General features: G+C 69.1%; 53 protein-coding genes and 4 tRNA genes (1 of these 57 running past the window's edge). 17 read left to right on the top strand and 40 right to left on the bottom strand.

Going from position 1 to position 56,910, the window contains the following annotated elements; translation table 11 throughout:
* The 15 genes from rplC to ACFRKB_RS07645 form a co-directional block, all read right to left on the bottom strand.
* Positions 1-398, bottom strand: the 5' portion of a protein-coding gene (gene rplC, locus ACFRKB_RS07715; protein WP_030351433.1) for a 50S ribosomal protein L3. Its footprint begins 247 nt before the window's first position; the window shows 398 of its 645 coding nt (coding positions 1-398); its start codon is at positions 396-398; its stop codon lies off the left edge, out of view.
* A 14-nt stretch (positions 399-412) separates the two neighbouring features.
* Positions 413-721, bottom strand: a complete 309-nt coding sequence (gene rpsJ / locus ACFRKB_RS07710) for a 30S ribosomal protein S10 (RefSeq protein ID WP_003948644.1) — start codon at positions 719-721, stop codon at positions 413-415.
* A gap of 589 nt (positions 722-1,310) precedes the next feature.
* Positions 1,311-2,504: an elongation factor Tu gene (gene tuf, locus ACFRKB_RS07705; RefSeq protein ID WP_030351429.1), complete on the bottom strand. Its 1,194-nt coding sequence runs from the start codon at positions 2,502-2,504 to the stop codon at positions 1,311-1,313.
* A gap of 160 nt (positions 2,505-2,664) precedes the next feature.
* The gene (gene fusA / locus ACFRKB_RS07700; protein WP_365972386.1) at positions 2,665-4,791 is read right to left on the bottom strand and encodes an elongation factor G; all 2,127 of its coding nucleotides are present in this window, start codon (positions 4,789-4,791) and stop codon (positions 2,665-2,667) included.
* A 38-nt stretch (positions 4,792-4,829) separates the two neighbouring features.
* Positions 4,830-5,300 carry a 30S ribosomal protein S7 gene (rpsG, locus tag ACFRKB_RS07695; protein WP_030351427.1) on the bottom strand — a complete coding sequence of 157 codons (471 nt, stop codon included), beginning with the start codon at positions 5,298-5,300 and terminating at the stop codon, positions 4,830-4,832.
* Positions 5,301-5,302: 2 nt separating this feature from the next.
* Positions 5,303-5,674, bottom strand: coding sequence for a 30S ribosomal protein S12 (gene rpsL / locus ACFRKB_RS07690; RefSeq protein WP_003948652.1), 372 nt, complete (start codon positions 5,672-5,674; stop codon positions 5,303-5,305).
* A gap of 422 nt (positions 5,675-6,096) precedes the next feature.
* Positions 6,097-10,011, bottom strand: a complete 3,915-nt coding sequence (locus ACFRKB_RS07685) for a DNA-directed RNA polymerase subunit beta' (protein WP_249948339.1) — start codon at positions 10,009-10,011, stop codon at positions 6,097-6,099.
* 125 nt (positions 10,012-10,136) lie between these two features.
* A complete protein-coding gene (rpoB, locus tag ACFRKB_RS07680) occupies positions 10,137-13,619 on the bottom strand; it encodes a DNA-directed RNA polymerase subunit beta (RefSeq protein WP_383104160.1) in 3,483 nt (1,160 codons plus the stop codon).
* Positions 13,620-14,208: 589 nt separating this feature from the next.
* Entirely contained in the window at positions 14,209-14,592 is a 384-nt protein-coding gene (rplL, locus tag ACFRKB_RS07675) for a 50S ribosomal protein L7/L12 (protein ID WP_351396537.1), read from the bottom strand.
* 84 nt (positions 14,593-14,676) lie between these two features.
* A complete protein-coding gene (gene rplJ, locus ACFRKB_RS07670) occupies positions 14,677-15,237 on the bottom strand; it encodes a 50S ribosomal protein L10 (protein WP_030351421.1) in 561 nt (186 codons plus the stop codon).
* Between the two features lie 364 nt (positions 15,238-15,601).
* Entirely contained in the window at positions 15,602-16,324 is a 723-nt protein-coding gene (rplA, locus tag ACFRKB_RS07665; protein WP_365972388.1) for a 50S ribosomal protein L1, read from the bottom strand.
* Positions 16,325-16,405: 81 nt separating this feature from the next.
* Complete coding sequence (rplK, locus tag ACFRKB_RS07660) at positions 16,406-16,840, bottom strand: 50S ribosomal protein L11 (RefSeq protein ID WP_030351419.1); 435 nt, start codon at positions 16,838-16,840, stop codon at positions 16,406-16,408.
* Positions 16,841-17,030: 190 nt separating this feature from the next.
* Positions 17,031-17,897 (bottom strand): transcription termination/antitermination protein NusG, encoded by an 867-nt coding sequence (gene nusG / locus ACFRKB_RS07655; RefSeq protein WP_383104158.1) that lies wholly within the window; start codon positions 17,895-17,897, stop codon positions 17,031-17,033.
* Between the two features lie 71 nt (positions 17,898-17,968).
* Positions 17,969-18,253: a preprotein translocase subunit SecE gene (gene secE / locus ACFRKB_RS07650; RefSeq protein WP_030351417.1), complete on the bottom strand. Its 285-nt coding sequence runs from the start codon at positions 18,251-18,253 to the stop codon at positions 17,969-17,971.
* 108 nt (positions 18,254-18,361) lie between these two features.
* Positions 18,362-18,434, bottom strand: a tRNA-Trp gene (locus ACFRKB_RS07645).
* Between the two features lie 227 nt (positions 18,435-18,661).
* Here ACFRKB_RS07645 and ACFRKB_RS07640 point away from each other — a divergent pair.
* On the top strand, positions 18,662-19,888 hold the full coding sequence (locus ACFRKB_RS07640) for a pyridoxal phosphate-dependent aminotransferase (protein ID WP_383104156.1): 1,227 nt from the start codon (positions 18,662-18,664) through the stop codon (positions 19,886-19,888).
* Positions 19,889-19,984: 96 nt separating this feature from the next.
* On the top strand, positions 19,985-21,031 hold the full coding sequence (locus ACFRKB_RS07635) for an adenosine deaminase (protein WP_383104155.1): 1,047 nt from the start codon (positions 19,985-19,987) through the stop codon (positions 21,029-21,031).
* A 78-nt stretch (positions 21,032-21,109) separates the two neighbouring features.
* Here the strand turns inward: ACFRKB_RS07635 and ACFRKB_RS07630 are convergent, their stop codons facing one another.
* From ACFRKB_RS07630 to ACFRKB_RS07595, 8 genes are all read right to left on the bottom strand, one after another.
* A complete protein-coding gene (locus ACFRKB_RS07630; RefSeq protein WP_383104154.1) occupies positions 21,110-22,165 on the bottom strand; it encodes a UDP-N-acetylmuramate dehydrogenase in 1,056 nt (351 codons plus the stop codon).
* A 62-nt stretch (positions 22,166-22,227) separates the two neighbouring features.
* Positions 22,228-23,661, bottom strand: coding sequence for an MFS transporter (locus ACFRKB_RS07625; RefSeq protein WP_383104152.1), 1,434 nt, complete (start codon positions 23,659-23,661; stop codon positions 22,228-22,230).
* Between the two features lie 90 nt (positions 23,662-23,751).
* Positions 23,752-24,303: a TetR/AcrR family transcriptional regulator gene (locus ACFRKB_RS07620; RefSeq protein WP_383104150.1), complete on the bottom strand. Its 552-nt coding sequence runs from the start codon at positions 24,301-24,303 to the stop codon at positions 23,752-23,754.
* A gap of 94 nt (positions 24,304-24,397) precedes the next feature.
* On the bottom strand, positions 24,398-24,826 hold the full coding sequence (locus ACFRKB_RS07615) for a MaoC family dehydratase (RefSeq protein WP_383104149.1): 429 nt from the start codon (positions 24,824-24,826) through the stop codon (positions 24,398-24,400).
* Positions 24,827-24,831: 5 nt separating this feature from the next.
* Entirely contained in the window at positions 24,832-25,284 is a 453-nt protein-coding gene (locus ACFRKB_RS07610; RefSeq protein ID WP_030351410.1) for a MaoC family dehydratase N-terminal domain-containing protein, read from the bottom strand.
* Between the two features lie 108 nt (positions 25,285-25,392).
* Positions 25,393-25,557, bottom strand: coding sequence for a 50S ribosomal protein L33 (gene rpmG, locus ACFRKB_RS07605; RefSeq protein ID WP_003956487.1), 165 nt, complete (start codon positions 25,555-25,557; stop codon positions 25,393-25,395).
* A 92-nt stretch (positions 25,558-25,649) separates the two neighbouring features.
* Positions 25,650-25,722 (bottom strand) — tRNA-Met (locus tag ACFRKB_RS07600).
* Between the two features lie 47 nt (positions 25,723-25,769).
* Positions 25,770-25,842: transfer RNA gene (locus tag ACFRKB_RS07595), tRNA-Thr, on the bottom strand.
* 219 nt (positions 25,843-26,061) lie between these two features.
* Between ACFRKB_RS07595 and ACFRKB_RS07590 the strand changes: the two genes are divergently transcribed.
* From ACFRKB_RS07590 to ACFRKB_RS07580, 3 genes are read left to right on the top strand one after another with little or no spacing between them, the layout of a single operon-like run.
* On the top strand, positions 26,062-27,399 hold the full coding sequence (locus ACFRKB_RS07590) for an amidohydrolase family protein (RefSeq protein WP_383104148.1): 1,338 nt from the start codon (positions 26,062-26,064) through the stop codon (positions 27,397-27,399).
* Between the two features lie 50 nt (positions 27,400-27,449).
* The gene (locus ACFRKB_RS07585) at positions 27,450-28,109 is read left to right on the top strand and encodes an SDR family oxidoreductase (protein WP_383104146.1); all 660 of its coding nucleotides are present in this window, start codon (positions 27,450-27,452) and stop codon (positions 28,107-28,109) included.
* Positions 28,110-28,139: 30 nt separating this feature from the next.
* A complete protein-coding gene (locus ACFRKB_RS07580; protein ID WP_383104144.1) occupies positions 28,140-28,718 on the top strand; it encodes a GyrI-like domain-containing protein in 579 nt (192 codons plus the stop codon).
* Positions 28,719-28,822: 104 nt separating this feature from the next.
* On the opposite strand, the gene ACFRKB_RS07575 is transcribed toward ACFRKB_RS07580, so the two are convergent.
* Positions 28,823-28,904 (bottom strand) — tRNA-Tyr (locus tag ACFRKB_RS07575).
* 218 nt (positions 28,905-29,122) lie between these two features.
* Between ACFRKB_RS07575 and ACFRKB_RS07570 the strand changes: the two genes are divergently transcribed.
* From ACFRKB_RS07570 to ACFRKB_RS07560, 3 genes are all read left to right on the top strand, one after another.
* Complete coding sequence (locus ACFRKB_RS07570; protein WP_383104142.1) at positions 29,123-29,611, top strand: YajQ family cyclic di-GMP-binding protein; 489 nt, start codon at positions 29,123-29,125, stop codon at positions 29,609-29,611.
* A 195-nt stretch (positions 29,612-29,806) separates the two neighbouring features.
* A complete protein-coding gene (locus ACFRKB_RS07565; RefSeq protein WP_383104141.1) occupies positions 29,807-30,313 on the top strand; it encodes a methylated-DNA--[protein]-cysteine S-methyltransferase in 507 nt (168 codons plus the stop codon).
* Entirely contained in the window at positions 30,313-30,990 is a 678-nt protein-coding gene (locus ACFRKB_RS07560) for an alpha-ketoglutarate-dependent dioxygenase AlkB family protein (protein WP_383104140.1), read from the top strand. The genes ACFRKB_RS07565 and ACFRKB_RS07560 overlap by 1 nt, the downstream gene beginning before the upstream one ends.
* A gap of 102 nt (positions 30,991-31,092) precedes the next feature.
* Here the strand turns inward: ACFRKB_RS07560 and ACFRKB_RS07555 are convergent, their stop codons facing one another.
* The 12 genes from ACFRKB_RS07555 to ACFRKB_RS07500 form a co-directional block, all read right to left on the bottom strand.
* Positions 31,093-31,485 (bottom strand): YccF domain-containing protein, encoded by a 393-nt coding sequence (locus tag ACFRKB_RS07555; protein ID WP_365972403.1) that lies wholly within the window; start codon positions 31,483-31,485, stop codon positions 31,093-31,095.
* Complete coding sequence (htpX, locus tag ACFRKB_RS07550) at positions 31,482-32,345, bottom strand: zinc metalloprotease HtpX (protein WP_383104137.1); 864 nt, start codon at positions 32,343-32,345, stop codon at positions 31,482-31,484. The genes ACFRKB_RS07555 and htpX overlap by 4 nt, the downstream gene beginning before the upstream one ends.
* Before the next feature lie 212 nt (positions 32,346-32,557).
* Positions 32,558-34,126, bottom strand: coding sequence for an NADH-quinone oxidoreductase subunit N (locus tag ACFRKB_RS07545; RefSeq protein ID WP_383104136.1), 1,569 nt, complete (start codon positions 34,124-34,126; stop codon positions 32,558-32,560).
* Positions 34,123-35,769, bottom strand: a complete 1,647-nt coding sequence (locus ACFRKB_RS07540; RefSeq protein WP_383104135.1) for a complex I subunit 4 family protein — start codon at positions 35,767-35,769, stop codon at positions 34,123-34,125. The genes ACFRKB_RS07545 and ACFRKB_RS07540 overlap by 4 nt, the downstream gene beginning before the upstream one ends.
* 3 nt (positions 35,770-35,772) lie before the next feature.
* Positions 35,773-37,782 carry an NADH-quinone oxidoreductase subunit 5 family protein gene (locus ACFRKB_RS07535; protein ID WP_383104134.1) on the bottom strand — a complete coding sequence of 670 codons (2,010 nt, stop codon included), beginning with the start codon at positions 37,780-37,782 and terminating at the stop codon, positions 35,773-35,775.
* Positions 37,779-38,159: an NADH-quinone oxidoreductase subunit NuoK gene (gene nuoK / locus ACFRKB_RS07530; RefSeq protein WP_383104132.1), complete on the bottom strand. Its 381-nt coding sequence runs from the start codon at positions 38,157-38,159 to the stop codon at positions 37,779-37,781. The genes ACFRKB_RS07535 and nuoK overlap by 4 nt, the downstream gene beginning before the upstream one ends.
* The gene (locus ACFRKB_RS07525; protein WP_383104130.1) at positions 38,159-38,728 is read right to left on the bottom strand and encodes an NADH-quinone oxidoreductase subunit J family protein; all 570 of its coding nucleotides are present in this window, start codon (positions 38,726-38,728) and stop codon (positions 38,159-38,161) included. Before ACFRKB_RS07525 ends, nuoK begins: the two co-directional genes overlap by 1 nt.
* Positions 38,725-39,282, bottom strand: a complete 558-nt coding sequence (locus ACFRKB_RS07520) for a NuoI/complex I 23 kDa subunit family protein (protein ID WP_383104129.1) — start codon at positions 39,280-39,282, stop codon at positions 38,725-38,727. The genes ACFRKB_RS07525 and ACFRKB_RS07520 overlap by 4 nt, the downstream gene beginning before the upstream one ends.
* On the bottom strand, positions 39,282-40,250 hold the full coding sequence (locus tag ACFRKB_RS07515; RefSeq protein WP_383104127.1) for a complex I subunit 1/NuoH family protein: 969 nt from the start codon (positions 40,248-40,250) through the stop codon (positions 39,282-39,284). The genes ACFRKB_RS07520 and ACFRKB_RS07515 overlap by 1 nt, the downstream gene beginning before the upstream one ends.
* Complete coding sequence (locus ACFRKB_RS07510; protein WP_383104125.1) at positions 40,247-41,116, bottom strand: NADH-quinone oxidoreductase subunit C; 870 nt, start codon at positions 41,114-41,116, stop codon at positions 40,247-40,249. The genes ACFRKB_RS07515 and ACFRKB_RS07510 overlap by 4 nt, the downstream gene beginning before the upstream one ends.
* Positions 41,113-41,706: an NADH-quinone oxidoreductase subunit B gene (locus ACFRKB_RS07505; protein WP_383104123.1), complete on the bottom strand. Its 594-nt coding sequence runs from the start codon at positions 41,704-41,706 to the stop codon at positions 41,113-41,115. Before ACFRKB_RS07505 ends, ACFRKB_RS07510 begins: the two co-directional genes overlap by 4 nt.
* A complete protein-coding gene (locus tag ACFRKB_RS07500; RefSeq protein ID WP_383104121.1) occupies positions 41,697-42,089 on the bottom strand; it encodes an NADH-quinone oxidoreductase subunit A in 393 nt (130 codons plus the stop codon). Before ACFRKB_RS07500 ends, ACFRKB_RS07505 begins: the two co-directional genes overlap by 10 nt.
* A 191-nt stretch (positions 42,090-42,280) precedes the next feature.
* On the opposite strand from ACFRKB_RS07500, the gene ACFRKB_RS07495 reads away from it, so the two are divergent.
* The 5 genes from ACFRKB_RS07495 (at position 42,281) to ACFRKB_RS07475 (ending at position 49,190) form a co-directional block, all read left to right on the top strand.
* Positions 42,281-43,459, top strand: a complete 1,179-nt coding sequence (locus ACFRKB_RS07495; protein ID WP_383104120.1) for a sensor histidine kinase — start codon at positions 42,281-42,283, stop codon at positions 43,457-43,459.
* A gap of 245 nt (positions 43,460-43,704) precedes the next feature.
* The gene (locus ACFRKB_RS07490) at positions 43,705-45,018 is read left to right on the top strand and encodes a sensor histidine kinase (RefSeq protein WP_383104118.1); all 1,314 of its coding nucleotides are present in this window, start codon (positions 43,705-43,707) and stop codon (positions 45,016-45,018) included.
* Positions 45,019-45,234: 216 nt separating this feature from the next.
* Positions 45,235-45,894, top strand: coding sequence for a response regulator (locus ACFRKB_RS07485; RefSeq protein ID WP_383104490.1), 660 nt, complete (start codon positions 45,235-45,237; stop codon positions 45,892-45,894).
* 274 nt (positions 45,895-46,168) lie between these two features.
* The gene (locus tag ACFRKB_RS07480; RefSeq protein ID WP_383104117.1) at positions 46,169-48,139 is read left to right on the top strand and encodes a 2-oxoacid:acceptor oxidoreductase subunit alpha; all 1,971 of its coding nucleotides are present in this window, start codon (positions 46,169-46,171) and stop codon (positions 48,137-48,139) included.
* The gene (locus ACFRKB_RS07475) at positions 48,132-49,190 is read left to right on the top strand and encodes a 2-oxoacid:ferredoxin oxidoreductase subunit beta (RefSeq protein WP_365972416.1); all 1,059 of its coding nucleotides are present in this window, start codon (positions 48,132-48,134) and stop codon (positions 49,188-49,190) included. The genes ACFRKB_RS07480 and ACFRKB_RS07475 overlap by 8 nt, the downstream gene beginning before the upstream one ends.
* Positions 49,191-49,230: 40 nt before the next feature.
* On the opposite strand, the gene ACFRKB_RS07470 is transcribed toward ACFRKB_RS07475, so the two are convergent.
* The gene (locus ACFRKB_RS07470) at positions 49,231-49,665 is read right to left on the bottom strand and encodes a winged helix-turn-helix transcriptional regulator (protein WP_383104115.1); all 435 of its coding nucleotides are present in this window, start codon (positions 49,663-49,665) and stop codon (positions 49,231-49,233) included.
* Positions 49,666-49,772: 107 nt separating this feature from the next.
* On the opposite strand from ACFRKB_RS07470, the gene ACFRKB_RS07465 reads away from it, so the two are divergent.
* The 3 genes from ACFRKB_RS07465 (at position 49,773) to ACFRKB_RS07455 (ending at position 52,304) form a co-directional block, all read left to right on the top strand.
* The gene (locus ACFRKB_RS07465) at positions 49,773-50,633 is read left to right on the top strand and encodes an SDR family oxidoreductase (RefSeq protein WP_383104113.1); all 861 of its coding nucleotides are present in this window, start codon (positions 49,773-49,775) and stop codon (positions 50,631-50,633) included.
* Between the two features lie 198 nt (positions 50,634-50,831).
* Positions 50,832-51,782 carry an EamA family transporter RarD gene (gene rarD, locus ACFRKB_RS07460; protein WP_383104488.1) on the top strand — a complete coding sequence of 317 codons (951 nt, stop codon included), beginning with the start codon at positions 50,832-50,834 and terminating at the stop codon, positions 51,780-51,782.
* A 57-nt stretch (positions 51,783-51,839) separates the two neighbouring features.
* Positions 51,840-52,304 carry a VOC family protein gene (locus tag ACFRKB_RS07455; protein ID WP_383104111.1) on the top strand — a complete coding sequence of 155 codons (465 nt, stop codon included), beginning with the start codon at positions 51,840-51,842 and terminating at the stop codon, positions 52,302-52,304.
* A gap of 66 nt (positions 52,305-52,370) precedes the next feature.
* Here ACFRKB_RS07455 and ACFRKB_RS07450 read toward each other — a convergent pair whose 3' ends face one another.
* Complete coding sequence (locus tag ACFRKB_RS07450; RefSeq protein WP_383104110.1) at positions 52,371-53,099, bottom strand: SDR family oxidoreductase; 729 nt, start codon at positions 53,097-53,099, stop codon at positions 52,371-52,373.
* Between the two features lie 284 nt (positions 53,100-53,383).
* Here ACFRKB_RS07450 and ACFRKB_RS07445 point away from each other — a divergent pair, with 284 nt between their 5' ends.
* Positions 53,384-54,754, top strand: a complete 1,371-nt coding sequence (locus ACFRKB_RS07445; RefSeq protein WP_383104108.1) for a M28 family metallopeptidase — start codon at positions 53,384-53,386, stop codon at positions 54,752-54,754.
* Between the two features lie 124 nt (positions 54,755-54,878).
* Here the strand turns inward: ACFRKB_RS07445 and ACFRKB_RS07440 are convergent, their stop codons facing one another.
* On the bottom strand, positions 54,879-55,739 hold the full coding sequence (locus tag ACFRKB_RS07440) for an ABC transporter permease (protein WP_383104486.1): 861 nt from the start codon (positions 55,737-55,739) through the stop codon (positions 54,879-54,881).
* A gap of 97 nt (positions 55,740-55,836) precedes the next feature.
* Positions 55,837-56,784 (bottom strand): ABC transporter ATP-binding protein, encoded by a 948-nt coding sequence (locus ACFRKB_RS07435; protein ID WP_383104107.1) that lies wholly within the window; start codon positions 56,782-56,784, stop codon positions 55,837-55,839.
* Positions 56,785-56,910 lie beyond the last annotated feature (126 nt).

Below are 56,910 nucleotides of genomic sequence, written 5' to 3'. Positions count from 1 at the left end.
CCCTTGAAGTTGTGACGCTTCATGACACCGGCGAAGCCCTTGCCCTTGCTCTTGCCCGTGACGTCGACCTTGACGCCGGACTCGAACGTGGCGGCGGTGATCTCCTGGCCGAGCGTGTACTCGGCGGCGTCGGAGGTACGGAGCTCCACCAGGTGGCGGCGGGGGGTCACGTCGGCCTTGGCGAAGTGGCCCTTGAGGGGCTTGTTCACCTTGCGCGGGTCGATCTCGCCGAAGGCGATCTGGACCGACTCGTAGCCGTCGGAGTCATTCGTACGGACCTGGGTAACAACGCAGGGCCCGGCCTTGACGACGGTCACCGGGACGACACGGTTGTTCTCGTCCCAGACCTGGGTCATGCCGAGCTTCTCGCCCAGGACACCCTTGATCTGCTTTGCCATCTCTTCCGCGCCTCTCAGAGCTTGATCTCGATGTCAACGCCGGCCGGAAGGTCCAGGCGCATCAGCGAGTCAACGGTCTTGGGCGTCGGGTCGAGGATGTCGATCAGGCGCTTGTGCGTGCGCATCTCGAAGTGCTCGCGCGAGTCCTTGTACTTGTGCGGCGACTTGATGACGCAGTACACGTTCTTCTCAGTGGGCAGCGGCACCGGGCCCGCGACCGACGCACCAGTACGCGTCACCGTCTCGACGATCTTCTTCGCCGAGGAGTCGATGACCTCGTGGTCGTAGGCCTTGAGCCGGATGCGGATCTTCTGTCCCGCCATGGCTGCTTCGTAGTCCTGTCTCTCGTAACGCTCTGGAACCCGGTAGCTCCGCGCCCCGCTCCGACCCACGCGGTCGGGCGTGTCGCATCCTCGCCAATGAAAATCTCCCGAAGAAGTTTCCCTGCCAAGGGGTGCGGTCCTACGACCGCGAGCCGGGGCCGGGCCGCGATATCGCGATTAGCCACCGGGCGCCTGGCCGGAGCCCCGCTCACGCTTCCCGGAAGATTCCCGTACGTCCGCCCCAGCGCTGCCCGGAAGGGCAGTTGGGGCGACGAGTACTGTGGGACTCGCTTCCGGTCCTCCCGGCGGGAGGCGCGCAGCATCGGCACTCAACCGAGCAACCTGAACAGTGTGCCATAACGGCCTGGGCCATGGCCAATCGCGGCCGGAAAGCGTACCCCACACCCGTGCGGCTGAATCAACGACCAGCCCCACACTCGAAGAAGAACGGGCACCGAGAGCGATCCCGTACGCACGATGACGCCGAACGCGCCCTCACGAAAAGCACAAAGGCCCCGCCCACCGTTCGTGAGAACAATGGGCGGGGCCCTGTTGGATGCTCCGAGGAGCTACCAGGTCAGATCAGCGATTACTTGTTGATCTTGGTGACCTGGCCGGCGCCGACGGTCCGGCCACCCTCACGGATGGCGAACTTGAGGCCCTCCTCCATGGCGACGGGCTGGATCAGCTCGACCGTCATGACGGTGTTGTCGCCCGGCATGACCATCTCGGTGCCCTCGGGGAGGGTCACCACGCCGGTCACGTCCGTGGTACGGAAGTAGAACTGCGGGCGGTAGTTGTTGAAGAACGGGGTGTGACGGCCACCCTCGTCCTTCGACAGGATGTAGGCCTGGGCCTCGAAGCTGGTGTGCGGCGTGACCGAACCCGGCTTGATGATGACCTGGCCGCGCTCGACGTCCTCGCGCTTGATGCCACGGAGGAGCAGACCGACGTTCTCACCGGCCTGGCCCTCGTCGAGCAGCTTGCGGAACATCTCGATGCCGGTGACCGTGGTGGTGGTCTTCTCGGTCTTGATACCGACGATGTCGACGGTCTCGTTGACCTTGAGGACACCACGCTCGATACGACCGGTGACGACGGTGCCACGACCGGTGATCGTGAAGACGTCCTCGATCGGCATCAGGAACGGCTTGTCGACGTCGCGCTCGGGCTGCGGGATGGACTCGTCAACGGCCTTCATCAGGTCGAGAACGGTCTGGCCCCACTCGGCGTCGCCCTCAAGGGCCTTGAGCGCCGAGACCTTGACGACCGGCAGGTCGTCGCCCGGGAACTCGTACTCGGAGAGCAGCTCGCGGACCTCGAGCTCGACGAGCTCGAGGATCTCCTCGTCGTCCACCATGTCGGCCTTGTTCAGGGCGACGACGATGTACGGAACGCCGACCTGGCGGGCCAGGAGCACGTGCTCCTTGGTCTGCGGCATCGGGCCGTCGGTGGCGGCGACCACGAGGATGGCGCCGTCCATCTGCGCCGCACCCGTGATCATGTTCTTGATGTAGTCCGCGTGACCCGGGCAGTCGACGTGCGCGTAGTGACGCGACTCCGTCTGGTACTCGACGTGCGCGATGGAGATGGTGATACCGCGCTGGCGCTCCTCAGGAGCCTTGTCGATCTGGTCGAAGGCCGAGGCCTCGTTCAGGTCCGGGTACGCGTCATGCAGCACCTTGGTAATGGCGGCCGTGAGGGTCGTCTTACCGTGGTCGATGTGACCGATGGTGCCGATGTTGACGTGCGGCTTAGTCCGCTCGAACTTCGCCTTCGCCACTGGGGTCCTCCTGGAGTGGTTCTGTACGCCTTACTCATCGGCGCCAGGTGATCTTTGCTGGGATGCCGGCCCCCGGGGCGGCCCCGCCATGATCCGGTGGATCCGGCGGAACCGCCCCAGGACTTGCCGGTGACAAGCCTAAAGCGTGGACTCGGAAGAGTTACTCGCCCTTGGCCTTCGCGATGATCTCCTCGGCGACGTTCCGGGGAACCTCGGCGTAGGAGTCGAACTGCATCGAGTAGCTTGCGCGACCCGAGGTCTTGCTGCGGAGGTCTCCGACGTAGCCGAACATCTCCGACAGCGGCACCAGGCCCTTGACGACCTTGGCGTTGGCCCGGTCCTCCATGGCCTGGATCTGGCCACGCCGGGAGTTGATGTCACCGATGACATCGCCCATGTAGTCCTCGGGCGTGGTCACCTCGACGGACATCATCGGCTCAAGGAGCACCGGAGACGCCTTGCGGGCGGCTTCCTTGAACGCCTGCGAACCGGCGATCTTGAAGGCCAGCTCCGAGGAGTCGACCTCGTGGTAGCCACCGTCGAGCAGCGTGATCCGGACACCGGTCATCTCGTAACCGGCGAGGATGCCGAACTGCATGGCCTCCTGCGCGCCGGCGTCCACCGAAGGGATGTACTCCTTCGGGATACGGCCACCGGTGACCTTGTTCACGAACTCGTACGAGGCGTCGCCGCCCTCGATGGGCTCGATCATGATCTGCACCTTGGCGAACTGCCCGGTGCCACCGGTCTGCTTCTTGTGGGTGTAGTCCACGCGCTCGACGGTCTTGCGGATCGTCTCACGGTAGGCGACCTGCGGCTTGCCGACGTTCGCCTCGACGCGGAACTCGCGCCGCATGCGGTCGACCAGCACCTCGAGGTGAAGCTCGCCCATACCGCCGATGACGGTCTGGCCGGTCTCCTCGTTGGTGTGCACCTGGAAGGAGGGGTCCTCCTCCGCGAGACGCTGGATGGCGACACCCAGCTTCTCCTGGTCACCCTTGGACTTGGGCTCGATCGCGACCTCGATGACCGGCGCCGGGAAGTCCATGGACTCCAGGATCACCGGGTTCTTCTCGTCGCAGAGCGTCTCACCGGTGGTGGTCTGCTTCAGGCCCATGACGGCGACGATGTCACCGGCGCCCACCGACTCGATCTCCTCACGCTTGTTCGCGTGCATGCGGTAGATCTTGCCGATGCGCTCCTTGCGGCCCTTCACCGAGTTCAGCACCGCGGTGCCGGACTCCAGCTTGCCGGAGTACACACGGACGAAGGTGAGCTTGCCGAGGTGCGGGTCGCTCATGATCTTGAACGCCAGCGCGGACAGCGGCTCGTCGACGGAGGGCTTACGGACGACCTCCAGCTCCGGGTCCTTGACGTCGTGGCCCACGATGCCCTCGACGTCCAGGGGAGTCGGCAGGTAGCGGACAACCGCGTCGAGCAGGGGCTGAACGCCCTTGTTCTTGAACGCGGTACCGCAGAACACCGGGGTGACGGTGGTGCCGTCGGACTTGCCGGAGGCGATGGTGATACGGCGGATCGCCGCGTACAGCTGCTCCACGGTGGGCTCGGTGCCCTCCAGGTACAGCTCCATCAGCTCGTCGTCGTTCTCGGAGACGGTTTCGAGCAGCTTGCCGCGCCACTCCTCCGCCGCCTCGGTGTGCGTGGCCGGGATGTCGACGACGTCGTACATCTCGCCCTTGGCGGCCTCGGCGGACCAGACAAAGGCCTTCATCGTCACGAGGTCGACGACGCCCTTGAAGTCGGCCTCGGCACCGATCGGAAGCTGCATGACGATCGGAACCGCGCCGAGGCGGTCCGAGATCATGTCGACGCAGCGGTGGAACTCCGCGCCGGTCCGGTCGAGCTTGTTCACGAAGCAGATACGGGGCACGCCGTAACGGTCGGCCTGCCGCCATACCGTCTCGGACTGCGGCTCCACACCGGCGACACCGTCGAACACGGTGACGGCACCGTCGAGGACGCGGAGCGAACGCTCCACCTCGACCGTGAAGTCCACGTGACCCGGGGTGTCGATGATGTTGATGGTGTGGTCGACGTCGTCGAGCGGCCAGTGGCAGGTCGTCGCGGCGGACGTGATGGTGATGCCGCGCTCCTGCTCCTGCTCCATCCAGTCCATCGTGGCAGCGCCGTCGTGGACCTCACCGATCTTGTAGCTCACACCGGTGTAGAACAGGATGCGCTCGGTGGTCGTCGTCTTGCCCGCGTCGATGTGGGCCATGATCCCGATATTGCGGACCTTGGCCAGGTCAAGCGAAGTGGTGGCCATAAGGCTCAATCTTCTCTCGGTCTCGATGTGGGTAGCGACTACCAGCGGTAGTGCGCGAAGGCCTTGTTGGACTCGGCCATCTTGTGCGTGTCCTCACGCTTCTTGACCGAGGCGCCGAGACCGTTGGAGGCGTCGAGCAGCTCGTTCATGAGGCGTTCGGTCATGGTCTTCTCGCGACGGGCGCGGGAGTAACCCACGACCCAGCGCAGAGCGAGGGTGGCGGCGCGACCGGGCTTGACCTCGATCGGCACCTGGTAGGTGGCGCCACCGACACGGCGGGACTTGACCTCAAGCGTGGGCTTGACGTTCTCAAGCGCGCGCTTCAGCGTGATGACCGGGTCGTTGCCGGTCTTCTCGCGGAGGCCTTCCATGGCGCCGTACACAATCCGCTCGGCAGTGGAACGCTTGCCGTTGAGCAGAAGCTTGTTGATCAGCGACGTGACAAGAGGAGAACCGTAGACCGGGTCGATGATGACCGGGCGCTTCGGGGCGGGGCCCTTACGAGGCATTCTTACTTCTCCTTCTTGGCGCCGTAGCGGCTGCGGGCCTGCTTGCGGTTCTTGACGCCCTGGGTGTCAAGGGAGCCGCGGATGATCTTGTAGCGAACACCCGGCAGGTCCTTCACACGGCCACCACGCACGAGCACGATCGAGTGCTCCTGCAGGTTGTGTCCCTCACCCGGAATGTAGGCCGTGACCTCGATACCGGAGGTCAGACGCACACGCGCGACCTTCCGGAGGGCCGAGTTCGGCTTCTTCGGGGTGGTCGTGAAGACACGCGTGCAGACGCCGCGGCGCTGAGGGGATCCCTCAAGTGCGGGCGTCTTGTTCTTCTCGACCTTGTCCTGCCGGCCCTTCCGGACCAGCTGCTGGATCGTAGGCACTACTTCTCCGGTTTCTGTGTGCCGTCAGTGAAACTAACCTGGAACACCTCCGACCCACGCGGTCGGGTGTGTCGAATACTGCGTGGCCTCACCAAGGGCGAGGAGGGCGCAGATTACGGTGGCCGGTGCTCAAGCTCGCGTGCGGTTGAGGACACGCACAGGAGCCCAGGCACACCCCAGGCACAAGGTCTGAGCGTACCTACCTCATGGACTCCGGTCAAAACAAATGCCGGGCCCCCGACACGCCGGACATCCCGGACCCGCTCCCCACGGGCTCGGAGGGCCGGGAGAACGCTACTAGGGGCCCGGTCAGCCGCGGGAGGCGCCCAGGCCCGTCGGCCCCGGCCGAGCGCCTGAGAGACGCCGAAGGGCGCCCCACCCCGTACGCGACGGAGTGGGACGCCCTTCAGCAGACGTACGCCTTACTGGTTGTACGGACCGTAGTCGTAGTCCTCCAGCGGAACGGCCTGGCCGGAGCCCGTGCCGAACGGCGAGTAGTCGATGTCGTCGTAGCCGACGGCCGAGTACATCGCGGCCTTGGCCTCCTCGGTCGGCTCGACCCGGATGTTGCGGTAGCGGGACAGACCCGTACCGGCCGGGATGAGCTTACCGATGATGACGTTCTCCTTGAGGCCGATCAGGGAGTCCGACTTGGCGTTGATCGCCGCGTCGGTGAGGACCCTGGTCGTCTCCTGGAAGGACGCCGCCGACAGCCACGACTCGGTGGCCAGCGACGCCTTGGTGATACCCATCAGCTGCGGACGGCCGGAGGCCGGGTGGCCGCCTTCCGTGACCACACGACGGTTCTCGGTCTCGAACTTCGAGCGCTCCACCAGCTCGCCCGGCAGCAGCTCCGCGTCGCCGGACTCGATGATCGTCACGCGGCGCAGCATCTGCCGGATGATGATCTCGATGTGCTTGTCGTGGATCGACACACCCTGCGAGTTGTAGACCTTCTGGACCTCGCCGACCAGGTGGACCTGGACCGCGCGCTGACCGAGGATCCGCAGCACGTCGTGCGGGTTGGTGGCACCCACGGTGAGCTTCTGGCCCACCTCGACGTGGTCGCCCTCGCCCACGAGCAGACGGGCACGCTTCGAGATCGGGAACGGCGTCTCGTCGCTGCCGTCGTCCGGGGTGACGACGATCTTCTTGGTCTTCTCGGTCTCCTCGATACGGACGCGGCCGGCCGCCTCCGAGATCGGGGCGACACCCTTGGGCGTACGTGCTTCGAAGAGCTCGACGACTCGGGGCAGACCCTGGGTGATGTCGTCACCGGCCACACCACCGGTGTGGAAGGTACGCATCGTCAGCTGGGTACCGGGCTCACCGATGGACTGGGCGGCGATGATGCCGACCGCCTCACCGATGTCGACCAGCTTGCCGGTGGCCAGCGAGCGGCCGTAGCAGAAGGCACAGGTGCCGACCGCGGACTCGCAGGTCAGGACCGAGCGGGTCTTGACCTCCTCGACCCCGGCGGCCACGACGGCGTCGATCAGGACATCGCCCAGGTCGACATTTGCCGGCGCGATGACCTTGCCGTCGACGACGACGTCCTCGGCGAGCATCCGCGCGTACACGGACGTCTCGACGTCCTCCGCCTTGCGCAGCACACCGTCGGCGCCGCGCTCCGCGATCCGCAGCTTCAGACCGCGGTCGGTGCCGCAGTCCTCCTCGCGGATGATGACGTCCTGCGAGACGTCCACCAGACGACGGGTCAGGTAACCCGAGTCGGCGGTACGCAGGGCGGTGTCGGCCAGACCCTTACGGGCACCGTGCGTGGAGATGAAGTACTCCAGCACGGACAGACCCTCACGGAAGGACGCCTTGATGGGACGCGGGATCGTCTCGTTCTTGGCGTTGGACACCAGACCACGCATACCGGCGATCTGACGCATCTGCATCATGTTTCCGCGAGCACCCGAGTTGACCATCATGAAGATGGGGTTGGTCTTCGGGAAGTTCGCGTTCATCGCCTCGGCGACCTCGTTGGTCGCCTTGGTCCAGATCGCGATGAGCTCCTGCGTGCGCTCGTCCTTGGTGATCAGACCGCGCTCGTACTGCTTCTGGACCTTCTCGTCCTGCGCCTCGTAACCCTGGACGATCGCCTTCTTCGCCTCGGGCACGACGACATCGGAGATGGCGACGGTGACACCGGAACGGGTCGCCCAGAAGAAGCCGGCCGCCTTCAGGTTGTCGAGCGTCGCCGCCACGATGACCTTGGGGTAGCGCTCGGCGAGGTCGTTGACGATCTCGGAGAGCTGCTTCTTGCCCACCGAGTAGTCGACGAACGGGTAGTCCTCGGGCAGCAGCTCGTTGAAGAGCGCGCGGCCCAGGGTCGTACGCAGCCGGAACGGGTCCCCCTGCTGCCACGGCACCGCGGTGCCGTCCGTGTCGGCCTCCTCGGCGGCCGGCGGGGTCCAGCCGCGCGGCGGGATGGTGCCCACCGGGAAGCGGATGTCGACCTTCGCCTGGAGCGAGAGCTCCCGGTTGTCGAACGCCATGGTCGCCTCGGCGGTGGAGCCGAAGGACCGGCCCTCGCCGATGACCTTGCGCTCTTCCTCGTCCGTCGTGAGGAAGAACAGACCGAGCACCATGTCCTGGGTCGGCATGGTGACGGGACGGCCGTCGGCCGGCTTCAGGATGTTGTTCGAGGACAGCATCAGGATGCGGGCCTCGGCCTGCGCCTCCGCGGAGAGCGGCAGGTGAACGGCCATCTGGTCACCGTCGAAGTCCGCGTTGAACGCGGTGCAGACGAGCGGGTGGATCTGGATGGCCTTGCCCTCGACCAGCTGCGGCTCGAAGGCCTGGATGCCCAGACGGTGCAGGGTCGGCGCACGGTTCAGCAGCACCGGGTGCTCGGCGATGACCTCTTCGAGCACGTCGTACACGACCGTACGGCCGCGCTCGACCATGCGCTTCGCCGACTTGATGTTCTGCGCGTGGTTCAGATCCACCAGGCGCTTCATCACGAACGGCTTGAAGAGCTCCAGCGCCATGGCCTTCGGCAGACCGCACTGGTGCAGCTTGAGCTGCGGACCGACGACGATCACGGAACGGGCCGAGTAGTCGACTCGCTTGCCGAGCAGGTTCTGACGGAACCGGCCCTGCTTGCCCTTGAGCATGTCGCTCAGGGACTTCAGCGGACGGTTACCGGGACCGGTCACCGGACGGCCGCGGCGGCCGTTGTCGAACAGCGCGTCGACGGCCTCCTGCAGCATCCGCTTCTCGTTGTTCACGATGATCTCGGGGGCACCGAGGTCAAGGAGACGCTTGAGGCGGTTGTTGCGGTTGATCACACGGCGGTACAGGTCGTTCAGGTCGGAGGTCGCGAAGCGGCCACCGTCCAGCTGCACCATCGGACGCAGGTCCGGCGGGATGACCGGCACGCAGTCCAGCACCATGCCCTTGGGGCTGTTGCTGGTCTGCAGGAACGCGGAGACGACCTTGAGGCGCTTGAGCGCACGGGTCTTCTTCTGGCCCTTGCCGGTACGGATGATCTCGCGGAGGCGCTCGGCCTCCTCGTCCAGGTCGAAGGACTCCAGGCGCTTCTGCAGCGCCGCGGCACCCATCGAACCGTCGAAGTACGTGCCGAAGCGGTCACGCAGCTCGCGGTAGAGCAGCTCGTCGCCCTCCAGGTCCTGGACCTTGAGGTTCTTGAAGCGGTTCCACACCTCGTCGAGACGGTCGATCTCGCGCTGCGCGCGGTCACGCAGCTGCTTCATCTCACGCTCGGCGCCCTCGCGCACCTTGCGGCGCACATCGGCCTTGGCGCCCTCGGCCTCCAGCTCGGCCAGGTCGGTCTCGAGCTTCTTGGCGCGGGCTTCGAGGTCGGCGTCGCGGCGGTTCTCGACCTGCTGGCGCTCGACGGAGACATGCGCCTCCAGCGAGGGCAGGTCGCGCGTACGGCGCTCCTCGTCCACGAACGTGATCATGTACGCGGCGAAGTAGATGACCTTCTCCAGGTCCTTCGGCGCGAGGTCGAGCAGGTACCCGAGGCGAGACGGGACGCCCTTGAAGTACCAGATGTGGGTCACGGGCGCGGCCAGCTCAATGTGGCCCATCCGCTCACGGCGCACCTTGGCGCGCGTGACTTCCACGCCACAGCGCTCACAGATGATGCCCTTGAAGCGGACACGCTTGTACTTGCCGCAGTAGCACTCCCAGTCCCGGGTCGGACCGAAGATCTTCTCGCAGAAGAGTCCGTCCTTCTCGGGCTTGAGCGTGCGGTAGTTGATGGTCTCCGGCTTCTTCACTTCGCCGTGCGACCAGGTCCGGATGTCGTCCGCGGTGGCAAGGCCGATCCGCAGCTCGTCGAAGAAGTTGACGTCGAGCACTTGTCGTCAATCCCTCTTTCGGGGGTTCGAGCCCCTCGCGTCAGCGAGTAGATGGGGCACTTCAGCAATGGTCTGAACGGGTCCGGGGAGAGCCGGCCGGATACGGGATCCGGCCGGCGAACCCGTCAGACCTCTTCGACGCTGCTCGGCTCGCGCCGGGACAGGTCGATACCGAGCTCCTCCGCCGCGCGGAAGACGTCCTCGTCCGTGTCGCGCATCTCGATGGACATGCCGTCCGAGGACAGCACCTCCACGTTGAGGCAGAGCGACTGCATTTCCTTGATGAGCACCTTGAAGGACTCGGGAATGCCGGGCTCGGGGATGTTCTCGCCCTTGACGATGGCCTCGTAGACCTTCACGCGGCCGGTCACATCGTCGGACTTGATCGTCAGCAGCTCCTGGAGGGCGTACGCGGCGCCATAAGCCTCCAGCGCCCACACCTCCATCTCACCGAAGCGCTGACCGCCGAACTGGGCCTTACCACCCAGCGGCTGCTGGGTGATCATCGAGTACGGGCCGGTCGACCGCGCGTGCAGCTTGTCGTCGACCAGGTGGTGGAGCTTGAGGATGTACATGTACCCGATCGAGATCGGGTCCGGGAACGGCTCACCGGAGCGGCCGTCGAACAGGTGCGCCTTGCCGGACGGCTGGACCATCCGGTTGCCGTCGCGGTTCGGGATCGTCGCCTCGAAGAGACCAGAGATCTCGTCCTCACGGGCACCGTCGAAGACCGGGGTCGCGACATTGGTGCGGGGAGCGACCTCATCGGCGCCGATGGCCTTCAGCCGCTCCATCCACTCCTCGCTGCCCTCGACCTTCCAGCCCTGGCTGGCGAGCCAGCCGAGGTGGATCTCCAGGACCTGTCCCGGGTTCATCCGGGACGGGACACCCAGCGGGTTGAGGATGATGTCGACCGGGGTGCCGTCCTCCAGGAACGGCATGTCCTCGATCGGCAGGATCTTCGAGATGACGCCCTTGTTGCCGTGACGGCCGGCGAGCTTGTCACCGTCGGTGATCTTGCGCTTCTGCGCGACGTACACGCGAACCAGCTGGTTCACGCCCGGCGGCAGCTCGTCGCCCTCCTCGCGGTCGAAGACCCGTACGCCGATGACCTTGCCGGTCTCGCCGTGCGGCACCTTCAGCGAGGTGTCACGGACCTCACGGGCCTTCTCACCGAAGATCGCGCGGAGCAGTCGCTCCTCCGGGGTCAGCTCGGTCTCACCCTTGGGCGTGACCTTGCCGACCAGGATGTCTCCGGCGACGACCTCGGCACCGATCCGGATGATGCCGCGCTCGTCGAGGTCCGCGAGGACCTCCTCCGAGACGTTCGGGATGTCCCGGGTGATCTCCTCGGGGCCCAGCTTGGTGTCACGGGCGTCGACCTCGTGCTCCTCGATGTGGATCGAGGAGAGGACGTCGTCCTGGACCAGCCGCTGGCTGAGGATGATCGCGTCTTCGTAGTTGTGGCCCTCCCACGGCATGAACGCCACGAGGAGGTTCTTGCCGAGCGCCATCTCACCCTGCTGGGTGGCGGGGCCATCGGCGAGGACCTGGCTCTCGACGACCCGGTCGCCCTCGTTGACGACAACCTTCTGGTTGACCGAGGTGCCCTGGTTGGAGCGGGAGAACTTGGCGATGCGGTACGTGGTGTACGTGCCGTCGTCGTTGGCGACGGTGATGTAGTCCGCGGAGACCTCCTGGACCACACCGTCCTTCTCCGCCTTGATGACGTCACCGGCGTCGACCGCGCAGCGGTACTCCATGCCGGTGCCGACGAGCGGCGCCTCGGACGTGATCAGGGGCACGGCCTGACGCATCATGTTCGCGCCCATGAGGGCACGGTTGGCGTCGTCGTGCTCCAGGAACGGGATCATGGCGGTCGCGACCGACACCATCTGGCGCGGCGAGACGTCCATGTAGTCGACCTCGGTGCCGGGCACGTAGTCGACCTCGCCGCCACGACGGCGGACCAGGACGCGCGGCTCGACGAACCGCATGTCCTCGGAGAGCGTCGCGTTGGCCTGCGCGATGACGAAGCGGTCTTCCTCGTCGGCGGTCAGGTAGTCGACCTCGTCGGTGATCTGGCCGTCGGTGACCTTGCGGTACGGCGTCTCGATGAAGCCGAACGCGTTGATCCGGCCGTACGAGGCCAGCGAGCCGATCAGACCGATGTTCGGGCCTTCGGGCGTCTCGATCGGGCACATGCGGCCGTAGTGCGACGGGTGCACGTCACGGACCTCGAACCCGGCCCGCTCACGGGAGAGACCACCCGGGCCGAGCGCGTTGAGACGACGCTTGTGCGTCAGGCCCGACAGCGGGTTGTTCTGGTCCATGAACTGGGACAGCTGGCTGGTGCCGAAGAACTCCTTGATGGAGGCGACGACCGGCCGGATGTTGATCAGGGTCTGCGGCGTGATCGCCTCGACGTCCTGGGTGGTCATGCGCTCGCGCACGACGCGCTCCATACGGGCGAGACCCGTACGGACCTGGTTCTGGATCAGCTCGCCGACGTTGCGGATACGGCGGTTGCCGAAGTGGTCGATGTCGTCGGTCTCGACCATGATCGAGCGACCGGACTCGCCGACCGTCTCGGTCTCACCGGCGTGCAGCTTCACCAGGTACTTGATGGTGGCGATGACGTCGTCGGTGGTGAGCACGCCGGCGTCCAGCGGCTCGTCCGCGCCGAGCTTCTTGTTCACCTTGTAGCGGCCGACCTTCGCCAGGTCGTAGCGCTTCGGGTTGAAGTAGAGGTTCTCCAGCAGCGTCTGCGCGGCCTCACGCGTCGGGGGCTCGCCCGGACGCAGCTTGCGGTAGATGTCGAGCAGCGCGTCGTCCTGGCCCTGGGTGTGGTCCTTCTCCAGGGTGGCGCGCATGGACTCGTACTCGCCGAACTCCTCCAGGATCTGCTCGGTCGTCCAGCCGAGAGCCTTGAGCAGAACGGTCACGGACTGCTTGCGCTTGCGGTCGATACGCACACCGACCATGTCGCGCTTGTCGATCTCCATCTCCAGCCAGGCACCCCGGGACGGGATGATCTTGGCCGAGAAGATGTCCTTGTCGGACGTCTTGTCGATGGAGGAGTCGAAGTAGACACCGGGCGAGCGGACGAGCTGTGACACCACGACACGCTCGGTGCCGTTGATGACGAAGGTGCCCTTGTTCGTCATGAGCGGGAAGTCGCCCATGAAGACCGTCTGGGACTTGATCTCGCCGGTCTCGTTGTTGGTGAACTCGGCGGTGACGAAGAGCGGGGCGGCGTACGTGAAGTCGCGCTCCTTGCACTCGTCGATCGAGTTCTTCGGAGGCTCGAAGCGGTGATCGCGGAACGTCAGGGACATCGACCCGGAGAAGTCCTCGATCGGGGAGATCTCCTCGAAGATCTCCTCGAGGCCGGACTTGGTGGGGACGTTCTGTCCGCTTTCGAGAGCCGCCTCGACACGAGCCTTCCAAGCGGCGTTACCGAGCAGCCAGTCAAAGCTCTCGGTCTGCAGCGCCAGGAGGTTCGGAACCTCGAGGGGCTCCTTGATCTTTGCAAAGGAGATGCGCAGCGGGGCGGTGCTGGCACCGTTGTTCGTATTCGTGGTCGAGGCGTTGCGCGAGGCGGCCAAGAGGGGGTCCTTCCGAGGGCTCGGACTCACTACGCGCGTACCGGTCCCAAGCCGTGCACAGAGAGAGAAAGCCCAGATCAGGGCCGTTCACTCACCGATGCTCTTGCGAGGGGGTGCCCCTGGTGACGGGCAGGGAGCAGCTAACAGGCAGCGCAAAGGGTCAGTGTAGCCACTTGGCACACTGATGTCCAGAGCGGGTTTTCCGACACCCTCGTTTTTCTCAACACCCTTGTCTCAACTGCGGCAACTCAACTGCGGAAAGCCTCGCGCCGTAGGCGCACATCGATACTGCCCTCTTCGCCGTCGATCCATGCCTCGGATGCGGATCGATTGTGCCGACGCGTCCTGAGAATTGCGCGCTGCGTGCGGTTCGTCAAGGCCCTCGCCCCGCGGGGAAGGTCACGGGGCGTACGGAAGCACGGCGATGATCACGATACTCGCCGCGCGCCGAAGAGCAAGGCAGCCCCCACGGGGACGCGAAAGGGCGACCACCCGACTGGGTGATCGCCCTTCGCGTCAACACTGCGCCTCACGGCGCCGAGACTGCCTCCGTACGCCTACAGGCGGCCGGTGACGGACTCGTACGAGGTCACTTGACCTCGACGGAGGCGCCGGCGCCCTTGAGGGACTCGGCGGCCTTGTCAGCGGCCTCCTTGGCGACCTTCTCCAGGACGGGCTTCGGGGCGCCGTCCACGAGGTCCTTGGCCTCCTTGAGGCCCAGGGAGGTCAGCTCACGCACGACCTTGATGACCTGGATCTTCTTCTCGCCGGCACCCGTGAGGATGACGTCGAACTCGTCCTGGACCTCTTCGGCCTCGGCCGGGGCACCGGGGGCACCGGCGACCGGCGCGGCGACCGCGGCGGCGGCGGTGACGTCGAACTTCTCCTCGAACGCCTTCACGAACGCGGAGAGCTCGATGAGGGTCATGTCCTCGAACTGCGCGAGCAGGTCTTCCTGGCTGAGCTTCGCCATGATGGCGGTCCTTCCACTAATTCGGCTGGTGCCGTATGTACAGTTCCGCGGGCGTACCGGCCCGCTGCGACCGAGCGAGCGTGATTACTCGGAGTCGGCCTCGACGGGAGCCGGCGTACCGGCACCGCCCTGCTCTTCCTTCTTGACGCGAAGCGCTTCCGCGGTGCGGACGAACTTCGACGGAAGCGCCTGGAAGAGCGAGGCAGCCTGCGACTGCTTGCCCTTCATGGCACCTGCCAGCTTGGAGAGCAGAACCTCGCGGGACTCAAGGTCCGCGAGCTTCTTGATCTCGTCGGCGCTCAGCGCCTTGCCATCGAGGACGCCGCCCTTGATGACGAGATTCGGGTTGTCCTTGGCGAAGTCACGAAGACCCTTCGCCGACTCCACCGGGTCACCGGTGACGAAGGCAACCGCCGTCGGACCCGCGAAGAGGTCGTCCAGCGTGTTGATCCCGGCCTCGTTGGCCGCGATCTTGGTCAGCGTGTTCTTCACCACGGCGTACTGGGCGTTCTCACCGAGAGAACGGCGCAGCTCCTTGAGCTGCGCCACGGTGAGACCCCGGTACTCGGTCAGCACGGCGGCGTTCGAGCTGCGGAACTTGTCCGTCAGCTCGGCTACCGCGGCAGCCTTGTCGGGCCTTGCCATGAGCGTCGGCCTCCTTCCGGGTGATGAGGACCGCTCAGAAGGGGCTGGGCAAAACGAAACGCCCCGGCGCAGGCGCACGGGGCGTAGCTCGACCGAATGGAATCCGGGAGCTGTCCACTGTCACCTGCGCAGGTCGTCCGCAGCTAGCGGATCCTTCGGCCGCCGCACCCTCTTACGAGCACACGGCAACGACCAGCGGTCTTTGGCTTCCGGGGAAGAGTACGTGAGGAGGAGCGCGCCGGGCAAATCGGCTGCCCTGGCACCCGTACCGATGCCCGTACCGATGGACGAAAGCCGGTCCCCGCGCCTCCGGAGAGGTACGTGGACCGGCTTTCGTACGCGTGACCCGCGGCTGCCGTCAGTGTCAGACGGCGGCCGGGTCCTCCTCCACGAGGAGGTTGCGGGTGCGGTTGGCGTCCAGCGGGATGCCGGGGCCCATCGTCGTGGCCAGGGTCGCCTTCTTGATGTAGCGGCCCTTGGCGGCGGACGGCTTGAGACGGAGGATCTCCTCCAGCGCCGCGGCGTAGTTCTCGACCAGCTTCGTCTCGTCGAAGGAGACCTTGCCGATGATGAAGTGCAGGTTCGAGTGCTTGTCGACGCGGAACTCGATCTTGCCGCCCTTGATGTCGTTCACAGCCTTGGTGACATCGGGGGTGACGGTGCCGGTCTTCGGGTTCGGCATCAGACCACGCGGGCCGAGGACGCGGCCGAGGCGGCCGACCTTGCCCATGAGGTCCGGGGTGGCGACGACGGCGTCGAAGTCCAGACGGCCCTTCGAAACCTCGTCGATGAGCTCGTCGGCGCCGACGATGTCGGCGCCCGCGGCACGCGCGGCCTCGGCACGGTCACCGGTCGCGAAGACCAGGACCCGGGCGGTCTTGCCGGTGCCGTGCGGAAGGTTCACGGTGCCACGGACCATCTGGTCGGCCTTGCGCGGGTCGACGCCCAGCCGCATGGCCACCTCGACGGTGCCGTCGAACTTGGTGGTGGTGGTGTCCTTGGCGATACGGACGGCCTCGAGGGGGGCGTACGTACGCTCCCGGTCGACCTTGGCGTCCGCGCCGCGGAGAGCCTTGCTGCGCTTCACTTCATCTCCTGTGGTTCATCAGGTGTGGAGGTCGTGGTCCGGGCCGCGCATGGCCCTGCCACTGGGGCTTGCCCGGCTGGGTCAGCCCTCGACCGTGACGCCCATGGAACGGGCGGTGCCGGCGATGATCTTCTCGGCGGCGTCCAGGTCGTTGGCGTTCAGGTCGGGCATCTTGGTGGTGGCGATCTCGCGCACCTGGTCGCGGGTGAGCTTCGCGACCTTCTTGACGTGCGGCTCGCCTGAGCCCTTGTCCACGCCCGCGGCCTTGAGGATCAGCTTGGCGGCCGGCGGCGTCTTGGTGATGAAGGTGAAGGAGCGGTCCTCGTAGACCGTGATCTCCACCGGCACGACCATGCCACGCTGCGACTCGGTCGCGGCGTTGTAGGCCTTGCAGAACTCCATGATGTTGACGCCGTGCTGGCCCAGCGCGGGGCCGACCGGCGGAGCCGGGTTGGCCGCGCCGGCGCTGATCTGGAGCTTGATAAGCCCCGTGACCTTCTTCTTCTTGGGAGGCATTGCTCTCTCCGGGTCCTAGTGAGAGTTTTCAGCCAGCCGTCCGGTCATCCGGATGGAGGCATACCGCACAACGATAACGGGTATAGGTGCGCGGCCAAAAACCGACAGGTCAGACAGCTGTATGAGCCTGTCTGACCTGTCGGAAGCTGCTGTCGCGGGCGGGCGCCGGAGCGCACGCCGCCCGCTGGGTTCAGTTCTTCTGGATCTGGTCGAAGCTCAGCTCGACCGGGGTCTCGCGGCCGAAGATCTCGACCAGGCCCTTGACCTTCTTCGAGTCGGCGTTGATCTCGTTGATGGTCGCCTGGAGGGTGGCGAACGGACCGTCGGTGACGGTGACCGAGTCGCCGACCTCGAAGTCCAGCACCTGGACCTCGACCTTGCGGGACGGAGCGGGCTTGCCCTCGGCCTCCGCGGCCTCACGCGCGGCCTTCTCCTCGGCCTCCGGCGCGAGCATCTTGACGATCTCGTCCAGGGTCAGCGGGTACGGGTCGTAGGCGTTGCCCACGAAGCCGGTGACACCGGGGGTGTTACGGACGACGCCCCAGGACTCGTTCGTCAGATCCATGCGCACCAGGACATACCCCGGGAGCTTGTTCTGGCGAACGTTCTTGCGCTCGCCGTTCTTGATCTGGACGATCTCTTCCTCGGGGACCTCGGCCTGGTAGATGAACTCCTCGACGTTCAGCGAGACGGCGCGCTGCTCCAGGTTGGCCTTCACGCGCTTCTCGTAGCCCGCGTAGGTGTGGATCACGTACCACTCGCCGGGCAGCCCGCGGAGTTCCTCACGGAGAGCCGCGACCGGGTCGACAGGAGCCTCGGGCTCCTCGTCCGCTTCGTCGGCGGTCTTGTCCGCGGCGGCCTCGTCGGCGTCGTCCTCCGCGGGGTCGTCCTCGGCGTCCTCGATGTGGAGTGCGGCTTCCTCGGCCGGCTCGCCCGCGGCGACGTCAGCGGCTTCGGCCTGGTCTGGCTCGACAGCGTCCGCCGCCTCGACGATGCCGGTCTTGTCCTCGCGGGACTCCACCGACTCGCTGGCGTCGTTCAGTTTCGGGTCAGACACGGTGGCTGCTTCTTCCTGACTCAATGGGTGGAACACGCGAAAGGGGCGCCGCGCCGGGCGCCCTCGCGGGATCAGCCGAAGACGTACTTGATTGCTTGCTGGAAGCCATAGTCAATCACGGTCACCAAACCGATCATGACGACGACGAAGACAATCACCACGGTGGTGTACGTGGTCAGCTGGTTGCGAGTCGGCCAGACGACCTTGCGCAGCTCGGCGACGATCTGACGGTAGAAGAGCGCGAGCCGGCCCAGAGGGCCCTTCTTGCCGCGCTTGCCGCCCTTGCGGGGCTTCTTCGACTCGGCGGACTCGTCGTCCGCATCAGGCTTGTCGATGGAGCCCACGGCGTCCGTCACGCTCTCTCACCTGATTCCGGGTCGTGGCCGTGCCGCGCCCGGGGGAGCCGCACGGCGATGCATTCAATGTACGTACATGCGCACACATCCTGGCGAAGATGTGTGTAGCAGGGCCGGAGGGACTTGAACCCCCAACCGCTGGTTTTGGAGACCAGTGCTCTACCAATTGAGCTACGACCCTTTGCGTTTTCCCCAACCTACCGCATACGACCGGACGCACGGAGTGCCCGGTACGGACCTGGTGGCTGAGGGCCAACGACGAGTGAGTGTACGTGGTCCCGGCCCCCGCGTCGAACAGCTTCCCCACGACAGTCGCGACCGCGGTCCCGCGCGCCGGTCGTCCTTCTCCCGTGTCCACCCAGCGAAACCTGTGTGCCGCCGAGGTTTCGGGTCTGGGACCATGGGCCCATGAGCGCTGCAATCCCTCCGACCGAGCGCCGGGTCTCCGCCCGTATCGGCGCGATCTCCGAGTCCGCGACCCTCGCCGTGGACGCCAAGGCCAAGGCCCTGAAGGCAGCCGGGCGTCCGGTGATCGGCTTCGGCGCCGGCGAGCCCGACTTCCCGACGCCCGGCTATATCGTCGAGGCCGCTGTCGAGGCGTGCCGCAACCCCAAGTACCACCGCTACACGCCGGCCGGGGGGCTCCCCGAGCTCAAGGCCGCGATCGTCGCGAAGACGCTGCGCGACTCCGGTTACGAGATCGAGCCCTCCCAGGTCCTGGTGACCAACGGCGGCAAGCAGGCGATCTACGAGGCGTTCGCGGCCATCCTGGACCCGGGCGACGAGGTCATCGTCCCGGCCCCGTACTGGACGACGTACCCCGAGTCGATCCGGCTGGCCGGCGGTGTCCCGGTAGAGGTCGTGGCGGATGAGACCACCGGCTACCGGGTCTCCGTCGAGCAGTTGGAGGCCGCGCGTACCGACCGTACGAAGGTCGTCCTCTTCGTCTCGCCGTCCAACCCGACGGGCGCCGTCTACAGCCCCGCCGACACCGAGGCCATCGGCCGCTGGGCCGTCGAGCACGGGCTGTGGGTGATGACGGACGAGATCTATGAGCACCTCGTGTATGGCGACGCCACCTTCACCTCGCTGCCGGCCGTCGTACCGGAGCTGCGTGACAAGTGCGTCGTGGTCAACGGTGTGGCCAAGACCTATGCGATGACCGGCTGGCGTGTGGGGTGGATCGTCGGCCCCAAGGATGTCGTCAAGGCGGCGACCAACCTCCAGTCGCACGCGACGTCCAATGTCTCCAATGTCTCGCAGGCCGCGGCGATCGCCGCCGTCTCCGGTGACCTCACCGCGGTCGCCGAGATGCGGGCCGCCTTCGACCGGCGCCGCCAGACCATCGTCCGGCTGCTGAACGAGATCGACGGCGTCATCTGCCCGGTGCCGGAGGGCGCCTTCTACGCGTACCCCTCGGTGAAGGCCCTGCTGGGCAAGGAGATCCGCGGCAAGCGCCCGCGGACGTCGGTCGAGCTGGCCGCGCTGATCCTGGACGAGGCCGAGGTCGCGGTCGTCCCCGGTGAGGCGTTCGGCACACCCGGCTATCTGCGGCTGTCGTACGCGCTCGGCGACGAGGACCTGGCCGAGGGCATCGGCAGGATCCAGAAGCTGCTGAGCGAGGCGAAGGACTGACGCGGTCCGCGACGGGCCCCCGGCGATCACCGGGGGCCCGTTTTTGCGTTCGGACAAGATCTCGATCGGGGAAAGTGGCTGCCGGTCGGCGCGAGCATGCGGCAGGATCTACGAATGGAGAGCACCACCCGCCCCCGCGATCTCAGCCTGCTGCCCAAGGCTCATCTGCATCTGCACTTCACCGGTTCGATGCGGCCCACGACGCTGCTCGAACTCGCCGACAAGTACGGCGTTCATCTCCCCGACGCGCTGACCAGCGGCGAACCGCCCAGGCTGCGTGCCACCGACGAACGCGGCTGGTTCCGTTTCCAGCGGCTCTACGACATCGCCCGGTCCTGTCTGCGGACGCCCGAGGACATCCAGCGGCTGGTGCGCGAGGCGGCCGAGGAGGACGTACGGGACGGCTCGGGGTGGCTGGAGATCCAGGTCGACCCCACCTCGTACGCCCCCCATCTCGGCGGGCTGATCCCGGCTCTGGAAATCATCCTGGACGCCGTGGACAGCGCGTCCAGGGAGACCGGTCTGGGGATGCGGGTGCTGGTGGCGGCGAACCGTATGAAGCATCCGCTGGAGGCCAGGACGCTCGCCCGGCTCGCCGTGCGGTACGCGGACCGGGGCGTCGTCGGCTTCGGGCTCTCCAACGACGAGCGGCGCGGGATGGCCAGGGACTTCGACCGGGCCTTCGCGATCGCCAGGGACGGCGGGCTGCTGGCCGCGCCGCACGGCGGTGAGCTGACCGGGCCCGCGTCCGTACGGGACTGCCTGGACGATCTGCGGGCGGCCCGTATCGGGCACGGCGTCCGCGCGGCGGAGGACCCGAAGCTGCTGCGCAAGCTCGCGGAACGCGGGGTGACCTGCGAGGTCTGCCCGGCCTCGAATGTCGCGCTGGGCGTGTACGAGAAGCCGGAGGACGTCCCGCTGCGGACGCTGTTCGACGCCGGGGTCCCGATGGCGCTGGGCGCGGACGACCCGCTGCTCTTCGGCTCGCGGCTGGCGGCGCAGTACGAGCTGGCCCGCCGGCACCAGAGCTTCAGCGACACCGAACTGGCCGAGCTGGCACGGCAGTCGGTACGCGGTTCGGCGGCGCCGCGTGAGGTACGGGAGAAGCTGCTGACGGGCATCGACAGTTGGCTGGCCGGCTGACGCGGGTTCATCCGGCCGACGGGCCAGGTCCTGTCCGGCCGGTCTCTGCGGGCCCGCGAAGATCGGCCGGACAGGGACCTAAAGGCGCACGCCGACCGTCACCGGCTCGTTGACCAGCGTGATCCCGAACGCCTCCTGGACCCCCGCCACCACCTCGCGGGCGAGCGCGAGCAGGTCCTCGGTGGTCGCCGCGCCCCGGTTGGTGAGGGCGAGGGTGTGCTTGGTGGAGATACGCGCCGGGCCGGTGCCGTACCCCTTGGTGAAACCGGCCCGGTCGATCAGCCAGGCCGCGGAGGTCTTCGTACGCCCCTCCCCGTCCGGGAATCCGGGCGGCGTCACCTCGTCGCCGAGACGGGCCCGTACGCGCGCGACGAACTCCGCGTACGCCACGTCCGTCAGGATCGGGTTGGTGAAGAAGGAGCCGGCCGACCAGGTGTCGTGGTCCTCGGGGTCGAGGACCATGCCCTTGCCCGCCCGCAGCTTGAGGACGGTGTCCCGCGCGGTCTCCACGGGGACGCGGTCGCCGGGCTCGACCCCGAGGACGCGGGCCGTCTCGGCGTACTTGAGCGGGGCGGAGAGCCCGTCCGCGTCCTCCAGGGCGAAGCGGACGCGCAGGACGACCCAGCGTTCGGGGTGCCGCTTGAACCGGCTGTGGCGGTACGAGAAGCCGCAGTCGGCGTTGGTGAGCGTGACCGTCCGCCCGGTGGAGCGGTCGTAGGCGACGACTTCGGTGAGGGTGCTCGACACCTCCTGGCCGTACGCGCCGACGTTCTGGATCGGCGTGGCGCCGGCCGAGCCGGGGATCCCGGCGAGGCATTCGACGCCGGCCAGGCCCGCTTCGACGGTACGGGCGACGGCGTCGGTCCAGATCTCGCCGGCGGCCAGCTCCAGCGTGGTGCCGTCGAGGGAGAAACCCTTGGTCGCGATGCGCAGGGCGGTGCCGTCGAAGCCCTTGTCCCCGATGATCAGATTGCTGCCGCCGCCGATGATCAGCAGTGGCGTACCGGAGTCGTCCGCCTCGCGCACGGTGGCGGTCACTTCTTCGTCGGTGACCGCGGTGACCAGGCGCGTCGCCGGGCCGCCGAGGCGGAAGGTGGTCAGTGGGGCGAGCGGGGCGTCGTGGAGTTCCTGCACGGGACAAGAGTACGGGCCACCGCGATCGCGGAAGGAGATCGCGGTGGCCCGGTGTCCCGACGTCACACAGCCGCGGGCTCGCGCTCCGGCGCCCCTCCCTTGACCACCGGCGTCCGCCGCGCGCCGCGTCCCGGGATGAGCAGGGCCGTCAGCGCGCCGAGCGCCACCAGTCCCGCGCCGATCCAGAGGGCCGGCACGGTGCCGTCCGTGAAGGTGTCGGGCGTACGGTAGCCGCCCTGCGCGGCGAAGACCGCGCCGAGGACGGCCACACCGAGCGCTCCGCCGACCTCGCGCAGGGCGTTGTTCGTACCGGAGGCGATGCCCTGCTCTGCCGGGCGGACGCTGGACATGACCAGGCTGGCGGACGGGGCGAAGTAGAGCCCCATCCCGACGCCGCTGATGACCAGCGCGGGCAGTTGCACCGCGTACGACACGTCCGGCTCGATGACCAGGGCGAACAGCCCCAGACCGAGCGCCTGGAGGGCCAGGCCCACAACCAGGACGGGCCGGCCGCCGACGCGGTCCGTGAGCACCCCGGCGATCGGCGCGACGAGCAGCGGCATGGCGGTCCACGGGAGCATCCGCAGCCCTGCCTCGGTGGGCGTGTAGCCGAGGACCCCTTGCAGGAACTGGCTGAGCAGGAAGATCGAGCCGAACATGCCGAGGAACATCAGGAGGCCGGCGGCGTTGATGCCGGCGAAGCCGCGGTTCTTGAACAGCCGCATGGGCAGCATCGCGTGCGGGTGGCGCAGCCCGTGCACGACGAAGGCGATGAGCAGCGCGGTGCCGGCCGTCAGGCCCAGCAGGACGGGGAAGCTGGTCCAGCCGTCGGCGTTGGCGGTGACCAGGGCGTAGACGATGCCGAAGAGGCCCGTACTGACGAGGAGTGTGCCCGGGATGTCGAGGCGGGCGTCGGGCGCGTGCGACTCCTGGAGGCGGAGCCGGGCGAGGGGCAGCAGGGCGAGGCCGATCGGGACGTTCAGCCAGAAGATCCACTGCCAGGAGAGGTGTTCGGTGAGAGTGCCGCCGACCAGCGGACCGCTGGCGACGGCGAGACCGGTGACGGCGCCGAAGACGCCGAGGGCGGCTCCTCGCCGCTCGGCGGGGACGGCGGCGGTGAGCAGGGTGAGCGTGAGCGGCATCATGATCGCCGCGCCGACGCCCTGGACGGCGCGTGCGGCGATCAGCGCGTCGATGCCGGGTGAGAGCGCGGCGGCGGCCGACGCGCCGGTGAAGATCGCGAGGCCGGCCAGGAAGAGCCTGCGACGGCCGTACCGGTCCCCCAGGGCGGCGCCGAACATCAGCAGGACCGCGAACGTGAGCGTGTAGGCGTTGACGGTCCATTCCAGGTCCTCCAGCGCGCCGCCGAGTTCTTCGCGGATGGAGGGCAGCGCGGTGGTGACGACGAGGTTGTCGAGGGCCGCCATGAAGCTGGCTATGCCCGTGATGACCAGGGTCCAGATGGCTCGGGACCCGCCGGCCGGTGGCTGACTCATTGTTCTCCCCCTGATGGACATATGCTTATTAGTTATCGATGACTAACTTTCTGGCCCACACGGAGACGCGGGTGTCCCCCGTACGGGCTTTCAGCCCTCGGGCGGCTGCGCCGAGTCGTAGAAGCCGGACCAGATGCGATGACCCGACGGGAAGCCCAGCGAGACCAGGGTGTTGACCAGCATCCCGTACGCCAGGAAGGTCGTGGTCTCGCCCACGTCCGCCCCGAGCGCCAGATGGACCCTGTCCCAGAGCGTCTCCCAGCCGGCCCGCACCCTGTCGCCGAACTCGTGGTCGCCCGCGGCCTCGGCGGCCGCCACCGCGACATACATCTGCATCTGCATCAGCAGTTTCTCCGGATCATCGGCGATGAGCCGCTGATAGGCCTCGGCCATGGCGTGCAGGGCCTCTTCGCCCTCCAGCCCTTCCGACGCATCCACGAAGACACGCGTGGTGTCCGCCAGACACCGTTCCGCGGCGGCGAGGAACATGGCCTGCTTGTTCGGGAAGAGCCGGAAGAGATACGGCTGCGAGACCCCGACCCGCTGGGCGATCGTCTCCGTGGAGGTGCCGAGATAGCCGCCCCGGGCGAACTCCGTGACCGCCGCGCGGACCACGCTCTCGCGTCGCTCTTCTGCGCTCATCCTGACCATGCAGGAAGGTTATTGGCCACTCACTAACCATGTCAACGCGTAAGGGGCGCCCGCCCATCGCGGGCACCCCTTACTCGCCGATCGCTCAGGCGAGCCGGACAACGGCGCGGGACATGCCCAGCACCTTCTGTCCCGCGCTCATCGCGGTCAGATCCACCCGGACCGTGTTGTCCTCCAGCTTGGCCGCGACCTTCGCGCTGACCTCGATCAGCGCGCCCTGGTCGTCATTGGGCACCACGACCGGCTTGGTGAAGCGGACGCCGTACTCGACGACGGCTCCCGGGTCGCCCACCCAGTCGGTCACCACCTGGATCGCCTCGGCCATGGTGAACATGCCGTGCGCGATGACGTCCGGGAGCCCGACCTCCTTGGCGAACTTCTCGTTCCAGTGGATCGGGTTGAAGTCCCCTGAGGCGCCCGCGTACCGCACCAGCGTCGCGCGCGTCAGGGGGAAACTGCGGGCGGGCAGCTCCGTACCGATCTCGACCTCGTCGTAACCGATCTTCGCGGTCACCGGCCTCACGCCCCCTCGGCGGCGCGCGCCACCAGCTTGGTCCACGCGGTCACGACATGCTCGCCGGCCTCGTCGCGCACTTCACCGCGGACATCGATGATGTCGTTCCCGGCCAGGGACTTGATCGTCTCGATGGTCGAGGTGACCGTGAGCCGGTCACCCGCCCGCACGGGACGGCTGTACGCGAACTTCTGGTCGCCGTGCACCACCCGGCTGTAGTCCAGACCCAGCTGCGGATCGGCGATGACCTCACCCGCGGCCTTGAAGGTGATCGCGAACACGAAGGTCGGCGGCGCGATCACATCGCAGTGTCCGAGGGCCTTGGCGGCCTCCAGATCGGTGTACGCCGGGTTGGGGTCGCCCACCGCCTCGGCGAACTCGCGGATCTTCTCCCGGCCGACCTCGTACGGCGCGGTGGGCGGATAGCTCCGCCCCACGAAGGACTGATCGAGCGCCACTGACTCGCTCCCTCCTGATGTAGACGGGCCTGCTGAAGACCCTGATGTAGACAAGGAAACGACACGAGGCCGTCCCCAACCGGGGACGGCCTCGTATACGAGCCTGATTCAGCGCGTTTCGCGGTGCGCGGTGTGCGAGTTGCAGCGCGGGCAGTGCTTCTTCATCTCAAGACGGTCCGGGTTGTTGCGCCGGTTCTTCTTGGTGATGTAGTTCCGCTCCTTGCACTCCACGCAGGCCAGCGTGATCTTCGGGCGGACGTCGGTGGCAGCCACGTGAGTGCTCCTTGGACGGACAACGGATGAACGGATGAACGCAGAAAAGAGTAGCCGATCGAAGGACCGACCCCACAATCGGCTACTTTGTGTAGCGGTGACCGGACTTGAACCGGTGACACAGCGATTATGAGCCGCTTGCTCTACCGACTGAGCTACACCGCTTCGATGTTGGATCTCCTCGCCCGAAGGCGAGGATCACCGAACATCTGAGCCCCAATACGGAATCGAACCGTAGACCTTCTCCTTACCATGGAGACGCTCTACCGACTGAGCTATTGGGGCGAGCGATGAAGACATTACACGGTCGGTTGCCGATCGCCCAAATCCGTTTTCCCGCCCCACACCCCACGCGTCGCGCGGTGTCCCGTACGCCACCGGTGGGGTCGCCGGTACGACTATTGCGCTCCTCCTCGAAGGCCGGCTGAGGCGCCCCTAGGCTCGACCCACGCTGCGTGATCTTGCACGCCGGAGTCCGACCAGAAAGCCCTCACCAGGAGCCCGATGCCCGACAGCCAGCCGCAGCCGCAGCCGTCCGAAGGAGTGCCGGCCGACACCACCGCGCTCGTCCTGTGCGGCGCCCGTCTCACCGACGGCCGCACCGTGGACGTACGGCTCGGCTCGGGCCGGATCGAGGCCGTGGGCACGGCGGGCAGTCTCGCCGCGCACGGCACGCGGCTGGATCTGGCCGGTTACCTGCTGCTCCCCGCCCCGGCCGAGCCGCACGCCCACAGCGATACCGCCCTCACCGCGCTCACCCCCGACGGTCCGGGCTCCTACTCCCCCGAGGACGTACAGCGCCGCGCCACCGAGGCCACCCTGCTGCAACTCGGTCACGGCGCGACCGCGCTGCGTTCGCACGTACGGATCGGGGACGCGCAGGAGCTGGGCCGGATGGAGGCGGTGCTCCAGGCCAGGCGTTCGCTGCGCGGCCTCGCCGATCTGACCGCCGTCGCCGTACCGCGGCTGCTGACGGGTCTCGCGGGCGCCGACGGGCTCGCGATGCTGCGGGACGCGGTGAAGATGGGCGCGGGCGTGGTGGGCGGCTGCCCCGACCTGGACCCGGATCCCGCCGGGTACGCGGAAGCCGTGCTGGGGATCGCGGCGGAGCACGGCTGTCCCGTCGATCTGCATACGGACGGTGACGATCCGGTCCGGCTCGCCCGGCTCGCCGCGATGGCCGGCGGTCTGCGGCCCGGGGTGGCGCTCGGGCCCTGCGCGGGGCTGGCCCGGCTGCCCGCCGAGACGGCCGCGCGGGCCGCGGACCAGCTGGCGGCGGCCGGCGTGACGGTGGTCTGTCTGCCGCAGGGCGGCTGCGGGGGCGTGGAGCGCGCGGATGTGGAGCGGGTGGGCGCGGACCGGCGCGGTACGCCGCCGCCCGGCGTGGCGTCATGGGACTCCGGGCCGCCGGGCGCCGAGCGCGGCGTCGCCCCCGTACAGCTCCTGCGGGCGGCCGGTGTGCGGCTCGCGGCGGGCAGCGGGGCGCTGCGGGACGTGTCGAATCCGGTGGGGCGCGGGGATCCGCTGGAGGCCGCGTATCTGCTCGCGTCGCAGGGCGCGATGCGGGCGGCGGACGCGTACGACGCGGTGAGCGGGGCGGCGCGGGCGGCGATGGGGCTGCCCGAGGTACGGGTCGAGGCGGGCTTTCCCGCGGAGTTGCTGGCCGTACGCGGCGAGCGGATCGAGGGGGCGCTGTCCCTCGCGTACAGCAGGATCGTCATCCACCGCGGGCGGGTGGTGGCGCGGACGAGCGCCGTACGGGAGTACTGCGACTCGGCGGCGGCGGTCGCGCTGGAACTGCCCCGGCAGGGACGGTCCGTCCTGGGTAACCCCGGCCCCTGAGTGGGATGGCGGGTCTGCGGCGAACGGGCCCCGGACGTACGGTCGTGAGCATGCGAATCGTGATTGCCGGAGGACATGGTCAGATCGCGCTGCGGCTGGAGCGACTGCTCGCCGCGCGCGGACACGAGGCCGCGGGCATCATCCGCGACCCGGCGCAGGCGGAGGATCTGCGCGGCGCCGGGGCCGAACCGGTCGTGCTGGACCTGGAGTCGGCGTCGGTCGAGGAGGTGGCCGCGGTGCTGAAGGGCGCGGACGCGGCGGTGTTCGCCGCGGGCGCGGGCGCCGGGAGCGGGGCGGGCCGCAAGGAGACGGTGGACCGGGGCGCGGCGGTTCTCTTCGCGGACGCCGCCGAGCGCGCGGGCGTACGCCGTCACCTCGTCGTCTCGTCCATGGGCGCGAACCCGGATCACCGGGGCGACGAGGTCTTCGACGCGTATCTGCGGGCCAAGGGGGCGGCGGACACCTACGTACGGTCCAGGTCCGGGCTCGACTGGACGATCCTGCGGCCGGGCATGCTGACGAACGACGCCGGGACGGGGCTCGTGCGGCTCGCGGAGTCGACGGGGCGGGGATCGGTGCCGCGCGACGATGTGGCCGCGGTGCTGGCCGAGCTGGCGGAGACCCCGGGGACCGCGGGCCTGACGCTGGAGCTGATCGGCGGGACGACGCCGGTGGCGGAGGCGGCGAGGGCCGTGGCGGGCGGGCGATGAGTTCCGGACCCCGGGGCGGTCCTCACTTCCATGACCGAGGACACGTGCAGCGAGGACATGGGCAATGAGGGCGTGCGCGAGGAGAGGGACCGGAGCGAGCACATGAGCCTGCCGAAGATCGTCCGACGGGGCGAACAGCCGTATGTGGCCATCGGAAAATCCGTCCGGATGGACGAATTCCCGACGATCGCCGACCGGCTGCCCGATCTCGTCGGCTGGGTGCTCGGCCAGGGTCTGGAACTGGCGGGGGCGCCGTTCTTCCGCTACCGCACGATCGACATGGACGGCGAGTCGGAGGTGGAGGCCGGTGTCCCGCTGGTGTCGGCGCCGGAGCCGGAGGGCGAGATCCGCGTCGGTGTGCTGCCCGCCGGCCACTACGCGACGGTCACTCATCTCGGCCGTCCCGAAGGGCTGTTGGAGGTGGCCCGGGGGCTGCGGGAGTGGGCGGAGCACGAGGGGCTGGAGTGGGACATGACCGTGGCCGACGGCGTGGAGCACTGGGGCTGCCGGCTGGAGTCGTACAGGACCAACCCCCAGGTGGAGCCGGACCCGGCCAACTGGGAAACGGAGTTGGCGTTCCGGCTCGCCGACCTGGCTCCGGGCGGATAGCGCGGCTCCGACCGGGCGGCCACACGCCGGACAAGCCGAGCAGGCCGGACATGCGAATGGCCCTTGATCCACGTCTCCGTGGATCAAGGGCCATCTCTATCGCGTGGCGGCGCCAGGATTCGAACCTGGGTAGGCTAAGCCGACGGATTTACAGTCCGCTCCCATTGGCCACTCGGGCACACCGCCATGGGATGTTGTTGCCCGGTGGAGAGGCCGCTTTGGGCGGTGCTCCGTGGCAACGACGTAAACGATACCCGATGCCCAGGGGTGCTCCGCCACCGGATTGATCAGCACTCGGGGCGGGCGTGGGTGACTAGGCTTTACGGCAGCGGCCGGCGGTGTCCGGTCGCGCAGCGAGCAAGCGATGAGCACCCGAACAGCACCGATACAAGGAGCCACAGGACATGGCCGACTCCAGTTTCGACATCGTCTCGAAGGTCGAGCGGCAGGAGATCGACAACGCTCTCAACCAGGCCTCGAAGGAGATCGCGCAGCGTTACGACTTCAAGAACGTCGGCGCCTCGATCGGCTGGTCCGGCGAGAAGATCCTCATGCAGGCGAACTCGGAGGAGCGGGTCACCGCGATCCTCGACGTCTTCCAGTCCAAGCTGATCAAGCGCGGGATCTCGCTCAAGGCGCTGGACGCGGGCGAGCCCCAGCTGTCCGGCAAGGAGTACAAGATCTTCGCTTCGATCGAGGAAGGCATCTCCCAGGACAACGCCAAGAAGGTCGCGAAGATCATCCGCGACGAGGGTCCCAAGGGCGTCAAGGCGCAGGTGCAGGGCGACGAACTGCGGGTCAGCTCGAAGAGCCGCGACGACCTGCAGACCGTGATCTCCCTGCTCAAGGGGCACGACTTCGACTTCGCGCTCCAGTTCGTGAACTACCGGTGACGCGGGGGCGACCGGTGCCGTAGGCGGCACGGGTGCGGGGCCGGAGGTCCGCTCCCGCCCCGGCCGCCACCGGCCGGGCGTGCTGTCCGAATTCCGCCGGCTTCGGCGGCCGGGGAGGCGGAGACTCGTGACTCGTAGGCAGCTGCACACGGCTTCGTGGACAGCGAGCACGCCGCGAGGAGAGGAACGAGTGTGATGACCGGGACCATGTACACGACGGTCGACAGCCCCCTGGGCGGGCTCCTGCTGGTGGGCGAGGAGTCCGCCACCGCGAAGGGCGGCGTCGCCCTCGCCTCGCTCTCCCTGCCGGGACAGCAGGGCGCGGCCGTCGTCCAGGACGGATGGGTCCGGGCGGACGAGGCGTTCGGGGAGATCGCCGGGCAGCTCGGGTCGTACTTCGAGGGGACGCTGACGCGGTTCCGGATCGAGTACGCGGACAGCGGTACGGACTTCCAGCGGCGGGTCTGGCGGGCGGTGGACGCCATTCCGTACGGCGCGACCGTGACCTACGGGCAGATCGCCGGACAGGTCGGCTCGTCCGGGGCCGGGGTGCGCGCCGTGGGGACCGCGATAGGGCGCAATCCGCTGCTTGTCGTACGGCCCTGTCATCGGGTGATCGGCGCGGACGGGGCGCTGCGGGGGTACGCGGGCGGGGTGGACCGCAAGGAGCGGCTGCTCGGCCTGGAGGGCGCTCCGGTGTGATGAGCGGAGAACTGTTCCCGAGGCCGCGAGCCGTCATCGCTCCCGGCGCCGTGCATGTGCCCTCCTGGCTGTCCGGGGAGCGGCAGCGGGAACTGGTGGCCGCCTGCCGGGGCTGGGCGCGGGGGCCGGTGCCGATCCGGCACACGGTGCTGCCGGGCGGCGGCGTGATGTCCGTACAGACCGTCTGCGTGGGCTGGCACTGGCAGCCGTACGCGTACACCCGTACCGCGGGCGATGTGAACGGCGCGCGGGTCGCGGAGTTCCCGGACTGGCTCGTCGAGTTGGGGCGCGAGGCGCTGGCCGAGGCGTACGGCGATCCGGCGGCGGGCGCGGCGTACGCCCCGGACACGGCGTACACCCCGGACACGGCGCTGATCAACTTCTACGAGGGCGGCGCGAAGATGGGGATGCACCAGGACAAGGACGAGAGGTCCGGAGCGCCGGTGGTGTCCCTGAGCATCGGTGACCGGTGTGTGTTCCGCTTCGGCAACACGGAGAACCGGGGGCGGCCGTACACCGATGTCGAACTCTCCTCCGGGGACCTCTTCGTCTTCGGGGGACCGTCGCGGTTCGCGTTCCACGGGGTGCCCAAGGTCTATCCGGATACGGCCGACCCGGCCACGGGCCTGCGCGGCGGGCGGCTGAACATCACCCTGCGCGAGACGGGGCTCGCGTAGCGGAGTTGGCGGGCGCGGGAGTGGCCGGGCTGGCCCACGGCGGGCCGTCAGCGGGCGGCCGGTGGGCGGTCAGCGGGCGGCCGGTGGGCGGTCAGCGGGCGGTCAGCGGGCCGCGAACGGCTGGTCCGTGGGGACGATTTCCTTGCCGAGCGGCATCAGCGAGATCGGAATCAGCTTGAAGTTGGCCAGGCCCAGCGGGATTCCGATGATCGTCACGCAGAGGGCGATGCCGGTGAGGACATGGCCGAGGGCGAGCCACCAGCCCGCGAGAACCAGCCACAGCACATTGCCGACGCACGAGGGCGCGCCCGCGTCGCGGCGCTCGACCGCCATATAGCCGAAGGGCCACAGGGCGTAGATCCCGATACGGAACGCGGCCACCCCGAAGGGGATGCCGATGATCGTGATGCACAGCAGCGCGCCCGCCAGCAGATAGCCGAGGCACATCCAGAAGCCGCACAGAACGAGCCATATGACGTTGAGGATTGTCTTCATGGTCGGCGACCTGCCATCTGTTCCAGTCGGGCGATGCGCTCCGCCATCGGCGGGTGCGTGGAGAACAGCTTCGAGACCCCGTCACCGGGACGGAAGGGGTTCGCGATCATCATGTGGCTCGCGGTCTCGATCCGTGGTTCAGGGGGCAGCGGGAGCTGTTTCGTCCCCGCGTCCAGTTTACGCAGCGCACTGGCCAGAGCGAGGGGGTCTCCGGTGATCTGGGCGCCCGAGGCATCGGCTTCGTACTCCCGGGAGCGGCTCACCGCGAGCTGGATGACCGAGGCCGCGAGCGGGCCCAGAATCATGATCAGCAGCATGCCGAAGATGCCGGGGCCCTCATCGTCGTCGGACCGGCCGAAGGGGATCAGCCAGGCGAAGTTCACCAGGAACATCACCACGGAGGCGAGGGCTCCGGCGACGGACGAGATCAGGATGTCCCGGTTGTAGACATGGCTCAGCTCATGGCCGAGGACTCCGCGCAGCTCGCGCTCGTCCAGGATCTGGAGGATGCCTTCCGTACAGCAGACGGCGGCATTGCGCGGGTTGCGGCCGGTGGCGAAGGCGTTGGGGGCCTGCGTGGGCGAGATGTAGAGCCGTGGCATGGGCTGGCGGGCGGCCGTCGAGAGCTCACGGACGATGCGGTAGAGCTGCGGCGCCTCGAATTCGCTGACGGGGCGCGCGCGCATGGCGCGCAGGGACAGCTTGTCGCTGTTCCAGTAGGCGTACGCGTTCGTGCCGATCGCCACGACGAGCGCGACGATCAGGCCCGTACTGCCGAAGAAACTGCCGATCGCGATGATGAGTGCGGACAGTCCCCCGAGGAGTACGGCGGTCCTGAGCCCGTTGTGCCGGCGGTGCACGGTACGCCCTCCAAGTGGTGCGGCAGGGGAACCCTTTGCTGGTGCTGCTCCACTCTTCAGTGGACCCTTCCGTACTGGTCAACGCCAGGCGGGCGGTGCGGGTTCCCTTGTGCCGCCGGACAGGGGCGTACGCCGTCCGGGTGGCGGTGGTACGGGGAGGTGGTGGGGGCGTCGTGTGAGGGGCGTGGTGGCGGGCGGGGCCCGTACCGGGCTCAGAAGAGGCCGGTACCGGCGAAGCGCAGTACGAGCTGGGGCGCCCCGGAGAGCGCGACGCCGGCGGCGGCCGTGAGCGCGATGGCGACGGTGACGGCCGCGGGGGGCCGGCCGAGGGCCACCTCGTCGCCTCCGGCCTCCGCGGCGGCGCCGCCGGCGTCCGGACGTACGTCCCCGGCCTCCGGCTCGGGGGCGCGGAAGAGGGCCGCCGTCCACCGGAGGTAGTAGTACAGAGCGATCACCACATTGGCGGCCATGACAACGGCCAGCCAGCCGAGACCCGCGTCGACGGCCGCCGAGAAGACCGTGACCTTGGCGAACAGTCCGATGATGCCCGGCGGCAGCCCGGCCAGACAGAGCAGGAAGAAGGCCATGGCGAGGGCGACGAGGGGCCGCCGCGAGGAGAGGCCCTGGTAGTCGGCGAGGCGGTTCAGCGGCTTCGTACGAGCCACCAGCGCGACGACCGCGAAGGCGCCCAGGTTCACGACGGCGTACATCAGGGCGTACGCGACGGTCGATCCGATCCGGTCGCCGCCCGCGTACGCCGCTGCGGCGATCGGCACCAGGAAATAGCCCGCCTGCCCCACGGACGACCAGGCCAGCAGCCGTACCGCGCTCCACGCGCGGGTGGCCGACTGACGCAGCGCCGCCGCGTTGCCGAGGGTCATGGTGAGCGCGGCGATGACCGCGAGGACCGGGCCCCACACCTCGCGGTACGAGGGGAACGCGATGACGGTCACCAGGATGAGGCCGGAGAAGCCGACCGCCTTGCCGACGACGGAGAGGTACGCGGCGATGGGCAGGGGCGCGCCCACATAGGTGTCGGGGACCCAGAAGTGGAACGGGGCCGCGGCCGTCTTGAAGGCGAAGCCGACGAGAGTGAGGGCGACGCCCGCCTTGACGAGGGTGTCCAGCTGGCCGGGGACATGGCCCAGTTCGGCGGCGATCCGGGTGAGGTGGAGGGTGCCGGTCGCGGCGTACACGAAGCTGACGCCCAGCAGCATCACGGCGGTCGCGGTCACCGACGAGAGGAAGAACTTCAGCGCGGCCTCGGAGGAGAGCCGGTCGCCGCGCCGCAGTCCGACGAGGGCGAACGCGGGCAGCGAGGCCACTTCGAGGGCGACGACCAGGGTGGCGAGATCGCGCGAGGCGGGCAGCAGGGCGGCGCCGGCCGCCGAGGCGAGCAGCAGGAACCAGTACTCCCCTACGGGGAGTTCCCCGCTGTCGTGCAGCGAGATCAGCGCGGTGAGCAGCGCCCCGCCGAGCACGAGCAGCTGGATGACCAGCGCGAAGTGGTCGGCGGTGTAGCTGCACACGGCGGTGTCGGTGGTGAGGCAGAACGTCGAGCGGTCGCCGGCGCGCAGCGGAATGAGGGTGAGGAGCGCGGCGACCAGACCGGCGATCGCGACACCGCCGAGGAGCGGCTTGCGGTGCTCCGGTACGAAGAGATCGGCGACCAGCACGATCAGGGCGACCACCGCCGTGATGGTGGGGGGCGCGATCGCGAGCCAGTCGATCGACTGGACGAGGCTGGCGGCGCCGGCGGCGCTCTCGGCGGCCACGGTCACGACTTGCCTCCTGCGAGAAGCTTCTGCACGGCGGGGTCGGTGAGGCCGAGCAGGACCGCGGGCCAGAGTCCGGCGAGAACGGTGAGGGCGACGAGCGGGGTCCAGGCGGCGAACTCATAGGTCCGGACATCGGTGAAACGCGCCGGCTCCGGCGCTCCCGCCCGGGACGCCCCCTGCGGGGCTTCTCGCGGCGCTCCCTGCGTTTCCGGCGGCTGCGCGCCCATGCAGACGCGGCGTACGACGATCAGCAGATACGCGGCGGTGAGCAGCGTGCCGAAGCCGGCGATCACCATGAAGGTGAGGAAGGCGGGGCGGCTCAGCCCTTCCGCGGGGTTGAAGGCGCCGAACATCGCGAGCATCTCGCCCCAGAACCCGGCGAGGCCGGGCAGACCGAGGGAGGCGACGGCCGCGAAGGCGAGCAGACCTCCGAGGCGCGGGGCGCGGCCGTAGAGCGCGGCGCCGGTCGCTCCGGCGAGGGTGTCGAGGTCGGCGCTGCCGTACCGCTCCTTGACGGCTCCGACCAGGAAGAACAGCAGGCCGGTGATGAGGCCGTGGGCGATGTTGGCGAAGAGCGCGCCGTTGACGCCGGTGGGGGTCATGGTCGCGATGCCGAGCAGGACGAAGCCCATGTGGCCGACGGAGGAGTACGCGATCAGCCGTTTGAGGTCGCCGCCCGCGCCCCGTTTGGCCAGGGCGAGACAGGCCAGGGAACCGTAGATGATGCCGACGACGGCGAAGGCCCCGAGATACGGCGCGAAGGTCCGCATACCGTCGGGAGCGATGGGCAGGATGATCCGGACGAAGCCGTACGTACCCATCTTGAGCAGCACGCCGGCGAGGAGCACCGAGCCGACGGTGGGGGCGGCGGTGTGGGCGTCGGGCAGCCAGCTGTGCAGCGGCCACATCGGGGTCTTGACCGCGAGGCCGAGGCCGATCGCCAGAACGGCGATGAGCTGCACGGATGTGCTGAGCCCACGGCCGTTGTCAGTGGCGAGTGCCACCATGTCGAATGTGCCCGCGTTGAGCCCGATCAGCAGCAGGCCGAGCAGCATGACCACGGAGCCGAGCAGCGTATAGAGGATGAACTTCCAGGCGGCGGCCTGCCTGCCGCCGGTGACGCCTTCCGAGCCGCCCCAGCGGGCGATGAGGAAGTACATCGGGATCAGCACCATCTCGAAGGCCAGGAAGAAGAGCACGAGGTCGAGGACGGCGAAGGTCGCGAGCGTGCCGGATTCGAGCACAAGCAGCAGGGCGACGAATCCCCTGGGCGAGGGGCCTGGGGGCATCTTGAAATAGCTGTAGAGCGCGCAGAGGAAGGTCAGCAGCGCGGTCAGGACCAGAAGGGGGAGGGAAATGCCGTCGATGCCGAGGTGGATCCGGACGTCCAGCGCCGCAATCCAGCTGATGTCCGTCGTGGCCTGCATCTTTGACGGCTGGTCATGGTCGAAGCCGAGCGCCAGGACGATCGCGGCGATGAGGATCGCGCCGGTCACGGTCACGCCGTGGCGCAGCACGGCCTGGTCGGGGCTTGTGCCCCGCAGTCCGGGCGGGGCCGGGAGGAGCGCCGCGACGGCGCCGATGAGCGGCCCGACGACGATCAACGCGAGAAGGAACTGCATCACGGATTCACTGATATCGATCACGGCTCACGCTCCGGCAGCGACGAGTACGGCGGCGATCGCCAGGACGACGGAGCCGGCCAGCAGGGCGCTGAGGTAGGTCTGCACGTTTCCGGTCTGGGCGCGGCGAACGGCGGCGCCGAGCCAGCCGGTGCCGGTGCCCGCGCCGCGTACGTAGGTGTCGATGACCTCGCGGTCGAGGAAGCGGACCAGTTGGGCGGCCGCCAGGACGGGGCGTACGAACAGCCGGTGGTAGACGGTGTCGAGATGGAAGCCGGCCGCCGCGTGGCGGTGGAGCGGCCCCAGCAGGAGACGCGCGGGGTCCGCGGGGTCGGGGGCGCCCGCGATCGAGCCGTACACCCGGGTGTGGATCTCGATGGCCTCCCTCTCCGCGAGGGCGGGCTCGGTGTCGGGGTGGGGGACGACGGCCCCGATCGGGTTGCGGGCGGCCAGCGCCGAGGTGTGCCGCCAGCAGCCGTAGGTGATCAGACCGCCGACGAGCGCGATGCCCGTGCCCAGGACGGAGGTGGTGAGGTTCGGGGCGAGGCCGTGGCCGTCGAACCAGCCGGGGAGATAGCCGATGGCCAGGCCGAGGCCGATGGAGGGGAGGGCGAGCACCCACAGGACGGCGTTCATGGAGAGGGGCTGCTTGCCGTAGTCGGGGACCTCGGAGCCCCGGCCGCGGAAGGTCAGCAGCCAGAGACGGGCCGCGTAGGCGGCGGTGAGGAGGGCGGTGAGCAGTCCGGCGATCAGTACGGTCCAGCCCGCCGCGCCAGGGGCGGCGCCGCCGGATTCGCCCAGGGCCGTGTGCTCGGCGGCGACGAGGACGGACTCCTTGGAGAAGAAGCCGGCGAAGGGAGGGATCGCGGCGAGCGCGAGCAGGGCGACGGTCACCGTCCAGTAGGCGTCCGGGATGCGCTGGGAGAGGCCGCGCATCCGGGACATGGCGGCCAGTGAGTTGGTGCCGGCGGCATGGATGATCACGCCGGCGCCGAGGAAGAGAAGTGCCTTGAACGCGCCGTGCGCGATGAGATGGAAGACGGCGGCGCCACGGTCGCCCACGGCCAGGGCGCCCGACATATAGCCGAGTTGGCCGATGGTCGAGTAGGCGAGGACGCGCTTGATGTCGTCCTGCGCGAGGGCGGCGAGCGCCGAGCCGACCATCGTGATCGCGGCCATCACGGCGAGCACCACCAGGGCGGCGGCCGAGGCGGCGAAGACAGGAAGGAGGCGGGCCACGAAGTAGATACCGGCGGCGACCATCGTCGCGGCGTGGATCAGCGCGGAGACGGGTGTGGGGCCCGCCATCGCGTCGGGCAGCCAGGTGTGCAGCGGGAACTGCGCGGACTTGCCGGCCACACCCGCGAGCAGCAGCAGCGCGATCAGGGTGGGGTGGTCGAGGCCGCCGTCGGCGACGGTCTTCAGCACGTCGGTGATACGGAACGTCCCGGCGTCGGAGGCGAGCGCGAACAGCCCGATCAGGAAGGGGACATCACCGAGTTTGGTGACCAGGAAGGCCTTGAGGGAGGCGGCGCGGGCCTCGGGCGTCTCCCAGTAGTGGCCGACGAGGAAGTACGAGCAGATGCCCATGATCTCCCACCCGACCAGCAGCACCATCAGATCGCCGGAGTAGACGACGAGCAGCATGGCGGAGGTGAAGAGCGAGACCAGAGCCGCGTACGAGGGATAGCGCGCGTCGCCGCGCAGATAACCCGTCGAGTAGATCTGCACGCACGACGCGACGACGCCGACGAGGACGGCGACCAGAGCCGCGAAGCCGTCGATGTACAGGGCGAGGTCGATGGGGACCGAACCGGTGGGCGTGAGCTGGGTCGCGGCCTCCAGCGGTGCCTTCCCGTCGCCGGCGCCGCCGCCCTGGCGGACGGCCACGGCGATGGCGAACGCCGCCGCGGCCAGGGTCGGCAGGATGGCCAGCGGACGTACGAACCCGGGTGCGACACGGCCGAGCAGCAGCCCGGCGACGGCGCCCAGGAATGGCAGGAGGGGGACGAGAACGGCGAGGGTCGTGGTGGTCACGCGGTGGCCTCAGCCTTCTGCGCCGGGGCGGCGTCGGTCGCTTCCGGCCCGGCGCCCCCGGGGGTGTCGGCGCCTTCGGCGGTGTCGCGGAGTCTGTCGATGTCCGAGGTGCCGCGGTTGCGGTAGACCATCAGGACGATCGCCAGGCCGATGCCGATCTCCGCGGCGGCGATGGCGATGACGAAGAGGGTGAGCGCCTGGCCGGCGTGCAGGGTGTCGCGGAGCCAGACGTCGAAGGCGACCAGATTGAGATTGACGGCGTTGAGCATCAGCTCGACGGACATCAGGACGAGGATCGCGTTGCGCCGCGCGAGCACTCCGTACAGGCCGGTGCAGAACAGGAGGGCCGCGAGCACGGCGGGATAGGCGAGATGCATCAGCGCTGCTCCTTACCGCTGCGGCTGTTCCTGGTGGCGGTCGCCCGTTTACGGGAGAGCACGATCGCGCCGACGAGCGCGGCCAGCAGGAGGACGGAGAGCGCCTCGAAGGGCAGCACCCAGTTGCGGAACAGGAAGTGGCCGGTGACTTCGGTGGAGCCCTGGGCCGGCCCGTCCAGGTCGATCCAGGTCGTACGGAACGCGTCGACGACCACCCAGACCAGGGATACGGCCGCCACGACGGCGACCGCGAGGGCGACCGGGCGGTTGCCCGAATCGGCGTCCGGGGAGCGGCCGATGGGCGCCTTGGTGAGCATCAGCCCGAAGAGAAGGAGAACCACGACGGAACCGAGATAGATCAGGACCTGCACCCAGGCGATGAACTCCGCCGTGAGCAGCAGATATTCGACGGCCAGTCCGCCGAGCGTGACGACCAGCCAGAGGGCGGCGTGCACCAGCTGTTTGGTCGTGACGGTGACGAGAGCCGCGCCGAAGGTGACCAGACCGACGAGCAGGAAGGCGATCTCGACACCGCTGGGCGACAGGAAGCCGTGCGCTGCGAGGCTCACTCGCCCGCCTCCTGTTCCCGCTCACGCCGCGCCGCCGCGAGCTTCTCGGCGGCCTTGCGGGCGGCGCCGAGCTCCTTCGGCTCCTCGGCGGCCGGGTCGAGAGCGGGCGGCGCGGGCACCGTCCACATCCACTCGCGGAGCTTGTCCCGCTCGTGGGTGAGATCACGGATGTCCGTCTCCGAGTACTCGAACTCCGGCGACCAGAAGAGCGCGTCGAAAGGGCAGACCTCGATGCAGATACCGCAGTACATGCAGAGCGCGAAGTCGATGGCGAAGCGGTCGAGGACATTGCGGCTGCGCTCGCGTCCGCCGGGGACGGCGGCCGGGACCGTCTCCTTGTGGGAGTCGATATAGATGCACCAGTCGGGGCACTCACGGGCGCAGAGCATGCAGACCGTGCAGTTCTCCTCGAACAGTCCGATCACCCCGCGGGTGCGGGGCGGGAGTTCGGGCTGCGCTTCCGGGTACTGCTGGGTGACGGTCTTCCTGGTCATCGTCCGCAGGGTGACGGCCAGGCCCTTGGCCAGACCGGAGCCGGGAAACGAGGGGGCCATTAGTTGATCGCCACCTTCACGATGCCGGTGAGCGCGATCTGCGCGAGAGCGAGGGGGATGAGAACGGTCCAGGCGAGCTTCTGCAACTGGTCCTCGCGCAGCCGCGGGTAGCTCACGCGCAGCCAGATGACGAGGAACGCGAGCACGGCCACTTTGAGGAGTGTCCAGACCCAGCCGAGTCCGTCGTCCCCGAGCGGGCCGTGCCAGCCGCCGAGGAAGAGGACGGTGGTCAGCCCGCAGAGGACGACGATGCCCGCGTACTCGGCGAGCAGGAAGAGCGCGAAGCGCAGGCCCGTGTATTCGGTATAGGCGCCGAAGATGATCTCGGAGTCGGCGACCGGCATGTCGAAGGGCGGACGCTGGAGTTCCGCGAGACCGGCGACGAAGAAGACCAGGGCGCCGACGATCTGCCAGGGCAGCCACCACCACTCGAAGGCGTTGAGGATGCCGGGCAGGGAGACGGTACCGGCCGCCATCGCGACGGACGCGGCGGCGAGCAGCATCGGCAGTTCGTACGCGAGCAGTTGCGCGGCGGTACGCAGACCGCCGAGAAGGGAGAACTTGTTGGCGGAGGCCCAGCCCGCCATGATCGAACCGAGCACCCCCACGCCCATCACGGCGAGCACGAAGAAGATGCCCGCGTCGACGACCTGGCCGACAGCGCCCTCGCTCGGACCGATGGGGATCGCGACCAGCACGAGGAGGTACGGCAGCAGGGCGACGGCCGGGGCGAGTTGGAAGATGCGGCGGTCGGCGTCGGCCGGGACCACATCCTCCTTCTGCGCGAACTTCACCCCGTCCGCGACGAGCTGGGCCCAGCCGTGGAAGCCGCCCGCGTGCATGGGGCCGAGACGGCCCTGCATATGGGCCATCACCTTGTGCTCGGTCTGACCGACGACGAGGGGAACGACCAGGAACACGGCGAAGACGACGGCCAGCCGGAGGGCGACGTCGAGTACGTCGTTCACGCGTCTCCTTCGGGGCGGCGGTCGTTCTCGGGGCCTTCGCTCGCGGGGCCTTCGCTCTTGGGGCGTTTGCTCTCAGGGCCTTCGGTGGCGCTGGTGCCGTCCTCCGTCGCCGGAGGGGGTTTGCGCCACGGCGCGTCGGGAGTCGTGCTCTCCGGCTGCTGGCTCGCCGAGCCCTGCGTCACGCTGCGCGCACGGCGGACCGGACGGTCGCCCGCCGCGCCTCCGGCGCCCGCGCCGCCGGCACCCGCGGCGCGTGCCCCGCGGGCGGGCCGGGCCGGGGCCGGGGGCAACTGGCCTTTGAGGGGCCCCCATTCGTTCGGATCGGGGACACCGGGCGGGAGCATCTGGCGCCGCTTGGGGCCGCCGTGCTCGGACTCCCCCGGCTCCTTCGCACCCGGCCACGCCTTGACGACCCGGGCGGCCAGCACGAAGTCCTTGCGCAGCGGATGCCCCTCGAACTCCTCGGGCAGCAGGAGGGGAACGAGATGGGGATGGCCGGAGAAGGAGACGCCGAACATCTCGTGCGTCTCGCGCTCGTGCCAGGCCGCGCCCGCGTAGACGCCGACGGCCGTGGGCAGGACGGCCGCGTCGTGCGGGACGGTCGTACGGACCAGCAGCCGGCGGACCGTACCGCCTTCCAGGGCGGCGACATGGGCGCAGACGCGGAAGGCGCCGGTGCCCGGCTCGTCGACCGCGCTCAGCCAGTCGAAGTAGGTGCAGCCCAGCTGGTCGCGGGCGGTTTCGAGGGCGGGGATCCAGGACTCGGCGGGGACGTCGACCGTCAGCAGGTCGTACGCCCGCTCGGCCGTGGCCCCCTCGCCGAAGATCTCGGCGGCGGCGTCCGGCAGCCGGTCGTATGCGTTCACGAAGCGCTCTCCCCCGGCGTCGGTGCCGGCGGCGGTGGCGGGGTGACCAGTCCGCTGCGCAGCGCGGCGGCCGAGGGCCGGCCGGCCGCGGCGTAGCGCTCGCCGAGCGATTCGCGGGCGATCTTCTCCTGGAGCTTCAGGATGCCCTGGAGCAGCGCCTCGGGGCGGGGCGGGCAGCCCGGTACGTAGACGTCGACCGGGATGATCTGGTCGACGCCCTTCGTCACGGAGTAGGAGTCCCAGTACGGGCCACCGCAGTTGGAGCAGGCGCCGAAGGAGATCACGTACTTGGGCTCGGGCATCTGCTCGTACAGCCGCTTCACGGCGGGCGCCATCTTGTCCGTGACGGTGCCGGAGACGACCATCAGGTCGGCCTGGCGCGGTCCCGGGGCGAAGGGGATCACTCCGAGCCGGATGAAGTCGTGCCGGGCCATGGAGGCGGCGATGAACTCGATCGCGCAGCAGGCGAGTCCGAAGTTGAAGACCCAGAGGCTGTAGCGGCGGCCCCAGTTGAGGACCACCTTCATGGGCTGCGGGGCCAGCCGGGAGAGCACACCGAGCCGCGGGCCGGTGGTCGGGGTCACGTCCATTCCAGGACGCCCTTCTTCCATGCGTAGAGCAGTCCTACGGCCAGGAAGCCGAGGAAGACGAACATCTCGACGAGCGTCGTGGCGCCGTATCCGGGGGCCGCGAAGACGGTCGCCCAGGGGAACAGGAAGATCGAGTCGACGGCGAAGATCACATAGAGGAACGCGTAGACGTAGTAGCGGACCTGGGTGTGTGCCCAGCCCTCGCCCACGGGGTCGACACCGCATTCGTAGGTGAGCAGTTTCTCCTGGGTCGGCACCACCGGCCGCAGCAGCCGGCCCGCCCCGAAGGCGACGGCCACGAACAGCACGCCGACGACCGCGAGCAGTCCGACCACCGAATAGCTCTGGAAGTAGTCCGACGCGAGAACGGTCGGTTGCGACACGTCCGCCCCCTCGCTCCCTGACCTCGTAGCGGTTTCTCCGACGACGTCTTCGACGATCTGTACGGACGGGAGTCTAGGCCCTGTTAAAAGATTGGTAAGCAGCCGCGTCCCGCATAGTGGGGTTATCCCTACGTCGCCCGGCCCAGCTACCCCATGGCGCCCGCCATCCGCTGCGTGCAGGCTTGGTCCTTATGACCGTGAGCAGCAGCCTCCCCGACGATGACCGTCCGCCACCCGCGCGCTTCGCGTTCGGCCGGCACACCTGGAAGGAGATCGCGCATCTCCTGGTGAACCTTCCGGCCTCCCTGGTCGGCTTCGTCTATGTGGTGGTGACGGTCTCCACGGGTGCGGGGCTCTCGGTGACGGTGATCGGGCTGCCGTGGCTGGTCTGCGGTCTCGCGGGGGCGCGGCTGCTCGGCCGGGCGGAGCGGGCGCGGGCGCGCGCGCTGCTCGGGGTACGGATCGACGAGCCGAGCCCGCTGCACGGCCCGGGGCGGCGCCCCGACGGGCTGCTCGGCCGGATATGGGCCGGGCTGAAGGACCCGGTGGCGTGGCGGACGGTGCTGTACGAGTTCATCCGGCTGCCCTGGGGTGTGCTGACGTTCGCCGTCACCCTGACCGGTCTCTTCGTGCTCTGGCCGGTGCTCCCCTATGTGGCGCGCGGGCTCACCAATGTCGACCGGGCGATGGTGCGGGGGCTGCTCTCGCCCTCCGACGAGCTGGAGCGGCGGATCGCGGAGCTGGAGTCGGACCGGGGGGTGGTGGTCGACACCGCCGCCGCCGATCTGCGCCGGATCGAACGCGATCTGCACGATGGCGCGCAGGCCCGGCTGGTGGCCCTGGCCATGGGGCTCGGCCTCGCCAAGGAGAAGCTGCTGGAGGACCCGGAGACGGCGGCGAGCATGGTGGACGAGGCGCACGGCGAGGTGAAGCTGGCGCTCCAGGAGCTGCGCGATCTGGCGCGCGGCATCCACCCGGCCGTCCTCACCGACCGCGGGCTGGACGCGGCGCTCTCCGCCATCGCCTCCCGCTGCACGGTCCCGGTGAAGGTGACCGTGGATCTGGACGAGCGGCCCGCCGAGGCGATCGAGGGCATCGCGTACTTCACGGTCTCCGAGCTGCTCCAGAACGTCAGCAAGCACAGCGCGGCACGCATGGCGTCGGTGGATGTGTGGCGGCGGGACGAGCGGTTGCTGATCCAGGTGCAGGACGACGGGCGCGGGGGCGCGCGGCTGGACGGCGGTACGGGCATGGCCGGGCTGTCCGAGCGGCTCGGCGCGGTCGACGGTCTGTTCGTCCTCGAATCCCCGGCCGGCGGGCCGACGATCGTCACGGCGGAGCTGCCGTGGCGGCGGCGCAAGAAGGGCTGACCGGCGTCCCCGCGCGCACGACCAGCGCCGGGCGGGGCGGCCACCCGCCGGGCAGGCACGACCACCGCCGGGCGGGCGCGGCCACCCGCCGGGCAGGCGCGGCCACACCTCGGGGGGTGGGGAAAACCCCAGGGTGAAGACGGAGACCGGCCTCATGGTGCGGGCCCTCCGGCCCCGGAAGCATGGACGACATGGAAGCACGCGCCCCGCTCTCCCCCAGCCCGCTCCCAGAACGGACCCCACCCATGGCCCTGGACTACGGATCGCAGCCGCGGCCCCACTTCCTTCCGTCGGCCCTGCGCGCCCCGTTCGAGGGGCGCACCTGGCGGGAGTTCGGCTATCTGCTGCTCAGCCTGCCGATCAGCGCCGTGCTGTTCGGCTACGCGATGGCGACCATCGCGCTCGGGGCAGGGCTGCTGGTCACCTTCCTCGGAGTGCCCGTACTCGCGGTGGGGCTGGCCGGCTGCCGCGGCTTCGGGATGCTGGAGCGGGCGCGGGCGCGGGGGCTGCTCGGGCTCGATGTGCCGGATCCGGCGCCGGCCCGCGGCGCGAAGAAGGGGCTGCTGTCCTGGGTCGGCGCGGTGCTGAAGAGCGGGGTGTCCTGGCGCCATCTGCTCTACGCGATCGTGCACTTCCCGTGGGCGCTGTTCGCGTTCGTGGTGTCCCTGTCGTTCTCGGCCGTGGGCTGGGCGCTGTTCTCGTACCCGCTGTGGCACGGGGTGTTCCCCAGCCATCTCGACCAGTCGGGTATCGCGATCTACAGCGACGGCACGGGGGACGGCTTCTTCCTGGACACCCCGTTCGAGATCGCCGCCACCGCCGTGGTGGGGCTGGTGCTGGTGCTCTTCTCCCCCTGGCTGATACGCGGCCTGGCGACCGTGGACCGGCTGCTGGTGAGGGGGCTGCTGGGCCCGTCCCGGCTGGCCACGCGGGTCTCGGAGCTGGAGTCGGACCGGGGGGTGGTGGTCGACACCGCCGCCGCCGATCTGCGCCGGATCGAACGCGATCTGCACGACGGAGCGCAGGCCCGGCTGGTGGCCCTGGCCATGGATCTGGGGCTGGCGAAGGAGAAGCTGGCGGAGGACCCGGAAGCGGCGGCGCGCATGGTCGGCGAGGCGCACGGCGAGGTGAAGACGGCGCTCCAGGAGCTGCGCGATCTGGCGCGCGGCATCCACCCGGCCGTCCTCACCGACCGCGGGCTGGACGCGGCGCTCTCCGCCATCGCCTCCCGCTGCACGGTCCCGGTGAAGGTGGAGGTCGATCTCCCGTACCGGCCGGCCGCCGCGATCGAGGGGATCGCCTACTTCACGGTCTCCGAACTGCTCCAGAACGTCAGCAAGCACGCTCGGGCGAGCCGGGCGGCGGTGGAGGTGTGGCGGACGCCGGACCGGCTGATGCTTCAGGTCACGGATGACGGCGAGGGCGGGGCGGACGCGACGGCGGGCAGCGGGCTGGCCGGGCTGACGGAGCGGCTGGACGCGGTGGACGGGATCCTGGTCGTCGACTCCCCGGCCGGCGGTCCGACGACGGTGACGGCGGAGCTGCCCTGGCGGGGCTGACGCCCAGGGAACGACGTCCTGCGAATGACGTCGTGGACTGACGACGTGAGTGACGACGTCGTGGTGAAGCCTCCCGGGTGCCCGCACCCGGGAGGCTTTCGCCGGGCGGCGGGCCATTTCCCGGCAGGTGGGCGCGGGGCGATCCGGATACTGGGATGCTGGAGGGCACAGACGGCGGATCTCACCTATGGGGGCTACAGCATCGTGGAGGACAGAGTGCGGGTCGTCATCGCCGAGGACTCAGTGCTGCTCCGGGAGGGCCTGACCCGGCTGCTGACCGACCGCGGGCACGATGTCGTCGCCGGTGTCGGTGACGGGGAAGCGCTCCTCAAGACCGTGGGCGATCTGGCGGACCAGGGCGCGCTGCCGGATGTGGTGGTCGCGGACGTACGGATGCCGCCGACCCACACCGACGAGGGGGTACGGGCGGCCGTGCGGCTGCGCCGGGACCACCCGGGGATCGGGGTGCTGGTGCTCTCGCAGTACGTCGAGGAGCAGTACGCCACCGAGCTGCTGGCCGGCAGCAGCCGGGGCGTGGGATATCTGCTCAAGGACCGGGTGGCCGAGGTCAGGGAGTTCGTGGACGCCGTCGTACGGGTGGCCAGGGGCGGGACCGCGCTGGACCCCGAGGTGGTCGCCCAGCTGCTGGGCCGGAGCCGTAAGCAGGACGTGCTGGCGGGGCTGACGCCCCGCGAGCGTGAGGTCCTGGGGCTGATGGCCGAGGGGCGGACGAACTCGGCGGTCGCCAGGCAGCTGGTCGTGAGCGACGGCGCGGTCGAGAAGCACGTCAGCAATATCTTTCTGAAGCTTGGGCTTTCCCCTAGTGATGGGGATCACCGCCGGGTGCTGGCCGTGCTGACCTATCTAAGGTCCTGACCAGGGGTACACCCTCGCTGTCGCCCCGTCAGCCGCACGGGCGGGGTGCGGGGTGGGACGAAAGCCCTAGAACCAAAGGACGAGAGCACAACGGCCTTCACGGATCCCGACGGGGGTGGGCAAAGCATGACAAAACGCCACACGAGGGCGTCTCAAACCGGCGTCCACCATTCGACCGGTCAAGGGAAGGCGACCCTTACCGACGTAGGGTGGCCATCGGGACTGCCGGGCGGCCGGCCGGTCCCGAGCAGCCGCCCGAGGGAGGTCCAGTTCAGTGACCAGCCAGGTCAGTAGCCCAGCCGAGCAGGCCGATGGGGCCGACGACGCGAGTGAGAGCGCTCGCACCGTCGGTGACCAGCGCGCGCCCGCGTCCGGACAGGAGGGCGCGGGCGAGAAGGAAGTCCGTCGTCTGGACCGGGTCATCATCCGTTTCGCGGGTGACTCGGGTGACGGGATGCAGCTGACGGGTGACCGGTTCACCTCGGAGACGGCGTCGTTCGGGAACGACCTGTCGACGCTGCCGAACTTCCCCGCCGAGATCCGGGCTCCCGCCGGAACGCTGCCGGGCGTGTCCTCGTTCCAGCTGCACTTCGCCGACCACGACATCCTCACCCCCGGCGACGCACCCAATGTCCTCGTGGCCATGAACCCGGCCGCGCTGAAGGCGAACATCGGCGATGTGCCGCGTGGCGCGGAAATCATCGTGAACACCGATGAGTTCACCAAGCGCCCGATGGCCAAGGTCGGTTATCTGACCTCGCCGCTGGAGGACGGTTCGCTCGACGGCTACCAGGTGCACCCGGTGCCGCTGACGACGCTGACGATCGAGGCGCTCAAGGAGTTCGGTCTCTCCCGCAAGGAGGCCGAGCGCTCCAAGAACATGTTCGCGCTCGGGCTGCTCTCCTGGATGTACCACCGGCCGACGGAGGGCACCGAGAAGTTCCTGCGGGCCAAGTTCGCCAAGAAGCCGCAGATCGCGGAGGCCAATGTCGCCGCGTTCCGGGCCGGCTGGAACTTCGGGGAGACCACCGAGGACTTCGCGGTCTCCTACGAGGTCGCCCCGGCCGGTACCGCGTTCCCGGCCGGCACGTACCGCAATATCTCCGGGAACCTGGCGCTGTCGTACGGTCTGATCGCCGCGGGCCACCAGGCGGACCTGCCGCTCTACCTCGGCTCGTACCCGATCACCCCGGCCTCGGACATCCTGCACGAGCTGTCCCGGCACAAGAACTTCGGCGTACGGACCTTCCAGGCCGAGGACGAGATCGCGGCCATCGGCGCGGCGCTGGGCGCGGCCTTCGGCGGGTCCCTCGCCGTCACCACCACCTCGGGCCCGGGTGTGGCGCTCAAGTCGGAGACCATCGGCCTGGCGGTCTCGCTGGAGCTGCCGCTGCTGGTCGTCGCCATCCAGCGCGGCGGTCCCTCCACCGGACTGCCGACCAAGACCGAGCAGGCCGATCTGCTCCAGGCGATGTACGGGCGCAACGGCGAGGCCCCCGTGCCGGTGGTCGCGCCGCGGACCCCGGCGGACTGCTTCGACGCCGCCCTGGAGGCCGCGCGGATCGCGCTGACCTACCGCACCCCGGTCTTCCTGCTCTCCGACGGCTATCTCGCCAATGGCTCCGAGCCCTGGCGGATCCCGGAGACGGACGAACTGCCCGATCTGCGGGTGCGGTTCGCGACCGGACCGAACCACGAACTGGCCGACGGCACCGAGGTGTTCTGGCCGTACAAGCGCGACCCGCAGACCCTGGCCCGCCCGTGGGCGGTGCCCGGCACACCGGGTCTGGAGCACCGTATCGGCGGCATCGAGAAGCAGGACGGCACGGGCAATATCTCGTACGACCCGGCCAACCACGACTTCATGGTGCGCACCCGCCAGGCCAAGATCGACGGAATCCAGGTCCCCGATCTGACCGTCGACGACCCGGACGGCGCCCGCACGCTGGTCCTGGGCTGGGGCTCCACGTACGGGCCGATCACCGCCGCGGTCCGCCGGCTGCGCAAGGCCGGTACGCCCATCGCCCAGGCGCATCTGCGTCATATCAACCCCTTCCCGCGCAACCTCGGGGAGATCCTTGGCCGCTATGACAAGGTCGTCGTGCCGGAGATGAACCTCGGCCAGCTCGCCACGCTGCTGCGGGCGAGGTATCTCGTCGACGCCCACTCGTACAACCAGGTCAACGGCATGCCGTTCAAGGCCGAGCAGCTGGCCACGGCCCTCAAGGAGGCCATCGATGTCTGATGCGAACGAGTTGCTGACGCTGGTGCCCAAGGCCGAGGCCAAGCAGTCCATGAAGGACTTCAAGTCGGACCAGGAGGTCCGCTGGTGCCCCGGCTGCGGTGACTACGCGGTGCTGGCCGCGGTCCAGGGCTTCATGCCCGAGCTGGGCCTCGCCAAGGAGAACATCGTCTTCGTCTCCGGCATCGGCTGCTCCTCGCGCTTCCCGTACTACATGAACACGTACGGGATGCACTCCATCCACGGCCGCGCCCCCGCCATCGCCACCGGGCTGGCGACCTCACGCCGCGATCTGTCGGTCTGGGTGGTCACCGGCGACGGCGACGCGCTCTCCATCGGCGGCAACCATCTGATCCACGCGCTGCGGCGGAACGTCAACCTCAAGATCCTGCTGTTCAACAACCGGATCTACGGGCTGACCAAGGGCCAGTACTCCCCCACCTCCGAGCTCGGGAAGATCACCAAGTCGACCCCGATGGGTTCGCTGGACGCGCCCTTCAACCCGGTGTCGCTGGCGATCGGCGCGGAGGCGTCGTTCGTGGCCCGTACGGTCGACTCCGACCGCAAGCACCTCACCGAAGTGCTGCGCCAGGCCGCCGACCACCCCGGCACCGCGCTGGTGGAGATCTACCAGAACTGCAATATCTTCAACGACGGCGCCTTCGAGGTCCTCAAGGACAAGGAGAAGGCCGAGGAAGCCGTGATCCGGCTGGAGCACGGGCAGCCGATCCGCTTCGGTGTGGAGGGCGGGAAGGGCGTGGTCCGCGACCCGGCCACCGGCGACCTGGAGGTCGTGGCCGTCACGCCCGAGAACGAGTCGCGGATCCTCGTCCACGACGCGCACGCGACCAGCCCCACCACCGCGTTCGCACTGTCGCGGCTCGCGGACCCGGACACGCTGCACCACACCCCCATCGGGGTGCTGCGCAGCGTCGAGCGGCCCGTCTACGACACGCTGATGTCCGACCAGCTGGACGCGGCCGTCGAGCGGCAGGGCAAGGGCGATCTGGCCGCGATGCTGGCCGGCGGGGACACCTGGACCGTCGTCGGCTGAGTTCCGGACCGTTCTGGTTCGTCTCCGGGGCCCGGATCTCTTATGAGGTCCGGGCCCCGTCGTGTGCGAAGGCACGGGCCTCGTCGTATGCCTGGCGGGCCGTGAACACCTCGTCCAGCCGCCGTTCCGCCCAGCGCGCCAGCCCCCACACCTGCTCGGCGGCCTCCCGCCCCAGCTCGGTCAGGCTGTAGTCCACCCGCGGCGGGATCACGGGCTTGGCGTCGCGGTGGACGAAGCCGTCACGTTCCAGGGTCTGGAGTGTCTGGGCGAGCATCTTCTCGCTGACCCCGCCGACCTCGCGCCGCAGTTCGCTGAAGCGGTAGGAGCGCTCCAGCAGGGCGGCGAGAACCAGCACGCCCCAGCGGCTGGTGACGTGCTCAAGGACCAGCCGGGAGGGGCACCTGGGCTGGTTGACGTCCGGCCTCTCCGTCTTCCTCGGCTCTTCCGGCTTTTCCCGCTTCTTGCTTACGGCCATGCCAGTACCTTACTTCAAGGTGAGTACTTTCGCTTAGTTAGTGCACCCCATAGGGTGAGTACCAGAGAGCACCGATCCGCGCATATCCACCTGAACTGGAGCCCCCCATGAGCATCGTTGTCACCGGAGCCACCGGACACCTCGGCCGGCTGGTCGTCGAGTCCCTGCTCGCCGACGGCGTCCCGGCCGACGGGATCGCCGTCGTCGTACGGAACGCGGAGAAGGCCGCCGGGCTGGTGGCGCGCGGTGTCGAGCCGCGGGTCGCCGACTACAGCCGCCCCGAGACGCTGACGGACGCGTTCCGGGCCGGGGACCGCGTACTGCTGATCTCCGGCAGCGAGGTCGGCCGGCGGGTGGCACAGCACAGCGCCGTCATCGACGCCGCGCGGGCGGCCGGCGTGGCCCAGCTCGCGTACACCGGCGTACTGGGCGGGCCCGACGCCGACTTCGAGCTGGCCGCCGAGCACAAGTCGACCGAGCAGCTGATCCTCGACTCCGGACTGCCGTACACGTTCCTGCGCAACGGCTGGTACACCGAGAACTACACCGGCAATCTCGCCCCCGTACTGGAGCACGACGCCGTCGTCGCCGCCGCGGGCGCGGGCCGGGTCGCCTCCGCCACCCGCGCGGACTACGCCGCCGCGGCGGCGGCCGTACTGACCGGTGAGGGGCATCTGAACACGGTGTACGAGCTGAGCGGCGACACGGCGTGGTCGCTGGCCGAGTACGCGGCGGAGCTGTCGCGGCAGACGGGCAGGACCATCGCGTACAACAACGTGCCGGCCGAGACGCTTCTCGGGATCCTCACCGGCGCGGGGGTGCCCGAGCCGATGGCCGCGATCCTGGTGGACGTGGACCACGCGATCGAGCGCGGGCTGCTGGCCGGTACGCCGGGCGATCTGGCCCGGCTGGCCGGGCGCCCCACCACCCCGCTCGCCGACACGATCGCCGAGGCGCTCAAGGGCTGACACGCATCCCCCTACGCGTCATGACCGTATGACGATACGGACATGACATCGCGGCCCGCGCGGCGCTACCTTCATGGGGGCGCCGTGCCGGGACGGCGCGCGTGCGCGGCGGGAGGGCCAGTGAAGGCGGACGGCGACCAGCGGGCGGGACTGCTGGACCAGCGGGCAGGGCTGCTGTACGGGATCGGTGCCTACGGGATGTGGGGGCTGGTCCCGCTCTACTGGCCCCTGCTCGAACCGGCCGGGGCGATGGAGATCCTGGCCCACCGGATGGTCTGGTCGCTGGCGTTCGTCGCCATCGGGCTGCTGCTGCTGCGCCGTTGGAGCTGGATACCGGAGCTGATACGGGAGCCCCGCAAGCTGGGGCTCATCGCGGTGGCCGCCCTCACGATCTCCCTCAACTGGGGTTTCTACATCTGGGCGGTCAACACCGGCCATGTCGTCGAGGCGTCGCTCGGCTACTTCATCAATCCGCTGGTGACGATCGCCATGGGTGTGCTGCTGCTCAAGGAGCGGCTGCGGCCCGCCCAGTGGACGGCGGTCTTCATCGCCCTGGCCGCCGTGCTCGTGCTCGCCATCGGATACGGGCAGCCGCCCTGGATCTCGCTCGTACTGGCCTTCTCGTTCGCGACCTACGGCCTGGTCAAGAAGAAGATCAACATCGGCGGGCTGGAGTCTCTGGCCGCCGAGACCGCGGTCCTGTTCCTGCCCGCGCTCGGCTATCTGGTGTGGCTGGGCGCGTCCGGCTCGGCCACCTTCGGCTCGGAAGGTACGGGCCAGATGGCCCTGCTCGCCGCGACGGGCGTGGTCACCGCGCTGCCGCTGATCTGCTTCGGCGCGGCGGCGATCCGGGTGCCGCTGTCGACGCTGGGCCTGCTCCAGTATCTGGCCCCGGTCTTCCAGTTCGTGCTGGGGATCACGTACTTCCACGAGGCGATGCCGCCGGAGCGGTGGGCGGGCTTCTCGCTGGTCTGGCTGGCCCTCGCGATCCTGACGTGGGACGCGCTGCGGAACGCGCGCCGCACGCGGTCGGAGGCGCTGCGCCTGACGGCGGAGGCGAAGGCGGGGGCGGAGGCGGAGGCGGCGGCGACAGGTACGACCCCGGCCTCACCACAGGCGCGCGCCGCCGCCGTGGACCCGTCACAGTGACGACCGCGCCCAGGGCCACCGGACCGGCGCCTCGGGGGCGTGCAATATAACGGTCACATGAGTCTTCCCGCGAAGCCCCTGCACTGGAAAGTCGTCATCGACGCGGCCGATCCGCACGCCCAAGCCGGCTTCTGGGCCGCGGCCCTGGGCTATCTCGTCGAGGACAACAGCGTCCTCATCGGGAAGCTGCTGAGCCTCGGCCATGTGACGGACGCGGATGTCGTGGCAGCGCATGGCCGCCCGGCCTGGCGGAATCTGGCCGCCGTCCGCCATCCGGACGAGCCGTACCAGGAGGAGAGCGGTACGGGACTGGGCCGCCGGATCCTGTTCCAGCGCGTCCCGGAGGCCAAGACCGGCAAGAACCGGATCCATCTCGACCTGCACCCCGGCCCCGAGCGGCGGGAGGCCGAGGTCGGCCGTCTGGAGGGGCTGGGCGCGACGGTGATCCGCCGGGTGAACGAGCCCGGCGGACAGTGGGTCCTGATGGCGGATCCCGAACTGAACGAGTTCTGCGTGGCCTAGACGAGGTCTTACCCGCCTGGGTCCTGTCCGGCCGGGCCGGACAGGACCCAGTGACCGCACCGTGGGTCAGGAGAGCCAGTCGGCGTAGTGGGTGGGGGCGAGCCGGGCGTTCTTGTCGGTGAGGACGTCGCCCTTGACGGCGGCGAACATGCCGGCGGTGGGGTCCGTGACGACCGTACGGTGGTCGCCCGTGCGGGACAGGGTGATCCGGCCCAGCTCGTCCAGGCCGAAGATCTCGGGGCCGGCGATGTTGCGGATGCCGTTCAGCGGGGCACCGGCGGCGACCTCCGCCACCGCGTTCGCCACGTCCTTGGCGGCGATCGGCTGGATCGGCGTGGCGGGCAGCCGGACGGTGTCGCCGTCGGAGGTCCAGGACATGGTGGCGTCCATGAACTCCATGAACTGCGTCGCCCGGACGATCGAGTAGGGGATCGCCCCGGCCGCGAGGATGTTCTCCTGGAGCACCTTGGCCCGGTAGTAGTCCAGCTCCGGCACCTGTTCCGCGCCGACGATCGAGAGGATGACGAAGTGGCCGGCGCCGCCCTTCCGGGCCGCGGCCAGCAGGTTGTCCATCGAGGTCTGGAAGAAGGCCGGGGAGGCTTCGTCGAAGGTCGGGGAGTTCGTCAGGTTGACGACGACGTCCGCTCCCGCCACCGCCTCGTCCAGTCCCTGGCCGCTGATGACATCGGCTCCGGTGGACTTCGAGTGGGGGACCGCCTCGTGCCCGGCGGCGTTCAGATTCTTGACGACCTGCGACCCGATCAGCCCGGTACCGCCGATGACTGCGAACTTCATGCCATGCCTTTCGTCGGGAGTATGTCCGCAATATGGCATATGCAGCAAAAGAACCCGGTCAATACCGCCATCACGGGAAACCGGGGATGTCCGGTCAGCGAACAGCACTGACCGGTTTCCGCTCTTGACGGCGAGTCAAGCTCTCCCCGAACATTCAGCACGCACCGCGCACAGCACGCACCAACAGCTTCCGCACCAGCACAGCTCCAACGCCCCACTCCACCGTCGCCGTGGGGCGTCTCGCACGTTCCGTCCTGTCCCCGTACGGAATCCGGAGCCCCCACATGAGACTCTCCGTTCCCGGAGCGCACCGAATACCCACCCGCGGCGCCACGGCCACGGTCGCCGGACTCGCGGTCGCCGGGCTGCTCGCCGCCGCCGCGCCCGCCATGTCAGCGGCACCGGCCGCGCCTCCGGTCTCCACCAGACCGGCGCAGTCCGCGTCCGCCGCGCTCGCGGCCCCCGACATACCGCTCGCCAATGTCAAGGCACATCTCACCCAGTTCTCGTCCATCGCCGCCGCCAACGGCGGCAACCGCGCCCATGGCCGCGCCGGTTATCTGGCCTCCCTCAACTACGTCAAGGGCAAGCTGGACGCGGCCGGATTCACCACCTCCGTACAGCAGTTCACCTCCAGCGGAGCCACCGGCTACAACCTGATAGCCGACTGGCCGGGCGGCGACCCGAACCAGGTCGTGATGTCCGGTTCGCATCTCGACTCGGTCACCTCGGGCGCCGGGATCAACGACAACGGATCGGGCTCCGCCGCCGTCCTGGAGACCGCGCTCGCCGTCTCCCGGGCGCAGCTCCAGCCGGCGAAGCATCTGCGGTTCGCCTGGTGGGGCGCGGAGGAGCTGGGTCTGGTCGGTTCGCGGTACTACGTGAACAATCTGCCGGCCGCCGAGCGCGCGAAGATCAGCGGCTATCTGAACTTCGACATGATCGGCAGCCCGAACGCCGGTTACTTCGTCTACGACGACGACCCGACGATCGAGCAGACCTTCAAGGACTACTACGCGGGTCTCGGCGTCGCGACGGAGATCGAGACCGAGGGCGACGGCCGCTCGGACCACGCCCCGTTCAAGAACGTGGGCATCCCCGTCGGCGGGCTCTTCAGCGGCGCCGACTACATCAAGTCCGCCGCCCAGGCGCAGAAGTGGGGCGGCACCTCGGGGCAGGCCTTCGACCGCTGCTACCACTCCTCCTGCGACACCACGGCGAACATCAACGACACGGCGCTCGACCGCAACAGCGATGCCGTCGCCCACGCGGTGTGGACGCTGTCCGCGAACTCCTCCGGCCCGTCGGGCGAGGTCTTCGAGGCCGTCGACGATGTCACCATCCCGGACAACGGACCCGCCATCACCTCGGCGCTGACCGTCTCCGGCCGTACGGGCAACGCCCCCGCCGCGCTCAAGGTGGGCGTGGACATCAAGCACACCTGGCGGGGGGACGTGGTCATCGACCTGATCGGCCCGAGCGGGGCGGTCTACCCGCTGAAGAGTTCCAGCGGCAGTGACTCGGCGGACAACGTGATCGCCACGTACACGGTGAACGCGTCGAGCGAGACCGCGAACGGCGTCTGGAAACTCCGGGTCCAGGACGTGGCGGCCCAGGACACCGGCTATATCGACAGCTGGCGCCTCACCTTCTGAACCACCCGGGACCGCCCGAGGCACCTCCCATGACCGCGACTGCCCGCGTGCTGCAAACGGTGCGCACGCGGGCAGCCGCACGTACGTGTCAAAGAGACGCAGGACGCAAGCGGTCTGTCGCGGCTCAGGCGTTGATGTCCTTCGCCGTGAAACGCGCCCAGGCCGCCGAGCCGAACACCGCCGCGTACAGCGCCTGGAGCCCCAGGTTCCTGCCGATGTCGTCCCAGTAGAACGGCTCCCGCAGCAGATCCGCGAAGGACAGCCAGTAGTGCGAGAAGAGATACGGCTGTATCGCCTGCAACTGCGGGATCGTGTCCAGGATCTGCACCGTGATCAGCAGCCCGACGGTCGCCGCCATCGCCGCGATCCCGCTGTTGGTCAGGGTGGAGATGAACAGCCCGACCGCCGCCAGCCCCACGAGCGAGGCGGCGACGACCACCGCGATCAGCAGGGCCCGCAGCAGCCCGTCACCGAAGGAGACGCGGGTGCCCGAGATCGTGGTGACCTCACCGAGCGGGAAGAGCAGCGCGCCGACGGCGAGCGCCGAGACCGCCACGACGAGCGTCGCGACCAGGCAGAAGGCCAGCGTGGACGCGTACTTGGCGAGCAGCAGCCGCGTACGCCCGGCCGGGGCCACCAGCAGATAGCGCAGCGTCCCGCCGTTGGCCTCGCCCGCGATCGCGTCGCCCGCGATGACCCCGACCGCCATGGGCAGGAAGACGGGCAGCGTGGCGGCGAGCGCGGCGAAGACCAGGAACAGTCCGTTGTTGGTGATCTGCGTCACGAACGCGGGTCCGTGCGCCCCGCCGCCCCCGCCCGTTCCCCCGCCGTCGCCCGTCTCGATCTTGACGGCGATCCCGATGAGGACGGGTACGGCGGCGAGCACACCGAGCAGCGCGAGCGTCCGCCAGCGCCGGAAGGTGGTGGTCACCTCGGAGCGCAGCAGCCCGAGCGTCCACCACAGCCTTCGCTCCCGGTCCGGCATGAGGGACCCGACGGACCCGACAGACCCCACAGCGCCCACAGCCCCCACGGGTCCCGCCGCCGTCGCCTCCGCCTCGGCCTCCGCCTCGGCCCCCGCCTCAGCCCGCGACATCGAAGCCCTCCCCCGTCAGCGCGACAAAGGCGTCCTCCAGCGACGCGCGCTCCTGGCCGAACGCCCGGACACGCACCCCCGCCCGTACGAGCGCCGCGTTGAGGTCGGCGGGGTCCACCGGCTCCGCCCCGCCCGTGGGCAGTTCCCCGCTCACCCGGTCCTCCGCCACGACCACGTCGGTGACCCCCAGCTCCTTCAGCACCCGGGCCGCCTCGCCCGGGTCGGGTGTGGTGACGGCCAGCCGGCCCCGGGTCCCGGCCGCCAGCTCGGCGACCGGACCCTGCGTGATCAGGCGTCCCTGGGCCATCACGGCGGCGTGCGTGCACACCTGCTCGATCTCGTCGAGGAGGTGCGAGGAGAGGAAGACGGTCGTGCCGTCCGCCGCCAGCTCCCGTATCAGGGTCCTGATCTCCCGCATGCCCTGCGGGTCCAGACCGTTCGTGGGCTCGTCGAGCACCAGCAGCCTGCGCGGTCGCAGCAGCGCGGACGCGAGCCCGAGCCGCTGCTTCATCCCAAGGGAGTACGCCTTGGCCTTCTTGCCCGCCGCGGCGGTCAGCCCGACCCGGTCCAGGGCCTCGGTCACCCGGGCGCGGCGGGTACGGGGATCGGCCGTCGGGTCGGCGGAGTCGTACCGTACGAGGTTCTCCCGGCCCGACAGGTACCCGTACAGCGCCGGTCCCTCGATCAGGGCGCCGACCTGGGGAAGCACGGCTCGGGCCGCGCGGGGCATGGGCCGGCCGAGGAGCGAGGCGGAGCCCGCGGTCGGCTCGATCAGCCCCATCAGCATCCGGATCGTGGTCGTCTTGCCCGACCCGTTGGGTCCGAGGAAGCCGAAGACGCTGCCGGCGGGGACGGAGAGGTCGAGCCGGTCCACGGCGAGCTGCCCGCCGCGGTACCGCTTGGTGAGTCCACGCGTCTCGATCACATCGCGCACGTCGCTCTCATCCGGCGCATCACGAACATCACGCACGTCACGCACATCGCGCACGGCTGTCATCCCGCTCCCCCGCTCTCGTCTTCCCGTCAGCGGTCGCACATCGGCAGTACGAGAACGGACCGG

The organism is Streptomyces scopuliridis (genome assembly GCF_042790125.1).
GTDB lineage: Bacteria > Actinomycetota > Actinomycetes > Streptomycetales > Streptomycetaceae > Streptomyces > Streptomyces scopuliridis_A.
The sequence above is the reverse complement of the archived record's forward strand: the minus strand, read 5'-3'. Positions and strand labels throughout refer to the sequence as shown.

What these genes read in the sequence shown, in the direction of transcription:
- rpsG (WP_030351427.1), bottom strand. Translation starts at nt 5,300, where the DNA reads ATGCCTCGTAAGGGCCCCGCCCCGAAGCGCCCGGTCATCATCGACCCG.
- ACFRKB_RS07640 (WP_383104156.1), top strand. Translation starts at nt 18,662, where the DNA reads ATGAGCGCTGCAATCCCTCCGACCGAGCGCCGGGTCTCCGCCCGTATC.
- ACFRKB_RS07585 (WP_383104146.1), top strand. Translation starts at nt 27,450, where the DNA reads ATGCGAATCGTGATTGCCGGAGGACATGGTCAGATCGCGCTGCGGCTG.
- ACFRKB_RS07465 (WP_383104113.1), top strand. Translation starts at nt 49,773, where the DNA reads ATGAGCATCGTTGTCACCGGAGCCACCGGACACCTCGGCCGGCTGGTC.
- ACFRKB_RS07555 (WP_365972403.1), bottom strand. Translation starts at nt 31,485, where the DNA reads ATGAAGACAATCCTCAACGTCATATGGCTCGTTCTGTGCGGCTTCTGG.
- nuoK (WP_383104132.1), bottom strand. Translation starts at nt 38,159, where the DNA reads ATGCATCTCGCCTATCCCGCCGTGCTCGCGGCCCTCCTGTTCTGCACC.
- ACFRKB_RS07625 (WP_383104152.1), bottom strand. Translation starts at nt 23,661, where the DNA reads ATGAGTCAGCCACCGGCCGGCGGGTCCCGAGCCATCTGGACCCTGGTC.
- ACFRKB_RS07505 (WP_383104123.1), bottom strand. Translation starts at nt 41,706, where the DNA reads ATGGACGTGACCCCGACCACCGGCCCGCGGCTCGGTGTGCTCTCCCGG.
- rarD (WP_383104488.1), top strand. Translation starts at nt 50,832, where the DNA reads ATGTGGGGGCTGGTCCCGCTCTACTGGCCCCTGCTCGAACCGGCCGGG.
- ACFRKB_RS07475 (WP_365972416.1), top strand. Translation starts at nt 48,132, where the DNA reads ATGTCTGATGCGAACGAGTTGCTGACGCTGGTGCCCAAGGCCGAGGCC.
- rplL (WP_351396537.1), bottom strand. Translation starts at nt 14,592, where the DNA reads ATGGCGAAGCTCAGCCAGGAAGACCTGCTCGCGCAGTTCGAGGACATG.
- ACFRKB_RS07620 (WP_383104150.1), bottom strand. Translation starts at nt 24,303, where the DNA reads ATGAGCGCAGAAGAGCGACGCGAGAGCGTGGTCCGCGCGGCGGTCACG.
- rplK (WP_030351419.1), bottom strand. Translation starts at nt 16,840, where the DNA reads ATGCCTCCCAAGAAGAAGAAGGTCACGGGGCTTATCAAGCTCCAGATC.
- rplJ (WP_030351421.1), bottom strand. Translation starts at nt 15,237, where the DNA reads ATGGCAAGGCCCGACAAGGCTGCCGCGGTAGCCGAGCTGACGGACAAG.
- rpsJ (WP_003948644.1), bottom strand. Translation starts at nt 721, where the DNA reads ATGGCGGGACAGAAGATCCGCATCCGGCTCAAGGCCTACGACCACGAG.
- ACFRKB_RS07495 (WP_383104120.1), top strand. Translation starts at nt 42,281, where the DNA reads ATGACCGTGAGCAGCAGCCTCCCCGACGATGACCGTCCGCCACCCGCG.
- ACFRKB_RS07470 (WP_383104115.1), bottom strand. Translation starts at nt 49,665, where the DNA reads ATGGCCGTAAGCAAGAAGCGGGAAAAGCCGGAAGAGCCGAGGAAGACG.
- fusA (WP_365972386.1), bottom strand. Translation starts at nt 4,791, where the DNA reads ATGGCCACCACTTCGCTTGACCTGGCCAAGGTCCGCAATATCGGGATC.
- ACFRKB_RS07635 (WP_383104155.1), top strand. Translation starts at nt 19,985, where the DNA reads ATGCGGCAGGATCTACGAATGGAGAGCACCACCCGCCCCCGCGATCTC.
- ACFRKB_RS07455 (WP_383104111.1), top strand. Translation starts at nt 51,840, where the DNA reads ATGAGTCTTCCCGCGAAGCCCCTGCACTGGAAAGTCGTCATCGACGCG.
- ACFRKB_RS07520 (WP_383104129.1), bottom strand. Translation starts at nt 39,282, where the DNA reads ATGGCCCCCTCGTTTCCCGGCTCCGGTCTGGCCAAGGGCCTGGCCGTC.
- ACFRKB_RS07560 (WP_383104140.1), top strand. Translation starts at nt 30,313, where the DNA reads ATGAGCGGAGAACTGTTCCCGAGGCCGCGAGCCGTCATCGCTCCCGGC.
- ACFRKB_RS07565 (WP_383104141.1), top strand. Translation starts at nt 29,807, where the DNA reads ATGACCGGGACCATGTACACGACGGTCGACAGCCCCCTGGGCGGGCTC.
- ACFRKB_RS07490 (WP_383104118.1), top strand. Translation starts at nt 43,705, where the DNA reads ATGGCCCTGGACTACGGATCGCAGCCGCGGCCCCACTTCCTTCCGTCG.
- ACFRKB_RS07580 (WP_383104144.1), top strand. Translation starts at nt 28,140, where the DNA reads ATGACCGAGGACACGTGCAGCGAGGACATGGGCAATGAGGGCGTGCGC.
- ACFRKB_RS07450 (WP_383104110.1), bottom strand. Translation starts at nt 53,099, where the DNA reads ATGAAGTTCGCAGTCATCGGCGGTACCGGGCTGATCGGGTCGCAGGTC.
- ACFRKB_RS07570 (WP_383104142.1), top strand. Translation starts at nt 29,123, where the DNA reads ATGGCCGACTCCAGTTTCGACATCGTCTCGAAGGTCGAGCGGCAGGAG.
- ACFRKB_RS07440 (WP_383104486.1), bottom strand. Translation starts at nt 55,739, where the DNA reads ATGCCGGACCGGGAGCGAAGGCTGTGGTGGACGCTCGGGCTGCTGCGC.
- ACFRKB_RS07445 (WP_383104108.1), top strand. Translation starts at nt 53,384, where the DNA reads ATGAGACTCTCCGTTCCCGGAGCGCACCGAATACCCACCCGCGGCGCC.
- ACFRKB_RS07590 (WP_383104148.1), top strand. Translation starts at nt 26,062, where the DNA reads ATGCCCGACAGCCAGCCGCAGCCGCAGCCGTCCGAAGGAGTGCCGGCC.